Here is a 57,671-nt window from a genome sequence, read left to right on the forward strand (position 1 = left end):
GCTCTTCTCTCCCACCGAGGAGGCTGTTGCCGCCGCAGGGTGGGAGAAAGAGATCTCAAGTCGTTAGCCCGCAGAGCTAGACAAGAATAGCGGAGCGGGCTTGCTTAACGACGAAGGGCTCTTCTCTCCCACCGAGGAGGCTGTTGCCGCCGCAGGGTGGGAGAAAGAGATCTCAAGCCGTTAGTCCGCAGAACTAGACAAGGAAAGCGAGGGCGGCGTTTAGGGGCGTCAAGCAAAAGACGAGCGCTGCCAAAGCCGCTTTTTGACTTTGATAGGGCGCAGCTTTTGACCTCGAGCCCCTGTCGCCCGCAGTTGGACAACGAAATGCGGAAGATGTTTGGTCAGCGAACGCTGCACACTTCTTAACCGGTGAGGAGGAAGCGGCTGTAAGACTAAGTGGTTCGTCCGCGGAAAAGGGAGGGGATGAATCCAATAAACAAAACCAGGAGCGCCTGTTTCCCAACACGTCGTCTTGTGGGTACATATGCTACGCTAGTGAATAGAACACAATGGCACCCGTGAACTTCACCCAGTACGATGACAAAAAAAGCCGCCCTCTAGTATAATGGGCGGCTTTAAAAACATTTAGTTTTGCATCACAAAGTCATTAGAAGCTTGTTCTTCACCTTCAAACACGCGCAGTGTATTATACTTTGTATCTCGTTGCGCAGGGATTTTTCCTGCCTCACGGATCAAACGCAAAATTTCATTCGTATTTACTTTATGAGTCGCTCCCGCGGCTGAAACAACATTTTCTTCAATCATCGTACTACCAAAGTCATTGCAACCGAAATGAAGAGATTTTTTGCCGGTAGCCGGCCCCATTGTTACCCAAGAAGATTGGAAATTTGGTATGTTATCTAAAAACAGGCGGGAAATCGCCACATTTCGCAAATAACCTTCTGAGGTAATATGTTCACCTTTCATGTTGGTGTTATCTGATTGGAACGTCCAAGAAATAAAGGCAAGAAACGGATTAGCTTCATCTTGTGTCTCCCTGATTTTTTGCAGATGAATGGCCCGTTCTTCATTTGTTTCCCCTAAACCAATAACCATCGTAGCGGTACTGTGCAAGCCAATTTTCTTTGCGGTTTTCATACAATCCAACCATTGGTCAGCATTGCATTTTAACCGACTCACTTTCTTACGGATCGATTCGGTTAAAATCTCTGCTCCCCCTCCTGGGATAGAATCAAGGCCGGCATCTTTTAATTCCTGCAGTACTTCTTCAAGCGACAAACCGGAAACTTCCATCATTTTATAAATTTCAGAAGGAGAAAAAGAGTGCATGGTGATATCTGGGAACCGTTCTTTAATGCCGCGGAGCAAGTCGGTATAATAACTAAACGGCAAATCCGGATTCGTACCACCCTGCATCAAAATTTCTGTACCATCTACGTTCTGAGTTTCCTGGATTTTTTGATAAATTTCATCATAAGAAAGGGTGTAACCTTCTTCAGAACCGGGGCGGCGATAAAAAGCACAAAACCGGCAGTAGGTGTCACATAAATTCGTATGATTGACATTTCGCCCAATAACAAATGTTGTGACCGGATCAGGATGCCACTGTTTCATGACTTTATCTGCTGCTGCACCCATCTTTTCAATTTCATCGCTTTCGTAAAGGCGTACTGCATCTTCAATTTGAAGGCGTTCCCCGTTTACAGCTTTATCAAGAATATGGTCGATACTCATGACCTGAAAACCCCCAATATATACTAGTAACCTAGCATGTTCATTCCAACAAGCTTTAGATAAAGAGTACGTAAATTTAGATTGATCTCGTCATATCTTTCTCTAATATCCTATCATAGAACACTATATACTCCTAGTTTCTCGCCTTCATTTCTCTAAACGGGCTGGTTAATTGTGACGTCGATTCTTGCCAGTCAGGTAAAGGGGGCTCGTAAAGGGACGAATACGTTCCATAATCCGCTGTGCTTTAACTCGTTCTTCTCCACCTTTATGTGAATAGGCCATATGATTTTCAAGTTCATCATAGTCAAAATTAGACGTATAAATAGTTGGGAGCTTTTCCATCATCCTTTGTTGTAAAATGACGCCCAACACATCATCTCGAATCCACCCCGACATTGTCTCGGCACCAATGTCATCCATGATTAACACCTCTGCCTGCTGAACTTCCTCTAGTTTTTCCTGTACGGTTCCTTCAGCGATAGCCTGCTTCATTTCCCGGAAGAAATCTGGGGCATACATCATAATCGTTTTAACCCCACGCTCTGCCAGCACGTTAGCCACAGCTCCAGCAATAAATGTTTTTCCTACTCCAAATGATCCATGAATATACAGCCCGCTTCCATCTTCTCCGGGGAGAGCCTCGTGGGCAAACTCGAGCGCCTGCTGTGCAATTTTACTGCGTTCCTCATCCTCAGTATCAATGTGCAAGTCTGAAAATGTAGCATTCAAGATTTCATTCGGAATGTAATAGCTCTTAATTAAATGCTTCCGTCTTTTGAACTCATTATCTTCAACCTTTAAAAAACAAGGGTTGTAACGGGTATAAATACGGCCCCTTTCTACGTAAAGCTCTGGCTGGTAGCCTTGCATTAAATTAGGGCATTGACTGAGACCAGGGCACTGATCACAATTCTCCCATTCTTTTTTATACTCATATAATTTCATCACATCTTGAGTGATAACATCTTCTGAAAGTTCAGGATGACTTGATAAAAATGCTTTGACCCGTTCATTGTTAAAAATTCTTGTTTGAGCTTGCGCAAACCGTTCCTCAAACTGCTCTGAATTCATAAAGTCACGCATAGCTGATTGGATGGAGTCCATCATTTAGCCCTCCTTTCTTTCGTTGGTGTTTTGATATTTTTGCAGAAGTGCTTCAAATTTTTTCTTTTCTTGAGCCGTCCGTTCAGCTTTTTCGCTTTTTTCTTCAGGCGAGAGCTCTTCTTGCTTTTCAGTCATCCACTTAGGTAATTGCTCTTTGCGTTGATTCTTCTTGGGCTGCTGCGCTTCTTTTCCTCGCCCAGCCATTTGTTTTCGCTTTTCGTGTTCTTCTTTTGCAAGTTTCATAGCTTCAGCTGCTGTTTTTAATTTCTTTCGCGACCAGTGCCCGGCTATTTTTTGAACAAATGAAGGGTCTAATTTCATATTGTTTGTTTTCATTACATAGTCCACCAATACATTTGCTACACCTGGGGCCAATTGAAAGTCAACGAGTAAACTTTCGACCAAACGTGCATCAGAAAGCGGAACATGAGCCCCACCTGATATTGACTGTAAAAGCGTAATAGGAGGGGTCTCTTCAAAATACTGCAGCATTTTCTCTTCTTCTGTATCAGCAGACGTCACCTGATGATTTTGTTTATTGGGGTCTCGTTTTTTGTAACCAAGTGCTGGCGGTTCATGGCTTTGTTCAAATCGATACCAATTTTGAACATGTTTGCGCAAAGATGAAACATCGATAGTGCCATCGCTATCAAGGGATTTCTGCAGTTGGGCACTCATAGCAAGTTCATCAACTCGGTAAACAAACGCCAGGCGTTTAATGATTTCTTGGACAGAAGTAGTAAGAGCTTTTTCACTTTCAAAGAAAGAAGGAAGGTCTGTTTTTAATAAATCAAAATCAAAGCTTTCCTCGGTAAATGAAATCTTTTGTTGGCTGCTGCGACGTTTGACTAATGTTCCTTCTTCATATATCTCGGGGTCATTGACAAGCTCAGAATGATGTAAGGACTGAAAGGCTTCATCAAAGGACGCGGTCTTTTCTTCAGAGGGCCCATGAACCAACTCAGGGATAGCAAAGCGCGCTCGATATTCGCGGTATTTTTCTTTTCCTACACAATTAAATAAAAAAACGCTCAGTACATCGTCCTCGAAAAACTGAGCAGGGCCCATCGGTTCTTGTAATTCATATACCAATTGCCGTCCTTCGTTAGATTCTTTACTAAACGTCCGAAGCAGTCCGACGCCTTCTAGCCGCTTTCTAGCTTCAACCAAGTGATCAAGATCCATTTTTAAAAGGAGCATCAGTTCATGATGTGTTGATGCGTCACTTTGAAAACGGTCAAGCTCCAGCTTGCTCCAAAGTGTCATGTATAAGCTAACGGAGGAAGAACTGATCAGAGGCTGATATAAAAGAAGAAGCACTTTCATATCAAGGTCACTAATAGGAACTTTCACTTGAACCGTATAGCTATCAATCGGCACCAATTCTTTCCAATGCCAACTCATATCTGACTTCCTCCTCTTCTTCCCTTCTCCTTATTCTCGCGTTATGAGTAATTTGAAGAGTCATTCTTTTTCTTTTCCTGGTCTTGGTCGATAAGATCTTTAAGCTCCTGAATAAATACATTAATATCTTTAAACTGTCTGTATACAGAAGCAAACCGGACGTACGCTACATCATCTACACCCGCTAACCGCTTCATGACAAGCTCTCCTATATCTTCACTCCGAAATTCAGACACCCCTTCATTTCGAAGTTCTTGTTCCACTTTATTTACAATCCCTTCCAAAGTGTCCAGGGAAACAGGTCTCTTTTCACAGGCACGAATTAAGCCACGAAGCATTTTTTCACGTGAAAATTCTTCTCTCGTGCCTCCCTTTTTGACAACGATGAGAGGCAGCTCTTCTACGATCTCGAAAGTAGTAAAACGGTGTTCACACGTTTCACACTCCCGGCGCCTGCGAGTCGAACGGCCTTCATTACTCGGCCTAGAATCTAACACACGCGTTCCATTCGAATGACAAGCTGGACAGCGCATTTTATCAACTCCATCCCATCTCGCCGGTAATCCGACGCATCATACATACCTTAACTTATCTTATCATTCTCCTCCCCTCTTTGGAAAGCCATGAAATCTGGACAGTAAAGGAAACTAAAACTAAAAAAACCCCTGTATATACAGAGGTCTAGACAGACAATTCCTTTATGAAACTTGGGCGTTCCGGCTTAGTTTCTTTGCCATATGACGAGCAAGATCAATGACTCGGCAGGAATAGCCCCATTCATTGTCATACCATGCCAGTACTTTGACCTGCTTATCGTTTAACACAATAGTAGAAAGGCCATCTACAATACTGGAATGATCGTTTCCATTATAATCAATGGAAACAAATGGGCCGTCATTATAGGATAAAATTCCCTTCAGCTCGTTTTGAGCTGCCTGTTGAAATGCTGCATTGACTGCAGCAGCATCTGTAGCTTGCTCTATATCAACGACAAGGTCAACTAGCGAAACATTGGGAGTAGGAACACGCAAAGCCATGCCATGCATTTTCCCATCCAATTGCGGAAGGACCTTAGATATCGCTTTTGCTGCCCCAGTCGAGGTCGGAATGATAGATTGGCCGCAAGCTCTAGCGCGGCGCAGATCTTTATGTGGATTGTCGAGATTCTTTTGATCGTTTGTATAAGCGTGAACGGTCGTCATCATACCACTTTCAATACCAAATTTCTCATCTAGTACTTTTACAACAGGTGCTAAACAGTTTGTCGTGCAAGAAGCATTTGAGATTACATGATGAGTTTCATCATCGTATTCGCTTTCATTAACGCCCATAACAACAGTCAAATCTTCGCCTTTCCCGGGTGCAGTAATAATAACCTTTTTAGCTCCGGCTTCAAGATGGTATCCGGCAGTCTCTCTTTCTTTAAATTTACCGGTGGCTTCAATAACAATATCTATTTCCAACTCTCCCCAAGGAAGTGCTAACGGATCTCTGGATTGAAGGAGTTGTATAGGATGGCCGTCCACATAAATGGTGGATTCATCATGGGTAACTTCCCCTGTAAACGTCCCTTGCACACTATCATATTTCAGTAAATGAGCCAGTGTTTCAGCAGGGTAGCTTGCATTTATAGCTACTACTTCAAGCTCAGAATCCATCAATGCTTTGCGGCACGCCATCCGTCCAATTCGTCCAAAACCATTCACGGCAATTTTTGCTGTCATGTGAACAGCCCCCTATTTTGTGATATACTAAATTGCTTTATTTAATAATTAGTATATCACATTTTAAGAAAGCGGCAACACTTCACCGACAAATCGGGCACTTTTTTAAGAATAATTCCATTAAAAACAGCCTGAAATAGCGATATACACTTACTCAGGCTGTCTATATACCTATGGGTCGTCCGTTTCAGGTGGTAGTAGATGTGTTACTTCTTTGTTAAATAAATCGATATTAAACACTCAATTGAGCAATTAAACGTTAAGTCCCCATTGTTCTAACTGACGGAGCAGCTGCCTCTCAGTCTCTTCTTTAGAGCCATTATTATCAATGAAGGCGTCAGCATGTTCTATTTTGTCCACTAATGGCATTTGCGCGTTTAATCGTTGTTTTGCTTCCTCTTCGCCAGCTTGATCTCTTTCAGTTAATCGCTCTAATTGTACCTTTTCATCGACATAGACGAGCAGAACTTTATCTACCATGAAAAACAACTCATTCTCAATCAAAAGGGGAAGATCATACACGACATGTTCATACCCTTCATCCAGCCACTTTTCCTTTTCTTCGATCATTCGGCTTCGTATGGCAGGATGCATAATTTGATTTAATATCTCTCTTTTATCAGAAGATTTGAAAACTACCGTCCCTAATGCTTTTCTGTTTAAGGAACCATCTATATGTAAGACAGACGTCCCAAAGGCTTCGACAATCTGTTCGTATGCCGGCTCTCCTGGTTCTACAATTACTCTGGCAATTTGGTCGGCATCCACTAGCGGAAAACCTTGTTCTTGAAGCATGGAGGCAACGGTACTTTTCCCGCTGCCTATACCACCTGTTAAACCTATAATCATAACTGCTCTCCTTTTAATAGTTTCCTATCATTTGTTTAACCAATAACTTCTATAATTCCTAAAGCTATAAGCAATAAACCTGGCACATATGTTAATGCTTGCATAAATGGGAATTTTGCCAGCCAGTTTCCTCCTCGGATGCCAAGGGCAAGAAAGACAATACACATAATAGATACAGTAAATGCTAAGGCGGTTGCCGAGATTCCCATAAACGAAGCTCCAAGGCCTGCTCCAAACGCATCTAGTGATAGTGCAACTCCTAGTAGTAGTGCTTCTTTGAAACTGATAACGCCTGATCCATCGACATCGGCGCTGGTCGGTTTCCGAATAATACGAATAACTAGCCCCAGCCAGCGAATCTCAATATGGAAAAGGAGACGTTCCATCGATTCAATGCGCTGTTTCACTGGCTTATTTGATGGACGATCTTCTTTGCGATCTCCAGCATGAAGAAGTCCTTGATAAAATGCCCAGGCTCCGATACCAATCAAAATCCACCCACCTAAGGATTCAGCAACACGCGCCGGCAGATAAATTTGAAGTACATCTCCAGCGATAGAAGCTAAATACACAAAGAGAAACGAACATATAACAATACAAAGGTAAGCAAGCACCGATAGCCTGAGTGCTCGCATGCCATACGTTAAGCCAACGCCAAAACTATCCAGACTGACAGCGAAAGCTAGTAAGAATATTGAAAGCCATTCTGCCATATGTCGTAAGCTCCTTTATAGCAACTTTTACGATAGCATATGGCAATAGCCTATCCGAAGGAACACAAATTTCCATTTTATTTTTTACTTAATTAGTTATGGTTGACATACTGGGCAAAAATGCGTTCCGCGACCGGCCACCACTGTCTTTTCAATGGGCCCGGAACATCTTTGACACGGTTCCCCGGCCCTCCCATACACGAATAACTGCTGTTGAAAATAGCCCATCTCTCCATTCCCATTTAAATAAGACCGGACAGAAGTACCGCCTGCTTCTACTGCTTCTTCCAAAGTGGCCTTAATTTCAGCATGCAGGCGCTGCCATTCTTCCTCTTGTAAGTAAGCAGCCTGTCGTTCTGGCAAGATCCCGCTGCGAAACAGGGCCTCATCCACATATATATTGCCAAGTCCCGCTATAATGGATTGGTCCAACAAAACAGTTTTAATATTTCTGCTTGTTTTTTCACAAGCAGCTGGTAAATAAGAAGGAGTAAAATCTAGAGACAAAGGTTCAACTCCTAATTTTTTTAGCGGCTCCTGAGAGAATTCGGCTCCCTTCGGAAAGACATGCATGGTACCAAACTTCCGCACGTCCCGGTACCACAACTCTGTCCCATCTGTAAAATGGAAGCGGACATGTGTATGCTTATCAGGCTCTCCCTCTTTCATCTTATACTTTCCTTCCATTCTCAAATGGGAGACAAGGGTCACTTCATCACATTCAATCAACAAGAATTTGCCTCGTCGCTTAACCTCCTGAATGGTCTGTCCGGCTAAAAGAGAGATGAAAGCTTCCACATCATCCGGCTCTTTTATGATTTTTGCCCATGTTATCGACATCGTATCAATGGTTTTCCCTTTTATAAGTTCCCCTAACGTACGACGGACAGTTTCTACTTCTGGTAATTCCGGCATTCTTCCTCACCCATTTCTACTTCGCTTCAAACCAAGATGGACCATAAGAGACATCAGCTTTAAGAGGCACATCAAGGTCTGTCGTTTGTTCCATCACTTGAGGAACGAGATGCTTCATTCTCTCTAATTCATCTTCTGGAACTTCAAATATTAATTCGTCATGAACTTGTAAAAGCAAGCGGCTGCGTAAATTTTCTTCCAACAATACATATTCTAAATCAACCATCGCTTTTTTGATAATATCTGCTGCTGTCCCTTGAATTGGAGTATTCATAGCCGTACGCTCCGCAAAGCTTCTACGGTTAAAGTTACTGCTCGTTATCTCTGGAAGATATCTGCGTCGATGCATTTGGGTAGTCACGTACCCTTTTTCTCTAGCTTCATCTATTGCTTCTGTCATGTAATTCTGTACTTGCGGGTAGCTTTCAAAATATGCATCAATATACGCCTTTGCTTGTTTGCGTGTAATACCTAACGTCTGAGATAAACCGTAGTCACTGATGCCATAAACGATTCCGAAGTTAACGGCCTTGGCATTTCGTCTCATTTCACTGGTTACTTCATCTTCTTTTACTTGGTATACATCCATGGCTGTTTTTGTGTGAATGTCTCTCTCTTCGTTAAAGGCCGAAACAAGTCGTTCATCTTTTGAAATGTGAGCTAAAACCCGCAGTTCAATTTGCGAATAATCAGCAGCAAGCATGGACCAACCTTGTTCAGAGGGCACAAAGGCCTTGCGAATCTTTCGGCCTTCTTCCAGGCGGATAGGGATATTTTGCAAGTTTGGTTCAGCAGAGCTTAATCGCCCGGTTTGTGTCAGCGCCTGGTTAAACATAGTGTGAATTTTTGAAGTCTCAGGATGTACTACCTTTAACAACCCTTCGATATACGTCGATTTCAATTTTGACACTTGGCGATAATGAAGAAGCTTTGGAATAATCTCATGTTCATTTGCCAGCTTCTCGAGGATATCAGCTGAGGTTGAATAACCTGTTTTCGTTTTCTTTAATACCGGCAGCTCCAATTTTTCAAACAGGATAGGACCCAACTGTTTTGGTGAATTGATGTTGAATGATTCACCCGCAAGCTCATGAATTTCACCTTCAAGCTCAGCAAGCTTTTGCTCTAATTCCTTCCCCATTTTCTCCAGCTGACCTACATCCAGCTGTACGCCGTAAGTTTCCATCTTGGCTAAAATAATAGAGAGAGGCATTTCCAACTTTTTAAACAACACAGATTGTTCATTTGTTTCTAGTTCTTCATTTAATAAAGGAGCAAGCTGTTTCAGCGTATCAGCCTTTCTTGCCAAATGTTCAGCTAATATTTCCCGTTCTGGGGTGGTTTGTTTCGCCCCTTTTCCGTACACTTCATCATCATGGTAAGGAGCAGGAATTTCTTTTCTCTCAGCAATTGCTGTCAATGCATGAGAGGAAGAAGAAGGGTCAATCAAATACGAAGCAATTAAAGCATCAAAATTAACGCCGCGCAACTGAATTCCCCGCCATCCGAGCGAAACAAAAGCACGTTTTGCATCAAATACTTGTTTAAACTGGGTTTCATCTTCGGCCCATTCTCTAAACACTTCGGATGTAAGGGCAGTTTCTACATCTATGTAGTACTTGCCCATTTCATTTACAATAGCAATTCCCCAGATGTCTCCGTTATGATAATTCTCATGCGGCACTTCCACAAGTAACGCAGAAGGAGATTGAAATATGCTTTCCTCCACTGTCTCAACAATTGTAAAGTCGAGAGGGCTTAACTCTTTTTTCTCTGTTTCACCAGAGTCATCGATTGATTGTAACAACGAATTAAATTCAAGCTCTTTAAACAAGCGATATACTTCTCCAGCATCATATCCTTCGTAACCTGTGTCTGTAACCTTAGTTGGCACAGGGGCCTCCGTAAGAATCGTTGCCAGCTCCCTACTCATCTTCGCTTGTTCCTGGTTTTCTGTAAGCCGCTCTTTTAATTTTTTGCCGGAAATATTCTCAATGTTAGCTAACACATTTTCTAAGCTATCGTACTCTTTTAACAGTTTGATCGCAGTCTTTTCACCAACACCCGGTACCCCAGGGATATTGTCAGAACTGTCTCCCATTAAACCTTTCATATCAATTAATTGCAGCGGTGTCAGCTCGTACCTTTCTTTGAACGCCTTCACATCATATGTATCCAGGTTTGTCATACCTTTTCTTGTTAGAGAGACCGTTGTTTTTTCTGTAACAAGCTGAAGCAAATCTTTGTCTCCACTAAAAATACGAACTGTAAAGTCTTCAGCTTCGGCTTGTTTTGCTAATGTGCCGATAATGTCATCGGCTTCATATTGGTCAACTTCAACATGGGAGAGGCGGAAGGTGTCTAATAGTTTCCGCAAAAGTGGCAGCTGTTCTGATAATTCATGCGGCGTCTTTTCTCTTCCGCTTTTGTACTCCTCGAACGTCCCATGCCGAAATGTCGTCTTCCCCGCATCGAAAGCCACCAGCATATGGCTTGGCTTTTCTTCCTCCAGCACTTTTAACAGCATGGTTGTAAAACCATAGACCGCGTTTGTGTATACACCTTTATCGTTGGTAAGCAGCGGCAACGCATGAAAGGCTCGAAAAGCAACGCTATTGCCGTCCACTAAAACTAGTTTCTTCATTAGATAGCTCCCTTCTCGTACATGTCTGCTCTTAATTTGCACATGGTCTTTTTATTTTATCATACGACCACGCTCCAGTAGAAAAACCGGCTCCTTTCACAATGGAAAAGAACCGGTTTTTTGTTAGTCGGTATAGCCCATTAATATTCGAGCATACGGTGAATCAGCTGGTAATACAATTACCGTCTCATCATCAATGGTTACTTCATAGCTTTGTAGTGTGCGATAAAATTCGTAAAAATCATTATCTACACTATATGCATCATTGTAAATAGCGGCAGCTTCTGCTTCTCCTCCACCGCGAATTTCTTCGGCATCTGCCTCTGCTTCGGCCACCATTTCCTGTACTTCCCGGTCGGTTTCTGCTCGAATCCGAGTAGCTTCGGCATCTCCTTCAGATAAATATTCTTGAGCAATTGATTCACGTTCTGAGATCATTCGGTCGTGAATGGCCCGTTCATTATCTTCCGGTAAATCCGTTCGCTTAATACGAACGTCGGTAATTTCAAGGCCGTATGAATCACGCTCGAGCATTTCATTCACGCGATCGCGAATATTTTCATTAATATCTCCTCGGGCCGACTCCTCTTCGTTAATGATTTCATCATATTCCATTGTCCCGAGTTCTGAACGCAGGACAGAATTAATAAAGTTGGCCATGATCGACTCTGCGTTTTGAATCGTACGTGCATTGGAAATCATCTCTCCTGGGTCACTCACTTGCCAGACAGCGTAATTATCTACGAGCATTCGCTTCGTGTCACTAGTTGTGATTTCGGTAGGTTCCACATCATAACTCATTTGATGGCGCGGCAGCGACTCTACCGTTTGAATGAATGGCACTTTCATTTTAAGGCCTGGATCATCTTCAATTCGGATCACTTCACCAAACTGACGGACCACCTTATATTCGTTCTGCTCAACGATAAACATATTGGCGATGAAGATAATGACTGCAGCCACTAAACCTATCACAACAAGAGCAAGCTTAATCCACTTTCCATAGCCGCCAGGAGGCTGCTTTTCTTTTAAATCCACTATATTATCTGTCATTAGCTGCCGCCTCCTTGTGCTCCACTAGGCTGGTTATCTAGCGGACGTATCGGCAAATAATTCACGGTATCGTTATTGCTGTCCATAATGTAAATTTCTGTGCCAGGCATTACTTTTTCTAGGGTCTCTAAGACGAGACGCTGACGTGTAACCTCAGGGTCGTTTACGTATTCATCATATAATTCAGTAAAGAGCATCGCTTCGCCGCGTGCGGTTTCCACCCGCTCTGCTTCTTCACCTTGTGCCCGGGAAATGATAGCATCGACTTCACCTTCAGCTTCATTCATTTCCTGATTGCGATAACGATTTGCTTCATTGATCTTCGTCAGCCGTTCTTCTCTCGCATCTGTTACACGCGTAAATGCTTGCCGAACTTCCTCTGTTGGCAATTCAATATCTTGCAGTTTGGCATCTAAGACCGTGATTCCAATTTCACGCTTTTCAATCAGCTTACTTACATTTTCAAACACTTCGGCCTCTATTTCGGCTCGACGGTCTGTTAACACGTCATCAATTTCTGACGTTCCTACTACTTCCCGGAGCGAAGCTGAAGTAGCGTTATAAAGAATGGTTTCTGGCTCTTGTGCGTTAAATAAGTATTGACTTGGGTCTGTGATCCGCCATTGAACGACGAGGTCTGCAAATACTATGTTTTCATCCCCGGTAATCATTTTAGCTTCATCTATATAGTCGGTTACTTCCCCATCTTCTTCTTCATAACCAACACGGGTGCTTTGTGTTGAGACTTCTAATGTTTCTACACGTTGAATCGGCCATGGCAATTTAAAATTAAGACCAGGCTCTGAAACGGTCTGATCAACTTGGCCAAAGGTGATAACAGCGGCCTCTTCAGACTCATCGACGGTATACCAGCCTGTGATCAGAAACAAGGCTAAAATAACAATACCAATCAAAGCACAAAGGCCTAAGACCAGTTGTTTCACGGTAACCATTTTCTCTTCTCCCCCTTACAATTTTTCACTTTTTATATAGGAACCCTTACCTACATTCTTCGCTATTTTATAGCAATCTTTTTTATTATAGTACAAAAAAAACAAATAACCTATGATTCTTCCAATTTTTTTTTAAAATAGGGAGTTTGGCACGCCCCTATTCATTGTTGTACAGCTTTATTTCAATCGTTTCCTTCCTCCTTCTTCCATCTGACTCTTTTTCTACATTTTTAAATACGTCGGAGTGTAGGAGAACGTTTCACTCATAGTGAAACCAATTTTAAGAGAACGTTTGTATGAAACATTGTTGAGAGGCTTTATTTAAGACCATTGAGGCTCTTAATAGGGTTGATTGAAGCGAAGGAGGCGTGGCCTCAGCAAGAACAGAACCATAAAAAAACGAGAGCATGGGGGGTGCTCTCGCCTACAATAGGGGATAGGCATCCTACTATGAGTAACATCATAAGAGGCGCCGTTCGATCTTATCATAGCAATTTATTTTGAAGGCCGTATTAACTATACGTTAAGAATGTGTAAATCTACCTTATAAAAAACGTTGCCGATTAAACGTAAGAGTAAAGCGAGTCCCATAAGATATAGTGCTTTCCACTTCAATTTTTCCTCCATGAGCATCTGTTAAATGTTTTACGATAGCAAGACCTAACCCAGTGCCTCCCGAATTTCGACTGCGGGCTTTATCCACACGGTAAAACCTTTCGAAAATCCTTGGAATCTCTTCTTCTGAAATTCCTTCACCGGTATCTACTACAATAATCTCAATTTCTTCGGCTTTTCCGTTGACAGCCACATTAACTTTACCTTCTTCAGGTGTATAAGCAATGCTGTTATTGATAAGGTTAATCAAGATCTGCTTTAACCTGGCTGAATCACTTTCAAACCAGGTATCACCAGAGATCGTCATATCCAATTCAATCTGCTTGGTCTGTGCTTTCGGTTTTAATAACTCAGCCACTTCTACTGCTACTGTTTCGGCTTCAACCCAGCCCCAATTTAATTGAAAATACTCTTGTTCTATTTTGGAAAGTTCCAACAGGTCTGTAATTAAATCCTGCAGCCTATCACTTTCTTTCCATATAATATCTAAAAACTGCTCCCGCAACTCAGGTGTTTCCATAGCTCCATCAAGTAATGTCTCAGCAAATCCTTTTAAGGAAGTGACGGGAGTCTTTAATTCATGCGAAACATTTGCTACAAAATCTTTTCTAATTTGTTCCAGTCGTTTAAGCTCAGAAATATCATGAAGCACAATGACTACTCCTCGAAGCTTCGAATCCGCACTCATGATCGGCGCACCGTGCAAATCATAATGGCGCATTTCAATTGAGCCTCTTACTGAAATTTGGCCATGGTAACTTTCTTCCGTAATAAAAATTTGCTGAATAGCTTGAACAACATCCTGGTCCTTAATGACTTCGTAATAGGTTTCATCTAACCAAGCGCTCACATCTGCTTCAAAAATTTCATGACACGCTCGGTTGATCAGCGTTATATCCCCCCGATGATCAATAAAAAACAGACCACTGCCCATATTCTCAATTAACGTTTTCAAACGTTCCTGCTGACTTTGATAACTTGCTGTAATCTGGTCCAGATTGTAAGCTAGCGCATTAACCGACTGTGTCAGTTCCCCAATTTCATCAGCAGATTGTTCATACGTACGTGCCTTAAAATTTCCTTTGGCTAATTCGTGAGCCACTTTTGTTACTTGACCAATTGGCTTTGTCAATTGGTTGGTGATCCGATAAGTTAATACTACAATTAAAATAAAAGCAACCGTAAATGTAATACCGATAAACATCCATATATTTTGATTCACATAATTAAATTCTGCTGTCGGCATGCCAAGACGCAGGTACCCTTGTGGTTCCTCTGTAGACCCAATCGGCTGAACAGAAAACATGAGCTCTTCTCCACTAGCTTGACTTTCGCGAACATAGCCTCCCTCGCCATTTTCTAAAGCTTCCAGATTTTCTGGTGGCGATCCGTTTTCTTCTAATCCAACCCGTGCCTCTTCTGTATCTTCAATAATGTAACCGTCTTCCGTTAACAATGTCACCCTTAGGTCTAAGCGTTCGCCAACTTGCTCAGTTAATACTTCAAGCCCCTCATCTTCCATACCGTGGTCTTCAAAGGTTAAAGCTGCTAACTCTGCTTCTTTTGATAACCGTTCAGAGAGTTGGTCTACATAAACATCTTCAACGAGTTGAGCAATCAAAAACCCTAATGCTGATAGCACAAAAAATATGACAATAACCATGCCGCTGACTAAACGAGTACGAAATTTCATCATCGTTTAAACGGTTCCTCTAATTTATAGCCCAACCCGCGAATCGTTTTAATGTAAATCGGCTTTTTGCTGTTCGGTTCAAATTTATCCCGGAGATGACTGATATGAACATCAACGATCCTAGTATCTCCTACAAATTCATAATTCCAAACTGCATTTAATAACTGATCTCTTGTTAGTACCCTGCCTTTGTGATGAATAAGGTAGAGCAATAGTTCAAACTCCTTAGGTGTCAGATCCACCGGGTTGCCTTCAAAATACACTTCATAATTATGTGGGTACAGTGTGAGGCTGCCTAGATGTATGACTTCCTCATCCTCTTTTTCTTTCCCACCTGCGGGCAAGTGCTCCACTCTTCGCAAAATCGCCCGCACTCTAGCTGTTAATTCCCGAGGACTAAATGGCTTTGTCATATAATCGTCAGCACCTAGTTCTAAACCAAGCACTTTATCGAATTCATCGTCTTTAGCAGTTAACATTAGAATAGGAACAGATTGGTTATACTGACGGACTTGTCTACACACTTCCAGCCCATCCAACTCAGGAATCATCAGGTCGAGAACGATTAAATCATAGGAGATTTTCTTAGCTTTTTCTAATGCCGTTTTTCCGTCCATAGCCGTATTCACTTCATAACCGGATTGCTCTAAATTATAAGTAAGCAGGGTGATAATTGACTCTTCATCATCTACAACAAGCAGCTTTTGTGTCATTTGTTTGACGCCTCCGTTTTCCTTCACGACACGTGAATCTGTATTAGAACGGCGGGCCTCTTATGTTAACCCGTTGTGAGCTGTTTAATATGAACCCCTATTGTATCTATATTAATATGAAATAACTATATAATTCCCCACAGTTAGTATACTATATTTCCCTTTCTTATGAAATTCGACCTCAGCCCATGTTCGTCATTTTAGTCATCTTTATTTTTTTGCTATTCTGCCGTTTTAAGAAGTTTCTATAACGGGAAGCAGCGTAAGAGAACTCATTTTCCTTACTTATAAAAGCTCTGTTAAAGGTTGTGGTTAACCTTCTGGAAAGGTAGGGCTTCTACGCAATAATCAAGCCTGGTGAGCCTCCGCATTGCATTAGCTAAGAAGGCTGTGTTTAGCCCGTGGAAAAAAAGCCTTCGAAGTAATATCACCTCCTTTTTTACGGAGCCTAAAAAAGTCCTGCACTAAGTGAAGTTCTAAAAGCTAATACGAGGAGGTAAGAAAATGAAGGATTTTTTATCAAAGCTGCTCATCCCAATGAGCATGATTCTCATAGCAGCTGGATGTGGTGATCCGGATGACCCGGATGAAAATGAAAATGAACCAATTGCCGAAAACGATAATGAAGAGGTAGCAGAAGAAGAGGAAGAAGCAGGCGAAGAAGCAAATGAAAATAATAATAAGCAAGAAGAGGCTCCGCACGTTGAAGCCGAACTTATCAATGAAGAGGAAGATGAAATCGGGAATGTCTCTTTCTTTGAAGCAGAGGAAGGAACATTGGTGGTGGCAGATATCGACCAAATTGAGGAAGGACCGCACGGCTTTCATATTCATGAGGAAGCTGCTTGCGACCCAGAAGATGAAGAAGGAGCATTTATGTCTGCTGGAGGGCATTATAATCCGGATGACGAAGAACACCCTCATCATGCCGGGGACATGCCACCGCTTTTTGGAATGAGTGATAATAGTGCGTATATGGAAGTAAAAATGGATGCGTTCGCTCCTGAACAGCTTGAAGAAGATGACGTAGCTGTAATTGTTCATGAAGACCCTGATAATTTCGCGCATATACCTGAACGCTATCAATCCGAAGAAAGTGAAGAGCCCGGAGCAGATGATGAGAGCTTAGATACCGGGGATGCTGGGGATCGTTATGCTTGTGGCGAAGTCAACAGTATAGATGAAGATGAGGATTAAATATGGGCAGTAGAAAACCCGAACCTTTGTATAGAAAGGTTCGGGTTTTCTCATTAAGATGATTTATAGGTGCTATCTTCTAGTGTAGAGCCCTTTTAACCCTTCTCCTTAAGCTAGTTACTTAGGACGGCAGGGAAGACATTACACTTTTTACTGAATCGACAGACTTAGCAAACTCCTGCTTTTCTTCGTCTGTCAAATCCAACTCGATGACTTTCTCAATACCGTCTCCCCCTAAAATGGTAGGGACGCCTACGTACAAGTCACTATACCCATATTCTCCTTCGAGATAAGCAATGGTTGGCAATACACGCTTTTTGTCCTTAACAATAGCTTCAACCATCTCAGTTAAAGCAGCAGCAGGCGCATAATACGCACTTCCATTACCTAGAAGCTGCACAATTTCGCCTCCACCTTTCCGCGTACGTTCAATAATAGCATCAATTCGATCTTGTGGAATTAGCTTTGTAAGTGGCACACCGCCTGCGTTGGAATAACGAATCAGCGGCACCATATCATCACCATGTCCTCCAAGAACAAAACCTTGAATATCTTGGACAGATAAATTCAATTCTTGAGCTACAAACGTACGGAAACGAGCAGTATCAAGTACGCCTGACTGGCCAATCACCCGGTTTTTAGGGAAGCCAGATGCCTGATAAACAGCATACGTCATTGCATCTGCTGGGTTTGTCAATACGATAATATAACAGTCTGGGGAATGCTTTACCACTTCTTTTGTAACAGATTCCATAATCTTTGCATTGGTGTTCACAAGGTCATCACGGCTCATGCCAGGTTTTCTGGCAATACCTGCAGTAATGACAACAACATCTGAACCAGCTGTATCCTCATAACTTGAAGTCCCAGTTACATTCACGTCAGATCCTTCAACAGGAGTTGCTTCTAACATATCAAGCGCTTTTCCTTTTGTCGGATCTTCATTATCTGGAATATCCACAAGCACTACATCGCCAAGTTCTTTTTGTGCTACCATCAGTGCAGTTGTTGCTCCGGTGAAACCAGCACCAATAACAGATACTTTTCTGCGTTTAATGGTCATCTATACTTCCCCCCTGGATTTATAAATTTTCAATTAGCGCATCCGCGAATTCAGAACATTTCACTTCAGTTGCCCCATCCATAAGCCGGGCAAAATCATAAGTAACAACTTTATCGCCAATTGTTTTATCCATCGCTGCAAGCACACGATCTGCAGCTTCAACCCAGCCAAGATGGCGAAGCATAAGCTCACCGGAGAGGATAACAGAAGACGGGTTTACTTTATCCAATCCTGCATATTTTGGAGCCGTTCCATGCGTTGCTTCAAAAATAGCATGGCCTGTCTCATAGTTGATGTTGGCGCCAGGAGCAATTCCTATCCCGCCAACTTGTGCAGCAAGCGCATCAGACACATAATCGCCGTTCAAGTTCATAGTTGCTACCACATCAAATTCTTTTGGACGTGTTAAAATTTGCTGAAGGAAGATATCGGCAATTGAATCTTTAATAATGATTTTGCCGTTTGCTTCCGCTTCATCCTGCTTTTTGTTAGCAGCTTCTTTGCCTTCTTTTTCTACGATTTCATCGTACTCGCGCCATGTAAAGACTTTATCGCCGAACTCACGCTCAGCTAAATCGTAGCCCCAAGCTTTGAAAGAACCTTCAGTGAACTTCATAATATTTCCTTTGTGAACAAGGGTAACACTTGATTTCCCTTCATTAATAGCAAATTCAATAGCAGAACGAACGAGACGTTCTGTACCTTCTTTGGAAACAGGTTTAATGCCAATCCCAGAAGTTTCAGGGAAACGAATGTTTTCAGTTCCCATTTCTTCTTGCAAGAAGTCAATCACTTTCTTTACTTCTGGAGTGCCAGCTTGATATTCGATGCCTGCATAAATATCTTCAGTATTTTCACGAAAAATTGCCATATCTACTTCTTCTGGATGCTTTACTGGAGATGGCACTCCAGTAAAGTGACGTACTGGGCGCAAGCATGTAAACAAGTCCAACTTTTGGCGCAGCGCTACGTTAAGGGAACGAATGCCTCCACCGATTGGCGTTGTAAGTGGCCCCTTAATCGCAATTAAATATTCACGGATCGTTTCAAGGGATTCGTCCGGAAGCCATTCTCCTGTTTGATCATGTGCTTTCCCACCAACGAGAATCTCTTTCCATTCGATTTGTTTCTCGCCATTGTATGCTTTTTCTACAGCTGCATCTAGTACTCGTGAAGCAGCTGCCCAAATATCAGGGCCAATGCCGTCCCCTTCAATATATGGAATAACTGGTTGATTTGGTACATTTAGTTTTCCGTTGCTTTCAGTAATTTTTTCTCCTGCCAATTCAATTCCCTCCTAAATGAAGTATAAAATGTAACTTCTTAATGTATGTAGCGGAAGAGCAGAAGCTCTTCTCGTTACCGCTTTTCCAATGGTATATACGCTTGTTTACCTGGACCAACATATTCTGCGCGTGGTCGAATTAGCCTGTTGTCGGCAAACTGTTCCAGAATGTGAGCCAACCACCCCGAAACTCGGCTAGTAGCAAAGATTGGAGTGAACAAATCATGATCAATTCCAAGACTGTGGTAAACCGAAGCGGAATAGAAGTCAACGTTAGGCGGCAAATTCTTTTCGCGCGTAACAATCTCTTCCATTTTAACCGACATGTTATACCACTTGTCTTCTCCAGTAATCCCTGTTAGTTTCTTGGACATTTCACGTAAATGTTTAGCACGTGGGTCTCCTTGCTTATATACCCGATGTCCAAAGCCCATAATCTTTTCTTTATTGTCAAATGCTTGCTTCAAATACGGTTCGACTTGGTCAACACTGCCGATCTCGGTAAGCATAGCCATTACCCGTTCATTGGCTCCACCGTGAAGCGGACCTTTTAATGCTCCAATTGCAGCTGTAACCCCTGAATAAACATCGGAGAGAGTAGCAACACAAACGCGTGCAGTAAAGGTAGAAGCGTTCAATTCATGGTCAGCATGAAGCACAAGAGCCTTATTAAATGCGTCTACAGATATTTCATCAGGGTCTTCTTCATTTAGCATATACAAGAAGTTTGCCGCAAAGCTTAGACCTTCTTTTGGCTCCACAGGTTCTTTCCCATTACGAAGACGAGCAAACGCAGTCACAATGGTTGGGATTTTGGCCTGAAGACGAATAGCTTTACGCTTATTTGCTTCTTCATTCATTTCATCAGCTTCACTGTCATAAAGACCTAGTTGAGAAACTGCTGTACGTAAAGCTGCCATCGGATGAACCTCATCAATCGGGTACGCTTTCATATAGTCTAATACTTCTTTTGGAACACTCATATTAGCAGCTAAATCTTTCGTCAAATCATCTAGTTCCTCTTTGTTTGGAAGACGTCCATTCCATAACAAGAAAATCACTTCTTCAAATGAAGCATTTTCTGCTAAATCATCGATGTTATACCCTTGATATGTAAGGACATCATCAATGATGGAGCTAACGCTTGACGATGTTGCAACTACCCCTTCAAGACCGCGAGTTGTACTCATGTTCATCTCTCCTTTAATGAGTTGTAACTTTTCTTTTTTTCTTAAAAATCACCATCCGCATGTCAATCAAGCTAGGCTTTTAGCCAGAGGTTACAAGCCTCTTCATGTACATTCATCCATTGCAGAAACATTTCGCTCACTTTTCCTTTTAAACTTATGTAGGCAAAGGATTCAGGAACCCAAAACAATTATAAACAAGTTTTACGGTTTTGTGAATATTTGAACTTCACTCTTTGCATACGCTATCAAAAGTTTCATTTGTCTAACAATTCTGTGCCTTTTTAAACCCCAATGGAAGACACTGCCTCAACAATTTTCATAATCACCCAGGCAATACCAGCGCCTATAAGCGGTCCAACTGCCACTCCATTAAAAAAAGCTACAGCTAAAATCGTCCCAATAATTAAAGCGGCGGTGATGTGAGGATCATTTTGTAACAGTTCCACTCCTCCACGGGCAATCAGGGCTACGGCTATCCCTGCTCCTAGCGCAATCCAAGCATAAGAGGAACGTACCGCTTCCTGAAGTTCTTTAAACCCTATTTCACCTGTAACAATGGGAATAAGCACAGCTATTGTTAATACAGTTACTCCAATTTGAATACCTCGTTCTTCCATAAAAGGAAAAACACGGTCCCCTAAACCAACCCACTTAAGAATAAGCAATATGGCAATAGCAGCAATGAGGGTTTGATTCTTACCAATTAAACCAATCGCAAGTAAAATGAGCAAAAAATAAGTCGGTTGTGTAAACACACGTCTTGCCGTCCTTCCACTAGCTGTCCCATCTTTTATCCTAGCATAATTTTCAGTAATTCTCCATCAGTATGATAAAGAAAAAAAGAGAGTACTCAGTTGCTGCTTAAATTTTATAAGTTTTATTACATTGAATTATACTTACACCTTTAGCATTATAGACTTTTCCTCATTACATGCAGAGAATTGTAAATGGTCGCTGTTGATTTCATCAGTCATTTCCCTGCCATCTATCTTATGCTTATCTCTAAGAGTCTCGAAGGCAGGGGATTTTCCAACACCGTTACTTTCTGCGTACGACAATATAACTTCCATTCTTAGCCATCCGTTCAAAAGCTTGCTTCAACATTCCTTTCACAAAGCTTCTAGTAAATGGAATAAGAAGAAAAAATCCAATAAGGTCAGTTACGAACCCTGGCGTCAGTAAAACAACGCCACCAATTAAGATACAGATGCCGTCAATCAGTAAATCGCCAGGTACTTCGTTATTTTGCATTTTTAATTGCGAAGTTCGCAGCGCATTTAAACCTTCCCGTTTAGCTAGCCAAGCTCCTACTACACCAGTAAGTACAACAAGAAATATAGTTGGCCATACCCCAATCCACTGCCCAAACGAAATTAATATAATCATTTCTACCGTCGGCACCACTAGAAGTAAGAGTAACAGTATACGCCCCACATTTCTCAAACCTTTCCCTTTTTACATCCGCAAAATTTCTGATCGGCTTTCCTTTAGCATCAAACTGGTTCCTTCCACCTTAAAGATGCCTTAATTAGGAACGCATTGTTAAACGTCGTTGATAAAGTTTGCTTCAATTCGCCCAGTTTCACGACAAGCACAATACCTTCCACTTCAACCTACATTAAATTTAAAATTCAACCTCGTTTTTTACAGAACTAATATGAAAAAGAAGAGGCCTCTGCCTCCTCTTTCTCCTTACATCATTATAAAACACTTGCATGCCCTTTGTACAAATCTCCACGCGCTCCATCAACAGTAACTTCTATACCTTCTTCTATGATAGAGACGGCACCTTCCACTCCAACGATAACAGGAATGCCTAAATTCAAGCCTACAACGGCTGCGTGGGAGGTCAAACCGCCTTCTTCCGTAATAACTGCAGCTGCTTTTTCAAAAGCGGGCATCATGTCTTTATCTGTCCCTAGGGTGACTAGAATGTCTCCCTCTGTCACTTTATCATTTGCTTCCTTGGCATTACGCGCAAGCACAGTTCGACCAGCGGCTGTTTGGCGGCCGATTCCTTGGCCCTTTGCCATGACCTCTCCAATTACATGAACTTTTAAGATATTAGTAGTACCCGTTTCACCTACCGGCACTCCCGCGGTGATTACCACAAGGTCACCGTGGCTTACTATACCAGATTTGATGGATTCGCTAATGCTAATATCCAACATTTCGTCAGTCGTTTCTGCTTTTTCACTATGGAGCGGAGTCACTCCCCAAACTAGTGACAATCTTCGTACGACACGTTCATCGCTTGTCACAGCAATAATTGGTGATTTCGGACGGTATTTAGAAACCACTTTTGCTGTATAACCGCTTTCGGTAGCTGTAAGAATGGCACCTGCTTCAAGTTCCAAAGCAGTATTTGCAACCGCTTGGCTAATGGAGTTTGTAATGGTTTTACGACTTCTCTCACTGCGTTTAGAAAGCATTTCTTCATAGTTTAATGCGGATTCGGCATGAATCGCGATCTCACTCATTGTATGCACAGCTTCTACTGGATAATCTCCCGCAGCGGTTTCACCAGATAACATTGTAGCATCAGTTCCATCAAAAATAGCATTTGCAACGTCACTTGCCTCAGCTCTTGTAGGCCGTGGATTTCTTTCCATAGAGTCAAGCATTTGAGTAGCAGTAATAACAGGTTTCGCCAAATTATTGCAGTGCTTGATTAACTGTTTCTGAACAAGCGGCACTTCTTCAGGTGGAATTTCTACCCCCATATCCCCACGGGCAACCATAAGGCCATCTGATACTTCAAGGATCTCCTCAATGTTATCAATACCTTCTTGGTTTTCAATTTTAGGGATGATTTGAATATCCTCTACTCCATGGTCTTCGAGCAATCCTCGAATTTCAAGAACATCAGCTGCACGCCGTACAAAAGAAGCTGCAATAAAATCAACTTCTTGTTCGATCCCAAAGCGGATATCAGCTGCATCTTTTTCTGTAATCCCCGGCAGGCTGAGACTTACGTTAGGGAGATTTACTCCTTTTTTATTTTTTAACAGTCCGCTGTTCAGTACAGTAGTATGTACGTCACGTCCTTCAATTGAAGTAACTTCTAATTCAATCAATCCATCATCAAGCAGAATTTTTGATCCAATATTTAGATCATCAGCAAGTCCTTCATACGTAACGGCAATACGCTCAGAGGTACCTTCAATATCTTCCGGTGTAACGATCAAGGATTGCCCTTTTTCTAATTCAACGCCCCCGTCTTTCATCGTACGCGTCCGAACCTCCGGACCTTTTGTGTCCAACAAGATACCTACAGTCTTACCTGCTTCTTTTGCTGCCGCACGTATATGCTTGATTCTTGTTGCATGTTCGTCATAATCCCCATGTGAGAAATTAAGTCTAGCTACATTCATTCCTGCCTCAATCAGCTTTTTGAGAGTTTGCGGGTCTTCACTAGCAGGCCCAATCGTACTTACAATTTTTGTTTTTCGCATACTGTCCCTCCTCAAAGATTTCATCTGATTTTTAGATAGATAATTGATTCGAAAGCTCGTACATCGTTTTATCAATGGAATGAGCTTGCGCCAACGCTTCACTAATTCCGGCATAAGTGACTTGGTTGTTTTGTATCCCTACCATGTGTCCAGATTCGCCATCTAGTAACAATTCTACAGCTTTTGCCCCTAATCGGCTAGCTAATACCCGGTCATAGGCTGACGGAGATCCTCCTCTTTGAATGTGTCCAAGCACAGTTACACGCGTCTCAAACCCAGTTTCATCTTGAATGCGCTGCCCTACTTCAGGTCCGCTGCCTACTCCTTCAGCCAGTACAATGATACTATGTTTTTTACCTCTTTCATTTCCACGTTTTAAACGATCGACTACCTGCTCCATTTCATACGATGCTTCCGGGATCAAAATAGTTTCTGCTCCATCTGCGAGGCCGGACCAAAGCGCAATATCACCCGCGTCACGCCCCATTACTTCCACAACGTAAGTTCGTTCATGAGAAGTTGCCGTGTCGCGAATTTTGTCAATGGCATCAATAACAGTATTTAAGGCAGTATCAAAGCCGATTGTGTAATCTGTAAATGGTATGTCGTTATCGATGGTACCAGGGACACCAATAGTAGGAACACCTAGCTCGGCTAGTTTTTCAGCCCCGCGAAAAGATCCGTCTCCACCAATAACCACTACACCTTCTATGCCATGTTCTTTTAACATTTCAACGCCTTTTTCACGGCCTTCTGGGGTTAAGAATTCTTCGCAGCGGGCGGTATTAAGCATCGTACCTCCACGATGAATAATATCTCCTACTGAGCCAATCCCCATCGGCTCAATGTCGCCTGTTACTAAACCGTAATATCCGTATTTAATGCCATATACCTCTACGTCATGATAAATTGCTTTACGTACTACGGCACGAATAGCTGCATTCATTCCTGGTGAATCCCCGCCGCTCGTTAAAACGCCGATTTTTTTCATATTTTTTAGCCTCCTTAAGAACAATACTCGTGGATAACAAGATACCATTCTTCACTATTTTAGACAAACAAATACAAAAAGTGTTAATACATCACTCTATTGCCTGTACTTATTCTTTTCTTTCTCTATATGATACAGTAAAAACCGTTGGCTGTAACGGGGGAAGAAATAAGTAAACGTTTACTTCTAATGAAAACTTGTACATACAACGAGCCATCTTCATGCTTATAATGATTTGGGGATATTAGCCTATTTTTTGCAACACTATATGTAGTTTTAACCGTCTTCCATAAAATATTTTACACTTTTTAAAGAAAGATGGAAAAGAAAGCAATTTAACAATATAGGCATGCCAAAAACAGCTCTACGTTAGCAACAAATAAAGTCAGAATGGAGAAGAGCAAGAGGCAAAAGTCACCAAAGCCTCCAGTGAAAGAAAAACTCTATAGACCAAGAAGGAGCTGCCCCTTTTTGGGACAACTCCTTCTAGAAGTTAAGCGAGGCAGAAGTCTCTTCTGAGATCGCTCCGATTTTACGAAATTTTTCATATCTATGTTCAATTAATTGCTCTGGCCCCATCGAGCTCAAATGAGCAAGGGAAGATTGTAAAACCTCATCAATGCGGGCTGCCTGTTCATCTACGTTATCATGAGCGCCGCCTCGCACCTCCGCTATCATCTCATCAATAATGTTTAACTCCTTCAAGTCAGGAGCTGTTATTTTCATTGTCTCCGCAGCTCGTTCAGCATACGCAGAATCTTTCCACAGGAGAGCTGCCGCCCCTTCTGGAGAAATAACGGAGTACGTAGAATTCTCTAACATATGAATATAATTGCCAATGCCAAGGCCAAGCGCACCTCCGCTTCCGCCTTCACCAATTACAATACAAACCACCGGAACTTTTAACCCAGCCATTTCTAACAGGTTACGGGCAATCGCTTCACTCTGCCCTCTTTCCTCAGCCGCTCGCCCCGGAAATGCTCCTTTTGTATCAATAAAGCAAATAATTGGCCGTTTAAACTTCTCTGCTTGTTTCATTAATCGCAAGGCTTTCCGATAGCCTTCCGGATGGGGCATGCCAAAGTTCCTGTGTAAATTCTCTTTTGTATCTTTCCCGCGCTGATGGCCAATCACTGTAACGGGCTGGCCATTATACCTTGCAATTCCACCGACAATGGCCGCATCATCACCATAGACACGGTCGCCATGTACTTCAAGAAAGTCATCGAATAAGCGTTCAATATAATCCAAGGTTGTCGGGCGTGCTCCATGTCTTGCGATTTGCACACGCTCCCAGGGAGCCAGTTCGTCGTAAACTTTTTCTTCGAGCTGGGCCAGCCTTTCTTCAAGCTCCTTGATTTCATCACTTAGGTCAAGGTCTTGGTCTGTGGTAAAAGATTTCAATTCTGCAATTTTTTCACGAAGCTGGACCACGGGTTCTTCAAAAGGTAAATGTCCGCTCATTTTTTCACCCCCTAGCTGTTGTTATGGTTTTTTGAGTGAACTTCTAATATGGTTGTAAGTACTTGCTTTAACTCTTTGCGAGATACGACTTTATCAAGTTGACCATGTTCTAGCAGAAACTCTGCCGTTTGAAAATCATCAGGCAATTCTTGCCGAATCGTTTGTTCAATTATTCGACGCCCGGCAAAACCAATCGTTGCCTGAGGTTCGGCGATATTATAATCTCCTAGTGAAGCGAAGCTTGCAGACACACCGCCTGTAGTAGGGTGCGTTAAAACAGAAACAAATAGTACTCCTGCTTGGTCTAGTTTCTCCAAAGCTGCGCTCGTTTTAGCCATTTGCATTAAACTTAAAACGCCTTCCTGCATTCGCGCTCCACCTGATGCACTAAACAGAATAAACGGCAAGCGTTCTTTTTCTGCCACTTCGATAGCACGAGTAATCTTTTCGCCAACTACAGATCCCATACTGCCCATTCTAAACCGAGCATCCATCACTCCAATGATGAGAGCATGCCCATTAACTGTAGCTTTCCCCGTTACAACGGCTTCATTAATTCCCGTTTTTTCACGGTCTTTATCCAACTTTTCCTTGTAGTCAGGAAACGCTAACGGATCTGTAGAAGTAAGCTCCTGATCAAACTCTTGAAAGGAACCTTCATCACAAAAGTCATCAATCCGTTCTTTACTAGAAAGCGGGAAGTGGTGTCCGCAAGTTTGACAAATCATTTGATGCTTACTTAGTTCTTTAGAATAGACAATAGTTTTGCATGAAGGGCATTTTGTCATCACGCCATCGTTCATCTTCCGCGGCTGTTGGCGTTCCGAAGGGATCGTCGCATATTTACGTTTTTTAGTAAAAAAATCTTTAAACACGGTCTACACCTCTTTTTCACTTCAGGTCAACTGAATTCGAAACAAATGAGAGCAAACGTAGAACGAAAGTGCTCTTATTTGCTTCTATTGTCTTAACCTTATTGCACGGCTTGTCCAAATTCACTTAGCCTCATTCAACATAGAACACAACGTAATGATAACAGAAAACCCCAGCTACTTTATATTGTAAAAACAGCGTATCATGCTTGTACAAAAAAGCAAGGAGCGAGTTTCGACGTTTCTAAACAAAAACGGGGCAAAAATTGAAATCAGAGGCATGGACCTATTTTTGCGTTCAATAACAAGTTGACCTCTTTCTCTAAAATAAACTATGTAATAGCAGGGAACGGAGCGTTTACTTCTCTACTACATACAAGCAGAGATCTTCCCTATCTTTTGTTTCCTGCTTTCATTTTATTAGTATATATCACTGCTACAATCTTATAAAAGTGCTACTTGATACCAATCCTCATGCTAAAATGCGCTATTTTGTAGATGCGCACTCAATTCTTCCACCGCTTTAGCTGCGTCACGCTGCAAGACCGCTTCATAGATCCGTTCATGTTCATATAATGATAATATTGGCCGGCCGCTGCGTGCCAACGATTCTTCAAGTGCTGCTTTGCTGTATTCCACAAGTGGAATCCAAATATGGTGTAACAAATGGTTATGACTGCATTTAACTAACATGCTGTGAAAAAGATAATCTTCTTCAACAGGTGTTTCACCTTTTTCTACTTTCTTACGGTAGTCGTTTAAAACAGCTTTCCATGCTTCTAAATCTTCTATACTCGCCCGCTGGCATGCAAGCCGAATTGCTTCTTTTTCCACAATTAAGCGGGTCTCGCCCAGGTCTTCTCTGGCTTTATCTTCTTTTAAAATAAATGAAGCAATAATTTCTACAAGCCGTCGGCCACCCGCAGCTTTAATGTACGTTCCGCCGCCAGGCCTGGTTTCAATCAATTCAAGTAATTCCAGTGCTCGCAGGGCTTCACGCACGGAAGAGCGACCGACATCAAGCCGGTCGCTTAGTTCACGCTCTGATGGAAGACGATCTCCACTTTTAAGATCATCAGCATGTATCAAGTAGTTAATTTCTTTTAACACTTCTAAGTACATCTTATCTGAACTTTGCGTCACTTCCGTTCACCTGCTTCCCTATCTACGGAGCTGTACGATCTTTTACTTATTCTTCCTTGCCGATTGCAGACATTTCGATTGTCCGCTTTTCTACCTCTTGCGGATCAACATTTTTTCTGGCTACGCCTGTTTCCATTGCTGTTTTTGCCACAGCTGCTGCCACTGCAGGAGCGACTCGCTCGTCAAATGGGGCAGGAATGACATAGTCTTCATTAAGTTCATCTTCTGCAATAAGATCAGCGATAGCATAAACTGCAGCTGTCTTCATTTCTTCGTTAATATGGGTAGCATTTACATCCAGGGCTCCTCTAAAGATACCTGGAAAAGCAAGTACATTGTTAACCTGATTTGGGAAATCAGAACGGCCTGTCCCAATTACGCTCGCTCCAGCCTCCTTGGCATCTTCTGGCATAATTTCAGGTACAGGATTGGCCATTGCAAAAATAATAGGGTTATCATTCATCGATTCAACCATTTCTTTGGTTAAAGCACCCTCAACGGAAACCCCGATGAATACGTCCATCCCTTCAATGACTTCGCTGAGGGATCCTGTTTTTCCATCTTTATTCGTGACTTTGGCGATTTCTTCTTTGACATCGTTCATGCCATTTGTACGGCCTTCATAAATGGCACCTTTTGAGTCACAAAGAATAATATCCTTTACGCCCATACGACGGAGAAGTTTAATAATAGCAATTCCAGCCGAGCCGGCCCCATTCGCTACGACCTTAATTTCAGATAAAGATTTCCCAGATAGTTTCAGGGCATTAATTAAACCTGCAAGCGTAACAATGGCTGTGCCATGCTGATCATCGTGAAAGACTGGAATGTTAGCTTCCTTTTTTAAACGTTCTTCAATAATAAAGCAATTTGGTGCTGCAATATCTTCTAAGTTCACACCGCCAAAGTTAGGCTCCATCAATTTCACTGTATTAACAATCGTATCAACATCTGAAGTACTTAAGCAGATCGGAAACGCATCAACACCTGCGAAAGACTTAAACAGGACAGCTTTTCCTTCCATAACAGGTAACGCTGCTTCTGCTCCAATGTTACCTAAGCCTAAAACTGCACTGCCATCGGATACGACAGCTACCATGTTGCCTTTCATCGTATACTCAAATACTTTCTGTTTATCATCGTAAATCTCTTTACAAGGTTCAGCAACTCCAGGAGAATACGCCAAGCTTAATTCCTTAGCATTTCTTACTGGAATCTTCGCTTTGGACTCTAGTTTCCCTTGTTTAATCCGGTGAAGATGCAGTGCTTCTTCCCTCGTTGTTGGCACACGCCCCACTCTCCTTCTTTCTTTCGCAGCTATTTATAGTTTGATGTACGAAATTGGTCTGACCAATTTCAAACTGTACTAATTATAACAAATTGAGTGATGTTATTCACCCTTTAGGCTTTTTGAATTTTAATTTGTTCCTCGTCAAATAACTGAGTAAGCCTCTGAAAAAAACCAGAGCTGCCGTCAACATGCTTATGAGCTGGTAGTCGGTAAGCCTGCTTTTTTTCTTCATAGTATAAAGTAATCGGTACTGGGCCCCGATGCAAATCAATTAACCTATCCAATTTGGCAAGGGTTCCTCTGACTTGATCAGCAGCTTCTACTTTTACATAAATCATTTCCTTGCTCCGGGCTTTTAGCCACTCTAAAGAGAGAATTTCTTTTGCAATGATTTTCTCTTCATTTGCACGTGTATCCACTTCCCCTTTTATAAGGATTGGCTGTTTTTCTTCAATGAATGCACGGACCTCTCGGTAAACATCAGGAAACACAACGATCTCCACGTCTTTCTCTCCGTCTGTTAAAACGAGAAAAGCCATAGGTTGGCCGGTTTTGGTACGAATCTGGCGAATGCTTTCAACCAGTCCCACCGCTTTAACAGCTGATTTTTTGGGCAAGGTTGGAAGATCTCGTAATGGCGTAAGATCTATTTTCTCTAAAAGCGTTCGATACATACTTAACGGGTGATCACTTAGATAGTACCCCGTTGCTTCGCGTTCTGCTTCTAGTTTTTCTAAAAAGGAGTAAGGGTCAGTTTCGGCGTACCGAAACGCCGTGTCTGCACTACCAAATAAACTCCCAACGTCTTTATGAAAATCAGCAAATTCTCTCGCACGGTCAAGGGAAGCCAAAAGGGTCGTCCGTTCCATATTAAAATCATCAAATGCTCCAGCCTTGATTAAAGAAATCAAGCCCTCGCGGGTAAGCGGCGCTGCTTCCAAACGAAGAAACACATCCAAAAAATGTGTAAATGGCTGCTTGTCGCGTTCCGTAATAATCGCCTGGGCTGTTTTTTCGTTCACATGGCGGATAGCTGTTAAAGGCCAGCGCAATCCATTATCCTCAGGGAGAAATGATAAGTGGCTGCGGTTGATAGAAGGGGGGAGAATAGTATATCCTTGCCGTTTCATTTCTCGGATCACTGCATTTATTTTTTCATCATTTTGCCTGACATTTGTGAGTAAGGCTGCATAAAAAATAAGCGGATAATGAGCTTTAACGTAAGCCAATTGATATGCAATTTTGCTGTATGCGACAGCATGACTGCGATTAAATCCGTAATTTCCAAACCTCACAATCCATTCGTAAACTTGAAGAGCGGCCTGGTCGTCATATCCTTTTTCTTCGGCCCCTGCTAAAAACCGTTCACGCATTTCCTCCATTGCCGCTTGGTCTTTTTTACTTACTGCCCTTCTTAATAAGTCAGCCTCACCAAAACTAAAACCACCCATTACATTTGCAATTTGCATGACTTGTTCTTGATAGACCATGACTCCGTATGTATGGGCTAAATACGGCTTAAGGTCTGGATGAGGCCAGGAAGGTTTAACTTTTCCGTGCTTCCCATCAATATACACAGGAATCTGCTCCATTGGCCCTGGCCGGTACAAGGCATTAACAGCTACAAGATCTTCAAACTCCGTTGGTTGCAAACGCTTTAACACGTTTTGCATTCCACTTGACTCAAATTGGAATATCCCAAGCGTTTCTCCTTTAGCCAACAATTTAAATGTTTCAGGATCCTCTAATGAGAGATCCGCGGGCGAAAAAGGTTTTCCTGTCAGCTGTTGGACAAAAACAGCCATTTGTTCGAGCAAGGTTAAGTTGCGCAAACCGAGGACATCCATTTTTAATAACCCTTTTTCTTCTAGAATTTCCATTGGATACTGGGTAACAGCAGCTGGTGCTTGCGAATCGGGAAGTTCAAGAGGTACGTGTTTAGACAAAGGATCGTGGCTTAAAATAACCCCCGCCGCATGAATAGAGGCATGACGAGGAAGCCCTTCGATTCCGACAGCCAAGCTGAACACTTGTTGGGTCGCTTCATCCTCTGTCATCCACTTTTTAAACCCTTCATCGCTATAGGCTTCTTTTAGAGTGGGTACGCCCTTTGGCAAGGCCTTGATAATCCGGTCCGCTACATACCGCGGGGCGTCAGTCATCCTAGCGGTATCCCGCAAGGCTGCGCGGTATCCAAACGTACCAAACGTAATGATTTGCGCTGCATAATCATCCCCATATGTTTCAATCAAATAGCGAATCACTTCTTCCCGTCGATGGTCAGGGAAATCAACGTCAATATCTGGCATGGACACCCGCTCTGGATTTAGAAATCGTTCAAACAATAAATTAAACTGCAAAGGATCCACATCGGTAATGTATAAGACGTAAGCAACAAGCGATCCAGCTGCTGAACCACGGCCTGGCCCAACTAACATCCCCTTTCTTTTTGCAAAACGTACCATATCCCAAACGATGAGAAAATAATCAGCATAGCCCATTCGCTCAATAACCTCTAGCTCATACTTGAGCCGGTCCTGTACCTGTTCTGAAGGCTGGCCATATCTTGCCTTCATGCCAGTATAAGTTAGTTTCTTTAATTGATCTGAAGCAGTTGTGGCTGCATCTAATGGATAAACAGGAAGCGGCATTTGTTCATCAACCGTCTTCACTTGACAGCTTAACGCCACCTCTAAGGTTCGTTCCTTTAATTCTTTGCTAAAGCCTCCAACTACCTCTTCCGCTTTTTCAAAACTAGTTTCAAGCTCAAGTTCCGATTGCTCCATTTGCTGAAAAGCCTTGTTCTTACGAATGGCTTCAAGTAATTTTCTTACTTGTTTATCTGCTTCTTTAAGCTGATGTATATTACTGCTTAATACAAATGAACAATTTTTTTCTCTTCCCCAATTCAACCACTTTTTTTCTTCTTCAGACTTTTGCACAAGCACAGGGTCAACTTCAAAAAATAACTGCCCTGGGGGAATAACAGTCTGCAGAGCTTCTACTAGCTGCCCGGCTTTATTTATATCACCTGCCCGCCAATGCACAGCAACCTCACTATCTGCATGGGGAACAATTACGAACAAACCTTCTAATTGGGCAGCAAGCTCTTGCAAATAAATGGGAGCTTCTGTAGAGGTTCGTACTTTTGTTGACAAGCGGATGAGCGTTCGATACCCTTCATCATTTTGTGCCAATAAAAGGAGGGGGGCTTTCTCATCCTCGATTACAAGATCAAGCTTTAACCCTATGACCGGATGAATACCTTTTTCCCGGCATGCTTTCATAAAAGGGACAGCCCCATATAGTACGTTACGGTCTGTAATCGCGAGCGCCTTTACATTTTTTTTATAGGCATAGTCCACAAGGTCCTGAACCCTGCAAGTACTTTGAAGCAGGCTATACTCAGTCTGCATATGCAATTGAACACCAGTCATTGTCAGATCCCCCCTTTTTCAAACAATCATATTCAAAAAGTACAAGCGTAAACTTATTATACAACCCTCGTGTGAACTCGGTGAACGAATAGACACACAGATCAGAAAGGAGCTTAAAGATGTTAAATCGAGAATTCTTGGCTACCCTGATCATGGATTATTTTGTTGCTTTTGGGGTGGTAACCGGTGGAGCCATTATCGGCAGCATGGGCGGTTACTTATTAGGGCGCCCCCCTTTAGCCACAATGCATGAGTTGGCAGGAAGTTTAAAAATTTGGGCCTTAGTAGCGGCCATTGGAGGTACATTTGATGCTATAACCAGTCTTGAACGTGGCTTATTTTATGGAACACACGCCGATATTTACAAGACCCTATGTATGCTATTAGCTGCTCTCTCTGGAGCTAATACAGGTACCCTTATTATACAATGGATGACGCAGGAGCATTTAAGTCCGTGAGAATTCCTCCACTTTACCGTACACCAGGCGCTCAACGGTTTTTTGCGGGGCTTTTTGTCGGTGTGCTAACCGGTTGGTTTTTCTTTTTATTACAGTACGGAACGATGCACGAAACCCTTCTTATCGAAAAAAATAAACAAGAAATCACCATCACCCAACTCGAGGAACAGATTGAAGCACTGCGTCAAGACGAGCGGACAAATGAAGGAGAAAACCCTGCTCTTATCGTAGAAGAGATTGAATTTATTTTTAAAAACCGTGAAGCTAGCCGGTTAAATGAACTAACTATATATGAATTGGAACAGCAAGCCCTAAGAGAAATTCATTTTGTCCAGGATCAAAATGTAGAAAGCGTGGCAGACTTAAAAGAATCCCTGATCCGCACGTTAGAAAACAAAACCTTTGAAATCAATGAACAAACGTACAATCTGGATGTGAAAGAAATGTATTTATACACATCACTTGAAATTCATGTAGAAATTCATCCCGTTAACCCAGGAGATAATTAGCGTCATTTCCTCCCAACAGGAGGCAATAATATTGCTTTTGCAAAAGGATCTTTCAGCTCACGCGTATTTTTGTCAAAAAATTTTAATTTCTAATATGCAAAAAAAGGAGTCAAACTTTAAAAAAATCGTTATAATGAAGATAAGCAGACAATTTTAAATCGTCAACTGCAGACCGTAACTTATGCAGAGGAGGGATGATTTATGGACGTAACAGGAAAAGAGATGGTCATGAATCGAAAAGAACTTGCTCTCCATAAAGTGGAGAAAATCAAGACAGGGTATTCTGCGTTTGCTGAGTCGCAGGAAGTGACCGATATGATACGAAAAGAACTGCAAAAAATGGACATTGATGTATATGAAGATAAAACGGCCTTAGGTTCTTGGTTTATACCTTCCAATAAAAAAGACTAACTCTTAGCGGCTTTCTCAACACTCATTCTTTAAGTGTCCAAGTACATTCTTCCTCTATTTGCACCAATCATTTTTCGAAGCCAATCATTAAATTCGAGTAAAAAAAGCCTGAATACCAGGCTTTTTATAATGGTTAACTTTAGGAACACTTTGCTTGTAATTGAGCAATAATTTGCTCTGTTTCCTCGAAATCCGCTGCCTTGGCACCGGCAGCAAGGGCATGGCCACCACCATTATGCTCCATCGCAATGTCATTAATAACAGGGGCTTTCGAACGAAGACGCACCCGATACGTGCCGTCTTCATTTTCCACAAAGAAAACCCATGCTTTAATCCCTTCTATATCCGCGACCGCATTAACAACAGCAGAAGATTCAGTGATCGTAACGTCTCGTTCCTTCAATTGTTTTTGCGTAATGTAACCATAACCTGCTCCAACCTCTGTTAATTCAAATTGCTGCAATACATCCCCTTGAAAACGCACCAGCCGCAGAGGTTTTGTATACATCTTAGTATACAGCTCAGTTGTATCAATTTCTTTTGTTAATAATGTAGCAGCCGCGGCAAAAGTCCGGGGGGTTGTATTGGTAAAACGAAAGCGCCCTGTATCGCCGACAATACCAGCATACAACAAATAGGCAGCCACTTCACTTAATTCCCATTTCTGCTCTTCCTTAGCCTGTTCATACAATCTCACGATCATTTCACTGGTTGAACTTGCATTTGTGTCGACCCAAACCAGGTCTCCGTAAGGTTCTTCATTAGGATGATGGTCAATCTTAATTAAATAGTTACCGTTTGTATAGCGCTGATCACTAATTCTTTCCGTATTCGCTGTGTCACAGACAATAACTAGAGCCTGTTCATAAAGCCTATCATGTACCCCATCCATTTCTCCTAAAAATGCCAGCGAGGGTTCATCTTCTCCCGTTACAAGCACTGACTTATGTGGATAATTCGTTTTGACCAGTTCAGCAAGCCCTCCTTGAGAACCTAATGCATCTGGGTCTGGGCTTTCATGCCGATGAATAATAATGGTTTCGTATTCTTCAATCTTTTTAATAATTTCCGCTATCATTGTCGATCTCCTTTTATGAGGTGACGTTCATTTTGTTTGCTCTCTTCCTTCTGAAGCAAAATAGATTGGCATAAATCTGCGAACGATGTAAAATAGATGAAGCACAAGTTTGGAGGAATTTACATGAATCAACTATTGGTTATGCTTTTTAGTATTGCCTTTGTCTTCTACATTTTTAATAAAGTGAAGCAATTTCGCAGCAAGGGGCCCGCTGAAAAACGCTGGCAGCAAACAAAAGCAAATATTTCACTGGGGATGTTTGTTGGACTTTTTGGACTAAACCTATTAGTCGGCACCCGTGGGTGGGTCGAAACGATCGTAGGATTGGTTTTTGTTGGCCTCGGTAGTATAAATGTGCTTTATGGCTATAAAGCTTATAAACATTATCGCCCATATGTTCTCGAAGAAACAAGAGAACAGCAAAAAGTTCAAACGTAAAGCAGTTGAAAAGAGGTCGTCCTTTAAAAGGCGACCTCTTTATATATCTATCCAGGCTTGTTTGTTAATCAAGCTTCGCCTTCTTCACTTCCCTATGTTAGCGGTCAAGGAGCTGTGCCATTAGTAAGGCTTTACCAACAATTTCTCCTTCATGATAAAGCTCTATATCAATTTTCCCGTGTTTCCTCCCGACTTCAAGCACCTTTGCTTTAATATCAATCATACTTTCAATTTGAACAGGTTTAATAAAATACAGACTTATATTTTCAACGACTAGGTCGCCGCGTTTATATTTCCGTAGCATCCTGCTCGCTGTTTCTGTAACTAACGTCGAAAGCACACCATAAGAAATCATACCTAATTGGTTTGTCATTTGCGGAGACACATCTACTTGAAAATCGTAGTCGGAATTAGACGACACTTCCATAAATCGACTCGTAATCGCATCATCAATGGTCTCACCTACATGCGGTTGTTTTTGTACCATCTGCAGCGCTTTTAAAACATCCTGCCGGCTTATGACTCCAAGCAGTTTTCTGGCTTGGTCAACTACGGGAAACAATTCAATCCCTTCCCATACCATAAGATGAGCAACAGAAGCCACAGACGTGCGTTCACTAACGGTGATGGGCTGGCTTGTCATAACCTTTTCAATTGCTGTATGAGGCGCCGCCCCCAATACGTCCTTCGCCGCTACCATTCCTTGCACTTTCATGTCTTCATTAATGACAGGATAACGACTGTGGCCGGTGCGCTGATTAAGCTCATGCCATTTCTCCACTGAATTATCAGTCGTCAAAAAATAAGTATCCTGAAGCGGGATTAATATGTCATCGACCAGCACAATTTCTTTTTTTATGAGCTGGTCATAAATCGCCCGATTGATCATGCTTGCTACTGTAAAAGTATCATAGCTGGTCGTAATCACAGGCAGTTCCAACTCGTCGGCCAGCTGGATCACATCATCATTGGTATCAAAGCCGCCCGTGATTAACACCGCTGCCCCCGCTTCGAGCCCAAGTTTATGAACCTGGTACCGGTTTCCTACGATGAGCAAACTGCTCTGTTCGACATAGCGCATCATCGCTTCAAGTTTCATTGCTCCAATAACAAATCGATTTAACGTTTTATGCAAGCCATTCCGGCCACCAAGTACATGCCCGTCTACGATATTTACTACTTCTGCATACGTAAGTTTTTCAATATTATCTTTTTGCTTTTTTTCAATGCGGATCGTTCCAACTCGTTCAATTGTACTGACAAGTCCCTGCGTTTCTGCATCTTTAATAGCGCGATACGCTGTGCCTTCACTCACGTTCATTGCTTTTGCAATACTTCGCACTGAGATTTTTTCGCCAACACCGAGCGTGGAAATGTGCTGTAAAATCTGTTCATGCTTTGTAGCCATGCCACTCACCCTTTCATTAACCGGGAAAGAACTGTATCAATACATCTTCTTTTACTGTTACATTGTATTATACAGCCAATGAGTCCTTTACAGCAAATCAATTATTACATACGCACACGGTTCCGCGCTTTTACGGTTTGAGAATGGGCTGATTTCTGAAGCTCTTTTTTATTTCGAGTCACCTTAATAATAGCTGTTATATTCCCCACGATTACAGCGACACAGAAGACCACCCAAATACTAACAAACAGAAGTGAAGTGCCTGTTAACCGTTCTGTTAATAAAGGAGCACTATACCCAAGCAATATCAAGGCTAATAACGCACTTAATCCGTACCTTAACCGCATGCTCATCATCCTCTCTACTTTATTGCAGGTAATTCATTCTATGCATGTCCATACAGCATTCATTCACCTATCTTTACGCAATCATAGAGAAGTTGATCATTTCATTGCGAAGCCACAGGAACTGAAATAGCAAGAGTTGAAGCTATTACTTTTCCCGCTGAAATCACAGCTATTTATTCTTTTGCAAAAACAACAACTGTGACCAGAACACCCAAACGAAACAAAGAGGAGCTGTCCTGCGGTAGGACAGCTCCTCGCTTAACATGTTATAAATCGATTGTCTCTCCTGGTTCCATAGCTTTTCCTTTAGTAGGAGACAAGGAAGAAATGAACCCTTCGCCGTCCTGTTCAATAAGTGGGAACGTATTATAATGAATTGGCACGACGTAACCCGGATTTAACCATTTCACCGCCTGCTTAGCGTCTTCTGGTCCCATTGTGAAATTATCACCAATCGGCACAAAAGCCAAATCGATGGAATTCAGCTCTCCAATTAATTTAATATCACTGAATAAGCCAGTATCTCCCATGTGATAAATGGTTTTATTTTCTGCCGTAAAGAGAATCCCTGCAGGCATCCCTGTATATACAATGCGCTGGTCCTCTTCTTCTGTATAGGCAGAGCCATGGAATGCCTGCGTGAATTTCACATGACCGAATTCAAAGGTATGACCGCCACCAATATGCATAGGATGGGCGTTTACCCCTTTCCAGCCAAGATATGTCGCTAATTCAAATGGTGCGACCACAAGTGCTTCATTGCGCTTCGCAATGTCAACCGTATCGCCAACATGATCATTATGACCATGAGTAAGTAAAATAACATCTGCTTTCACTTCATCAGCGTTTAAATCACAATTCCCATTGCCTGTAATAAATGGGTCGATTAAAATAGTTGTCCCATTCGTTTCAACTTTAACTACTGAATGACCGTGAAATGAAACTTTCATTGCGTTCACTCCCACCTTATAGATTTAACTTAAATTGCCCATACTCCAATATGTATTTATCCGTTTTTAAGTAAAGTTAAACTTCTTTATAGCTGTGGCTGTGGAGACTTAGAAACCGAGAATAGCCTAGTGAAAGCGCCGAAGAATGCCCCGCCAGTTCTAAGGCGTTACATATATAAACCGTAGTACTACAGCTAGCACGTCCTCCGGTTTAACAAGGCAATTCTTGAAATAGGTCAAAAAACTGTCTTGCAACACGAACTATTGCGAGACAGCCCTTAGAACAAAATTTCATCCGTACTAGTTAAGCAGGTCATTAACATCAGCAAAAGGGAGGTCTTGAGACTCGGCTACTGCTTGATAAGTCAATTGCCCTTTTAAAGCATTGATGCCTTTTTTCAACGCTTCGTTTTGCAGGCAAGCTGCTTTATACCCTTTATTCGCAATAGCTACTGCATAGGGCACGGTTACGTTCGTTAAGGCGAGCGTTGAGGTTCGCGGAACAGCTCCAGGCATATTTGCCACCGCATAGTGTACCACCTCATGCTTTGTATAAACCGGATCATCATGGGTCGTAATGCGGTCAGTCGTTTCAAAAATCCCGCCTTGATCAATAGCAACATCAACCAGCACAGAACCAGGAGTCATCGCTTGTATCATTTCTTCGGTTACCAATTTTGGGGCCTTTGCTCCTGGTATTAGAACGGCGCCAATAACTAAATCAGCGTTAACCACACTCTCTTCAACCGTAAGCGGATTTGAGACCATTGTCTGAATATCATTTCCAAACAAATCATCTAACTCTCGGAGGCGTTTCGGGCTTAAATCGAGAATCGTGACATTTGCGCCAAGCCCGACAGCCAATTTGGCAGCATTTGTACCGACAACTCCTCCGCCAATAATTGTAACATTGCCTCGTTGAACTCCTGGTACACCAGAAAGGAGCACACCTTTACCACCTTTAGGTTTTTCTAAAAATTGGGTGCCCATCAAGGTAGACATTCGCCCTGCAACTTCACTCATCGGGGTAAGCAATGGCAGTGAGCCATCGCGGTCCTGCACTGTTTCATAGGCAATCGCAGTTACTTTAGAATCAATCAGAGCTTTTGTCAGTTCAGGTTCTGCAGCCAAATGCAAATACGTAAATAAAATTTGGCCTGCTCTAAAGAAGCGGTACTCTTCTTCAAGCGGCTCTTTTACTTTCATCACCATTTCATTATTCCAGGCCTCTTCAGCGCTAGAAACAATTGTCGCTCCAGCCTCTTGATACTGTTCATCTGTAAAGCCTGAACCAAGGCCAGCTTCTGTTTCAATGTTGACATCATGGCCATGCTCAACCATTTGCATGACGCCAGCTGGAGTCATTGCCACTCGATTTTCATTATTTTTTATTTCTCTTGGTACACCGATCTGCATTGTGCCACGCTCCCTTATTAGAATAACTAACTATTATGGACGTGTGCCCTGCCGGTGTAATACGCTTCTCTATTTTTGTGCAGGGCTCAAACCATGAATTCGTTTGCAACCTCCGCAACAAAGATAACGAATTTATCCAATTTAATCAACCTTCTTTTCCCAGAGCCATGTAAATAATTGACTTTCTCCGTTTCGATATCTTACATCAATTTTCTCTGCTGTTGGGAAGGGACCATCAATAATTCGTCGCGAGAGAGATTCTGAAGTATGGTTCTCACTAATATCTAGCTGTTCATACATTTGAGTTACTTTTTTTTCAGCACTTTCTCCCCGGATCACACGATCATTATGTTGATATTCATATGTGTTTGGATTATCAAAGCTCCATTGATACGTATCACCTTCGGCTGTTTCTACATAAACTCGGATAGCAAAAGCCTCCATTAATTCATCTGCATAAACATGCGCAGAGGGTGTAAATGCTAACAACAGAAGAAAGAATATTAGCAAATGCTTCATTTTAATCACCTCTTTATGTTTAAAGTGATCATGTTAGAAGCAATTTATTCACTAATACTCTTTGAACGACGGCGGTGAATCACATCAATGCCTCCTGTCACTTCTACGACAGACCCCGTAATCATATCCGCCTCATCCTCCGTTAAAAAAAGGACGGTTCTAGCAATATCTTCTCCACTTCCCGGGCGCCCGACCGGAGTGATATCATCATTAATTTCTTTTGCTGTTTCGATTGAAGCTTCTTTCATTTCATCCGTAATAATCCCCGGAGCCACCATATTAACTGTAATTCCATTTTCAGCTTCTTCGATTGATACTGTTTTCATAAGAGATAAGAGCCCTGTTTTAGCAGCTCCAAACGCAGAACGATACAGCCAGCCCGGCGCTGTATTCACACCTTGAAATCCATATGTAATAATTCGGCCAAATTGCTGCTCACGCATAATAGGTATCACTCGCTGGAATAAGTGAAACATAGCGGTTAAGTTCCCTTTAAGCATTTCATCCCATTCACTCACAGTATAATCTGCCAGTTTTTTACGCTCAAAAATATATGGGCCTGCGTTGTTTACTAGTACGTCTATACGACCGAACGCTTCATAAGCATGCTCAATCAGCCGATGCAAATCTTCCGGGTTGGTAACATCCCCCTGTACAAATTGGATCCGATCTGAGTAGGAGGCCCATTGATCCTGCATTTGGTTTACAGCTTCTTCATCAGAACGATAATTAATTGTGACTGAATACCCTTTCTGTAAAAAAGCTTCACTCACTTTTCTTCCCAATCCTTTTGATCCTGCTGTTACAACTACATGCCTCATAATGCTCCTCCCTCAACAGTTCTGTAATCATATACACTAAATTGTACAGAAGTTAGCTAAGGATTGTCGAATGTTTTGTCGGTTGGGCCAACATGATAAGCATTTGCTTTTTCACGTTCAACTGCTTACTCCTTCATTTACGAGTAGTTATTAGGAGGGAGCAAACTACAAAGAGGATTGAAAAGAAGAAGCTCTTTTCAATCCTTCGGCAAGTTATTGGTATCTGGGTGTTTTGTTTTTTGTTCATTTAATTTTTGTTCTTCCTTGTTATAACTGTCGTCACCCTTGTTTAATGTCGGTCCTACTTGATTATAAGCTGTTACCACTTGATCATGCACTTCCTGGTCGCCTGTTTGATACTCATCATTTGCCACTTTAAATCCCCCTTGTTAATTGGCTAGCTTGCCTGTTTCTTAAGCTTGTCTTAAGTAGAGGATATTATTCATAAAATGTCCGATTTTTCGTTCCAAATTTAGGGTATAATAGTAGTAGAAGAGAAGGCTTTCATTTTATAAGGGGGAAGGTAGTATGACAATGTATAATACGGTATTAGTTGCTGTAGACGGGTCAGAAGAGGCCAAAACCGCCTTCAAAAAAGCCTGTCAAGTTGCTATTAATAACGAATCTTCTTTGATTATTGCACACATTATTGACACTAGGACTTTTGCTACAATTGAGCAGTATGACCGTACTATTGTTTCACGCGCGGAGACGCATGGAAAAGATATGCTTGATGGGTACAAGCAACAAGCAGAAGAAAAAGGAATTAAAGATGTGAAAACGGTCGTAGATTTTGGTTCACCAAAAGTGAAAATTCCAAAAGACCTTACGAAGCGGTATGAGGTGGATTTACTCATTACCGGGGCTACAGGTTTAAATTATGTAGAACGAATGTTAATCGGAAGTGTATCAGAAGCTATTACCCGGCATGCCAACTGTGATGTATTAATTGTACGGCAAGCGGATTAATCCTCACCGTGACGACAGAATAATAATTTGTTTCAATTCCAAAGACTCTGTTTTCTTTTACCATCTATTAAAACGCCAATTAGGAGCACCCTTGATAAAAAAAGCTGCCATAGGCAGCTTTTTAAATCTTACTCCTTTGTTTCTTTCAGGTGTTCTTTAGCGTACTCGACCGCTTGTTCCACTTGTTTAAAACCAGTTCCGCCCTCACTGTTTCGGCGTGCAACCAGTGTTTCAGGCTGTAACACTTCATAAATGTCTTCTGCAAATAATGAACTAGCTTCTTTGTAGTTATCAAACGGAAGATCAAGCAAATAAATTCCTTTATCAATACATTGAAGAACCAGCTTCCCTACCACTTCATGGGCTTCTCTAAATGGCATTCCTTTGGTAGCAAGATAATCGGCAAGCTCGGTGGCATTTGAGAAGTCAGACTGAACAGCTGTCTTCATCGTTTCTGTTTGCACTTTCATTGTCTCCACCATGCCCGCAAATATATCAAGAGATCCTTTTACTGTCTCGACAGTATCAAATATACCTTCTTTATCTTCCTGCATATCTTTATTATAAGCTAGCGGCAGTCCCTTCAGCATCGTCAACAACGAGAATAAACTGCCATATACACGACCTGTTTTTCCACGCACTAATTCAGCCATGTCAGGGTTTTTCTTTTGCGGCATAATGCTGCTGCCGGTAGCAAACGTGTCATCCAGCTCCACAAACGAAAATTCTTCACTGGACCATAAAATCAACTCTTCTGCAAATCTGGACAGGTGCATCATCAGCGTAGAAGAGTTACTTAAGAACTCCAACACAAAATCCCGATCACTAACAGCATCTAAACTGTTTGAATACACGCTTTCAAACCCCAGGCTTTCGGCACTTTTTTGCCTGTCGATTGGAAATGTCGTGCCAGCAAGGGCGCCCGCACCAAGAGGTGAAATGTTCGTTCGCTTTAAGCTGTCCTGGAAGCGGTCAAAGTCGCGTGCGAGCATTTCAAAATACGCTAATAAATGATGGGCAAACGATACTGGTTGCGCACGCTGCAAATGAGTATAGCCTGGAATAAGCGTTTCTACGTTCTCAGCTGCTTGTTCTACAAGTGCTGTTTGTAAATTGTGGATTTTTGTTAAAACTTCCTGTGTCTGTTTTTTTACATATAAATGCATATCGGTTGCTACTTGGTCATTTCTGCTTCGTCCTGTATGTAGCTTGCCACCAACCGGTCCGATCAAATCAATCAAGTGCTTTTCAATATTTAAATGAATGTCTTCATTTTCAACTTTATATTCAAGCTCGCCATTTTCAGCTTTTTTTTGCAGCTGTTTTAACCCATCTGTGATCTTAGCTGCTTCCTCGCCAGTTATAATCTCTTGTTCAGCAAGCATGCTAACATGAGCTAAGCTTCCTTCGAGATCTTCTTGCACAAGCAATTGATCAAAAGGGATGGATGCGCCGAACGCATCCACCCATTCTTCTGCCTGTTTTGTAAATCTGCCGCCCCAAAGCTTGGTCATACGTTTTGCCCCTTTTTATTAACCATGCTGTGGACTTTTGTTGGTAGACCCCATAAGGAGATAAATCCGACAGCTGCATTGTGGTCAAATTCGTCTTCTGTATTGTACGTAGCAAGCTTTTCATTATACAAGGAATACTCTGATTTACGTCCTTCTACAATCGCATGGCCTTTGAAGAGCTTCACGCGCACAAGACCGGTTACGTTTTCCTGTGTTTCAGCCAAGAACGCTTCGAGCGCAGAACGGATTTGCGAGAACCAGAGGCCTTCGTAGATAACTTCAGATAGTTTCTTTTCAATTTGCGGTTTGAAGTGAGCTACTTCTTTAGGAAGCGTTAGATCTTCAAGTTCTTTGTGAGCTTTGATTAAAGTCATCGCCCCTGGGCATTCATAAACTTCACGTGATTTAATTCCGACCATGCGGTTCTCTACGTGGTCAATACGGCCAACCCCGTGTTTTCCAGCAATGTCATTCAGCTCAAGAATCAATTCGTGCAATTCATAGCTTTTTCCATTAAGTGTAACTGGCTTGCCTTTTTCAAAACCAATTTCGATCGTTTCCGCTTCATCAGGTGTTTCTTCAATTGGATTTGTTAAGTCATAAGCACCTTCTGGCGGTGTCGCCCAAGGGTCTTCAAGAATGCCGCATTCGTTGCTTCTCCCCCACAAATTCTGGTCAATAGAATATGGATTATCAAGGTCAACCGGTACTGGGATATTATGCTTTTTAGCATACTCCAATTCCTCATCACGAGACCATTGCCATTCACGTACTGGTGCTACTACTTCAAGTTCTGGGTTTAGCGCTTGAATAGAAACTTCAAAACGTACTTGGTCATTCCCTTTACCAGTACAGCCATGACCAATCGCATCTGCATTTGTTTGTTCAGCGATCTCCACTAGTTTCTTAGAAATAAGGGGACGGGACAAAGCTGAAACGAGTGGATATTTCTGTTCATACATCGTATGGGCCTGCATCGCCGGAAGTACGAATTCTTCAGCAAATTCTTTTTTAGCATCAATCGTATAAGAATGAATAGCTCCAACTTCCAACGCTTTATTTTTAACAAATTCTAAGTCTTTGCCTTCTCCTACATCAAGACCAACTGCGATCACATCATATCCGTTATCTTTTAACCATTGTATCGCCACCGATGTATCCAATCCGCCAGAATAAGCTAATACAATTTTTTTATTTGCCACTACAAAACCCTCCATAAACATGAATATAAATACTAATAATATTATTTTTATGCATTACAGGTAAAAGAAGAAAGAGAATAAAGATCCTCTTAATTAACTGCGTATGCGTATCTATCATTTGATAATCTTTACTTTATCATCGCTCTTAGCAAAAATCAATACTTATTCATTTAAAAGTATAAAAATAAATTCTTTTTAAAGTGATTTTCTATACATCCCCGTAATTATAATACATTCAGCACTGTTCTACACATGTATTTCAAAAATGTATATGCAGTTTTTTTGCTCCTAATAAGAAAGTGCGCACTTTCACTTCATAAAAAAAGGAGACATGGTATATTCCCATTAGGTCTCCTTTATCTCTCATATATTTATACAGTATTTTATTCAGTGAAGGTACTCCCGTTCAAGCGCTCTTTATCAATGATCCACCGCTTCTCATAATAATGGCGAGCTATCGTCGAGACTTGCTGGGAGAAGCGATAATTTATTGTAGCCCCTACTGCCATCCCGATGACAGGCAGTCCTTGAATTGCTTTCTTGCGCAGAGAGCTTAAAACTACTGCCTTTACAGCTTGACGCAAAGGTTGCTGCAACCAATTTGCATCAATGATATCCTCTTCTTCATCATAAAAATAAGGATCAATTTCATCGCCCATTCTCTCCTGCAGGCCTTTCCAGGCTTCTTCTCTTGCTCCTTTAGGGAGAGAAGCGGCATGAAATACACTCAAAGCAGTCATTAATTCATACGGGCTCCTGAGGTCATAGCCATAAGTCATCGCTGTGAGCTGAACCGTTCGTAAATTAATCAACAACATACAAATTAAATCAGTCCCTAGTAAGAGCGGACCGCCAAAACCAGCAGCACCACCCTGTCCGAGGGAAAGTAAACGCTGCTTTGCTGTTTGTTGAAGAAGGAGATAATTCAACTGCTCTAAACGCAGCTGGCCTAGGTCTTCTATTTGCTGGATGTCTGATTGAAAAACACGTGCCGCATTAATAAGGCGTTCTTCCGCTTCTTGATGTAGCTTTGTATTTAACGTGATAGACTGGGCATAAAATAAAAATTGGTCGATTCGATCCAACACACTTTGCTGCTTTTGTTTTGACAAGCGTTCAAATGTATCTTTCGTCCAGTTCAGCGAAAGACGCTCTGCCTCGATCGTATGATCCGTGACAAATTCAGTTTCCCACTCTTCAATGGCTCTTAATCGGTCTCGCTCCTGGTCTGTTAGTGGCATTTACTCGTTTTCCCTGCCTTTCTCTAGATCTTGTTCACGCCGGACTGTTTTTAACGTTTCAAACATTTGATCTATTCGGGTCTGCACGTAACCAAAACCTGTTTGTTCTGGATAACGTCCTTTCTCATCAGCGTTTCCTGCTTTCACACCTGTTAAGATTTCAAACCCTTCCTTAATCGATTCAACTGCCCAGATGGTAAAGCTGTCATTCTCAATAGCTTCCACCACTTCGTGGGCAAGCATCAGATTCTGGATATTTTGCTTAGGGATCATGACTCCCTGGTCTCCTGTAAGTCCTCGTTCTTTACAAATTGCAAAAAACCCTTCTATTTTTTCATTCACACCGCCAATCGGTTGAATTTCTCCAAACTGATTAACCGACCCTGTAACCGCAATATCTTGGCGGATAGGAAGACGACTAATGGAGGAAAGAAGTGCATAAAGCTCTGTACTCGAAGCACTATCCCCATCAATCATATTATAAGATTGTTCAAAGGTGATACTAGCTCCTAGGGGAATCGGGTGTGAAAAAGCAAATTCCCCCTGCAAATAACCTGATAAAATATACAGCCCTTTCGTATGAATCGGCCCTGTAAGTAGTGACTCCCGGTCAATATTCACAATTCCTTTCTGACCAACATACGTCCGGGCCGTGACCCGGTGAGGCAGCCCAAAGGAATAATTACCGGTGCGAAGAACAACAAGTCCGTTAATTTGCCCAATTTGTTCACCGCTCGTAGAAATCATTACATTGCCTTCTTCTACTGCCTCTTGCATCGTTGATTCTGTAAGACCAGAACGATAACGTCGTTCTTCCAATGCTCTTTTTATATGAGGATTTTCGATAGTGTTTGCATGCTCGCGCTCGGCCCAATAATTCGCCTCGACAAGTACTTCTGTTATCTCATGAAACCTAGTCGACATTTTCTCTTGATGACCGACAAGCCTGGATGAATAATCAATGAGGTGAGCCAGTGCTTCTTTGGTAAGGTGACGTAGTTGTTCTTTATTACAGAAAGAAGCTACAAATGAAGCGTATTCTAATTGATGATGCTTATTTCGTTCCATTTTTGTTTGAAAATCAACTTTTACTTTAAATAATTTTCGAAAGTCAGGGTCGTGACGGTACAACAGTTGATGCTGTTCTGCTGTTCCAATCAATAATAATTTTACATTTACCGGTACAGGCTCTGGTTTCATTGTTATCTTAGTCATAAGGCCCGCCTCTTCATACGGGCTTTCCATTCGTAATTCACCTGTTTTAAGGACCCGTTTCAGCGTCTGCCAAACATGGGGCTGACGTAATACATCATCCACTTGCATAATTAAATACCCGCCATTCGCTTTATGAAAGGATCCTGACTTGATCATCGTCATATCTGTTACTACAGTTCCAAAAGAGCTTTTATGGTCAATACGCCCAAAGACGTTGGAAAAAGAAGGATTAAGTTCATTGATCACTGGAGCTCCTTCTGTCTGCGAATGATCGACAAGGACATGGACGCGATATTTTGCTTCATTCGTTTGTTCCTTTTTTTGCAACATTTCTGATAAGGATGCTTCTTCTTTGTCTTTTTCTTCTTCTTTAGGGGCCATCTCCCGCCAGTGCGTAATAATATCCAGTTCAACCTCATCCAGGTATTCTTGGACATTCGCTGCCTCTGAAAACGAATCTTTTACAGCAATGATAAAGCCGCCAATCGCTTCTCGTACCGTTCGAGCTTCCATTTCCCGCCACTGGTTCTGCAAATGCTGCTTCTCCCGTTGATCTTCACGCACTCGTTCATTAACAATTTTTGTTAACTGTCTGCTTCGTTCGATCAAGGCGTCCCGCTGCCCTTTGGAAAGTTCTTTGAACGATTCTTCCTGAAAAGCTTCACCTGTTTCGGTCATAGGTACAGCCACAATTCCATTTTGCGTTCGCTGCATTGTAAACTCTTCATGATTCAGCTGTTCCTCAAGCTTCTCCCACCGTTCTTTCGACTTTTCTTCAAACTGCTGAGCCATTTTTATGCGTCTGCGTTCGAACGCTTTACTTTTTAGAACTTTTCCAATTTCCTCTTTAATATCCTGCATCATACGCTCAATTTCCGCTTGTAGCCTAGTGCCTTCACCGGCAGTCACTTGTAAGACCCGAGGATGATCAGGGTTTTTAAAATTATGCACATAAAGAAGGTCCAATGGCGTCTTTTGCTCATTCGCAATTTGCTTTGCTTTGCGTTTGGCAAATGTCGTGCGCCCCGAACCACTTTGGCCTGTTATGAATAAATTGTAACCTTCATTTTGTACTTGCAGCCCAAACTCTAACGCCTTTACCGCTCGCTCTTGTCCAATCATTCCCGCTTGTCCTTCATCAATTTCTGCGGTGGTCTGAAATGGAAACATTGAAGGATTACAATGATTGACTAATTGCTGCTTATCCACCTTTAAACTGGCACGCATTCTAAGCAGTCCCCTTCCTCTTTTTTCTACTAAAATAAAAGTATGTAAATAATTATTCTCTCTATATCATATCATAATCAGAAAAGCGAAGGGTGTTTGATAGCCGGGCGGGACGCTGCTCGGTGGCGTGGAGGTTGTGACCTCAAGCGCGGTTCACATGCGGTATCAAACCGCTTCCCCGTCTAGAAAAAAGCCAACTCATTTGAAATGCAAAAAAACCGGTCTTTGTATCGTAAAGACCGGTTTCATTAATTAATCCGTACTTATTGATTTTGCAACCGCATAGTATCGCGAGCGATCATGACTTCTTCATCCGTCGGTACTACTAACGCTTGAACAGGAGAATCTTCTTTGGTTAAGAAAGCTTCTTCCCCTCTAACTTGATTCTGTTCTTTGTCGAAGTACACACCGAGAAACTCTAAACCAGTTAACACTTTCTCACGAACGACTGTACTATTTTCGCCTACACCTGCTGTAAATATAACAGCGTCTACTCCGTTCATGGTAGCAGCATAGGTCCCAATATATTTATGAATACGTCCTGTGAAAATGTCCAGTGCTACTTGAGCTTGTTCATTTCCTTGACCAGCTTGTTCTTCCACGTCGCGCAAATCACTTGAAACACCTGTTAAGCCAAGCATTCCACTTTCTTTATTCAACGTGTGGATAACTTCATTTGCACTTTGTCCTGTTTTCTCCATAATAAATGGAATGAGGGCTGGGTCAATATTTCCAGAGCGAGTACCCATAGTAACCCCTGCTAGCGGAGTGAAGCCCATGGACGTATCTACGGAATAACCTCCGTCCACCGCTGTAATGCTTGCGCCATTACCAATATGACATGTAATAAGCTTTACTTCTTCTAACGGTTTATCAAGAAGTTCCGCAGCCCGTTGTGATACATACTTATGTGAAGTTCCGTGGAACCCGTACTTTCGAATGCCATGCTCTTGATAATATTCATAAGGAATACTGTATAAATACTTGTCCTTTGGCATTGATTGGTGGAAAGCTGTGTCAAACACTGCTACCGCTGGGACATTTGGTAAAACTTCGCGAAAGGCTCGAATTCCCGTAATATTGGCAGGGTTATGCAATGGAGCAAGCTCGGAAACTTCCTCAATACCAGCTAATACATCTTCATTAATTAAGACAGAATCTGAAAACTTCTCCCCGCCATGAACAACACGGTGCCCAATTCCATCAATGTCCTCTAATGATTCAATAATTTTATGAGCGGTTAAAGCTTCTAAAAGCGAAGAAACAGCTTCTTCGTGATTTGTAATCACTGGTGTTTGTTTTACTTTTTCTCCGTTGACTTCGATCGTAAGCTCTGGCTTTTCAAGGCCAATTCGCTCTACTACTCCTTTGGTTACAATCGTTTCTTCAGGCATCTGCAGCAATTGAAATTTAAGGGAAGAACTCCCTGCGTTGATGGCCAAGATATTTGCCATGATAAAAAATCTCCTTTATCAATACTTCATATATTCTTGAGGACGGAAAGGCTAGAAAAGCAGCAAGTATTAACTAACAGCGATTCAGTCTCCCATATACTGCAAACGAACAGGGGTCCCTCTCCGTATGCTTCGCCTTATTTCCTCTCTCATTTAAACACTTCAAACCTTTAAATTTCAAGTGAAACCCGCATTCTAACAATGATTTCTATTTATTCTGACTTGATAACGGATACAACCATACAAACTTGATACACTGAATGGCTCTTTTGACAAAACAAACTATCCCCGCGCACCACGAAGATAGTTTGTTTGGTTATTCAATATTTAATTCATCTTTTAGCCAGTTGTTAATTTGCTTCATCATATCAGCTAATGCGTCTTCACGTGTAAAGGAAGGAAGTTCAGCTAATAAAGCTTGACGAGGCTGAATGACGTTCGGGCCTTTCTTTTGCAAGATCCAAATGCTTTTTGCATGCTTTTCATCTTTAAACATCGTTCGTGGAAGCTGCAGAAGACCTAATATAACTGCCTTTTCTTTGACATATTCATGTAACTTCTTGGCTTCTTCCGTCTGAAACATTGAATTGGGCACAAGCACCATCAAGTGACCGCCTGGTTTTAACACTTCAATTCCCCGCTCAATCAACAAATGATGAGCCAAAGAGTGAGACGATTCAGCGCTCAGTTGGAATCGCTTAGCCACCTCGTCTTTCGTGTAGTATCCGACCGGAAGATCTGACACGACCATATCAACATTCTGGGCATTCAATTGTTCAATGGAATCCTGATGGTACAATTGTAGCTGGTGAGCTTGCAAATTAGCTTGAGTGTAAGCAACTTTAAGCAACGTGTCATCCACTTCAGCCCCATAAGGCTCTATTTGCAACGCTTGTTGATTTAACAGAGCCATCATTAAATTACCCGTTCCCACAGCAGGATCGAGCAAAGTGATTCTCTTTTGACCTGCCGAGAAGCGGTTCACAAGATAACTCAAAAATAAGGCTACCGCATCCGGCGTCATAGCGTGATGAGGCTGGACCGCTTCTTTCATTCCTTTCACTACAGCTAACTGAAATGCGCGGCGGATGTCTTCTTTGGCCGCACCTTCAAATGGATACGTTGAAAGAAGTTCATTCGCCTCCTGCTTTTTTTCTGCGGACAAAGCCTCCTGCACCACTGCCTGTTGAAAGAAATTTTCGCCTGCTTCTGCAATAGATTCAAGATAGGTCAACTCAGTTGCTTCTTGAATGAGGGAAGCCATTTGATCTAAACCGTTATATAACTCTTCTACATTTAACATGGCTCATGTCACCTCTATTTCGATTCACTAGTCCGAGCTTCATTGTAACAGAGAACGTTCACTGGCAAAAGTTGAATGAAGAAGCAGTATAATCCTATCTCATGTTTAATTAATATATAAGGCTGATTACGCATTTGTTATTGTTTTTGTTTCAAACCCCAGAAAGCAAAAGGAGGGAACTCCAGCGGCATTCAAAGAAGAGATCACCTTAGCTCCTAGGAAACAGCCAATTATAATAAGAAAAACCTTCTAAAGGTTAACGCCGCCTCCTCTTTCAAATTTATATTAATAAGTCTTTCTTCAATTATTTCTTGACTCACACTGTCCATTCGAGGTACAATGTACGCTGTGTAAAAGACAGCCGGGGTGAACCTGGCATGGAACTATTTCATTGTGTTCCTTCTCATCCCGCGGCAATAAGATGATGAAGGAGTATCACGTAACCCCTCGCTGTCGGGGCGAAGATGCATGAAAACACAATGGCCTGCCTGGAAGAGCCACTGTTCGTCTTTTTCCAACTATTTAATTGGAAAAAAGGAGGATTCATCCATGTCTCGTTTTACTGGATCCACATGGAAGAAATCACGCCGCCTTGGAATTTCTCTAAGCGGTACTGGAAAAGAACTTGAAAAGCGCCCTTACCCACCGGGAGAACACGGGCCAACACAACGTAAAAAAATGTCTGAATACGGACTTCAGCTTCAAGAAAAGCAAAAGCTCCGTTTTATGTATGGTTTAAATGAGCGCCAGTTCCGCAGCATCTTTGATGAAGCAGGACGCATGAAAGGCGTTCACGGTGAAAACTTCATGACTCTACTTGAGTCCCGCCTTGACAACCTTGTGTATCGTCTCGGCTTTGCCCGCACACGTCGCGGTGCTCGCCAGCTCGTTAACCATGGTCACGTTACAGTGGATGGCGGACGTGTAGATATCCCATCTTACCGTGTGAAGCCAGGGCAAGCCATTGGCCTTCGTGAAAAATCACGTAATCTTGATTCTGTAAAAGATGCACGTGAAGCGCTCACGTTTGTTCCTGAATATTTAGACCTTGACGAAGATAAGCTTGAAGCAACGTACACTCGTCTTCCTGAGCGTTCCGAGCTTCCTTCTGAAATTACAGAAGCTCTTATCGTTGAGTTCTACTCTCGTTAAGCTCTACCATAAACACCTTGCGGATAAAACGCAGGGTGTTTTTTTATATCCTGCTTACACGTGTAAAAGTGTTCTACTTCAGCTTCATCCATCATACTCCCCCTGTGTATTCACTTTCTTATTCATAAAATAAGCCCTATAAGATTTACATAAAAAAATATTGAGTTATTAATGTAAGTTATCGTATGTAACTACATCCATTTAGTTTATGGGAAGAACATACGAGAAAACCTCATAGTAAGTAGCTTTTCGGCGTGTAAACTAAGGGTTTACAATAAAAAACGAATCGTTTATAGTACCTGTTTTCCCTTCGCTGTATAATTAAGGTATTGATTAGGGAAGGGGCATTGGTATTTATGGAGTTGGGCAGCCAATTAAAAAGACTTAGAGAAGAGTACAATATGTCACAAGAAGAATTATCTAAAAAGTTGGGTGTTTCTCGGCAAGCGGTTTATAAGTGGGAAAGCAACAAAGGTTATCCTGATATTGAAAACCTAATTGAACTGAGTGAAATTTTCAATGTAACTATTGATGAGATAATCAAAAAAGATGATAAGTTGATTAAAAAGATAAATGTCGATGAAGAAAAAAGCACTTTTAGTGATGCCGGATTTTATGTAGGATTGGTCATTATGTTTTTTGGTATTTTCACCAATTTCGGCTCTGTGTCCACCATTTTTATGTTTATTGGGATTGCAATTATTGCATTATATAAGGATATTTTGAATGTGCTAAAAGATTTTATTAAAGATTTAAAGAGAACAGTGAAGGATTGACCAATTTTCATGATGATGGAAGGTCCTAATTAAAATTGGTGTTTCCGGAATCAAAAAGTAGAAGTATATAAATGTAACCTTCACTGACTGCAATAAACAAGCCAGCCATGATGCTTTGCCTCGTCATGGCTGGCTTTATCTTATAAGAAAATACAGAGCTGGTCTTTAGTTTTTAAAGTCTACAAGGAAATACTTTTTCTTGCCGCGTCGTAAAATGGTAAAACGCTCATCTATTTGATCTTCGCTGCCAATTTCCTTCGCAAGATCCTGGCACCTTTCCCCATTTATATACACCGCTCCATTTTGAATATCTTCTCTAGCCTGTCGTTTGGAAGAAACAATCTCTGCGTGAATCAACAATTCAACCAATGGAATTGTATCTTCTTCTGCTTTATATGTCGGAACGTCCTTAAAGCCTTGTTCGATTTCTTCTGCACTAAGCTTCGTTAGTGCCCCTCCGCCAAACAAAGCTTGAGAAATGTTTTGCGCTTGTTCTAGTGCAGTTATCCCGTGCACAAATTTAGTCACCTCTTCAGCTAACCGGCGCTGTGCTTTTCGTTCTTCGGGACGTTCCTCCAACTCTTCTTCCAAGCCTTTGATCTCGCTTTCCTCAAGGAAGGTAAAGTAACGTATAAACTTAATGACGTCCCGGTCGTCGACATTAATTAAGAATTGATAAAACTCGTAAGGAGAAGTTTTGGCAGGGTCTAACCAAATTGCCCCGCCTTCTGATTTACCAAATTTGCTACCATCCGCTTTTGTAACCAACGGAATCGTAAATCCATAGGCATCAATAGCTTCTTCCTCTTCTTCTGCATTCATGCGGCGAATAAGCTCTAAGCCAGCCGTAATGTTACCCCATTGGTCACTGCCGCCCATTTGCAGTTTGACTTTCTTTTCCGCATTCAAACGGTAAAAGTCATATGATTGAAGCATCATATACGTAAATTCTGTAAAGGAAATGCCGCTTTCTAAACGCGAATCTACCGTTTCTTTTGCTAGCATGTAATTGACACTGAAATGTTTTCCTACGTCTCGTAAAAACTCAACAAGCCGCATCTCCCCCAGCCAATCGTAGTTATTAACTAGCTCAGCGCCTACTTCTCCTTCAAAATCGAGATATTTTGCAAGTTGGGCTTGAATACGCTCTACCCAGGATCTTACGACTGTTTCTTCATTTAAGGTTCGTTCAGCCGTTTTACCGCTTGGATCGCCAATCAGCCCAGTAGCACCTCCTACAAGGGCGTATGGTTTGTGGCCAGCTAACTGAAAGCGTCGCAAGGTAACAATCGTTAATAAATGACCAATATGAAGACTGTCTCCGGTCGGGTCAAAGCCACAATATAAACCAACCGACTCTTGGCTTAATGTCTTATTCAAATTTTCTCGGTCTGTCACTTGGTTCACAAGGCCTCTTTGTTCTAAATCTTGTAACACTGACATTTTTATTCCTCCTATACATGTAACGGCAGTTATCCTGCAAATACTTTCCTGAACATGAGAAAGATAGCGGTGTTAAAACACAAAAAAACTCCTCCCTGCAAAAGGGACGAGTTATGGTCGCGGTACCACCCTTATTAGAAGCCAGTCTGGACACCGGCTTCTCACTTTCTTTGTGATAACGGTACAACCGTTTTCCACTACTCAGTGCATTTTCGCAGAAAAAGTTCAGGAAGGTAATTCACTTCACCTTATGTGCCGCATCTCAGCAAAAACGGCTCTCTGTGTACAGGGAAGGAGCAAGCTAGGATTTATTTCCATCGTTACTTTTATTTATGTTTACTATTCTATCAACAGTTTTTACCATACTTTTTTATAAAATGCAACATTGTTCATCATTATTTCACCTTACCGATAGGAAGCATAGCTGCTTTATGCTATAATTACAATGATATTTTAGGGGGAATAACATGCGCCAATTTTTAGACCGAATGAACGAAAAACTTGATACATGGGCGAATACGAGAGTAGTTCGGGGTGTTAATATTACCTCGCACGTTGTCTGGAATCTTATTCTTATCTTTTTTGTTCTTATTTTTATGCTCGTATTTTTTGTTGGAGCCGCCGGTGCAGGTTATTTTGTGTCACTCGTAGAGGATGAATCGGTGCAAGAAAGCGAAGAAATGCTCGATGAAGTGTATAACTATGACGAGATTAGCGAGGTCTATTTTGCTAATGATGAATACTTAGGAGAATTGCCTGCGGACCTTGAGCGCCGAGTGGTTACCTTGGATGAAGTCTCAGAGCACCTTAAACAGGCTATTATTGCAACCGAAGATGAATATTTTTATGAGCATGAGGGTATTGTACCAAAGGCCATATTCCGTGCTACTTATCAGGAAGTAGCAAACGCGGGCAACCAAACAGGAGGAAGTACGCTTACACAACAACTCGTAAAAAACCAGCTCCTCTCCCCTGAAGTGTCCTTTGAGCGAAAGGCTCAGGAAATTATGCTCGCCATGCGGCTTGAGAATTTCATGGAAAAAGATGAAATCCTCGAAGCTTATTTGAATGTCGTTCCTTTTGGCCGAAATGCCTCTGGCCGAAATATTGCCGGCGTACAATCAGCGGCTGAAGGAATCTTTGGAGTGGATGCTTCAGATTTAAACATAGCTCAATCCGCTTTCATTGCTGGCCTGCCGCAAAGCCCGTTTGGCTATTCGCCTTTTGAGGCTAATGGGGCCGTAAAAGAAAATTTTGATGCTGGGTTAAATCGAATGCAAACAGTGCTAAACCGTATGGAACGAAGCGGCTATATCGATGAAGATGAACACGAAGAAGCTCTTGATTATGATATTCGCGGAGATTTGACAGAAGCTGCTCCTAATCCTTTTGATGAGTATCCTTATGTTGCTTATGAGACAGCTTCTCAGGCTAGCAGCATTTTAATGCAGAAACGACTTGAAGAAGATGATGTAGATTTAGATAGTTTAGAAGGTGAAGAACGCCAGGAGACAATTGACACCTATCGCCAAGAAGCTCAGGCTGAACTTAGACAGCAAGGCTATGTTGTTCATACAACGATTGACAAAGACATTTATGATGCGATGCAAGAAGCAGTAGCCGGTGATCAATGGTTTGGTCCTACAGACGAACATGGTGACCCAGAACAAGTTGGGGCAGCTTTAATTGATAACCAAACTGGTGCCTTGTTAAGTTTTGTTGGAGGACGAGATCATGAGATCGAAGCTCAAAACATGGCTACTCAAGGTGGAAGACCTGTCGGCTCTACAGTTAAACCTTATCTATCTTATGCGCCAGCTTTAGAGCGCGGAGAAATTCATCCAGGGCAAATTGTTCCTGACGTACCTAGCACATACAGTGAAGGTGAAGAAGTTTCAAACTTTGACAATCAACATAGTGGCTTTCTACCAGTTCGAGAATCGATTGAACAGTCCCGCAATATTCCGGCTGTTCGAAGCCTGCAATTACTAGATGAAGGAGCTGACTATGAAGCATCTAACCTTGTTCAAAATGAAGAGGTTTACGAAGGGTTAGATAACCTCGGCATTCCAAGAGAAGAAGTTTGGGAACCGTATGCCCTTGGTTCATTAGAACTCTCGGTTGTAGATAACACAAATGCTTTTCAAGCTCTAGCAAATCAAGGCCAATATCAAGAAGCCTATATGATTGAAAGTATCGAGACCAGAGATGGTGAAGTTATTTACGAACATGAACCAGAGTCCAGAGAAGCTTTCTCAGAAGAAACAGCGTATATGATGACTGATATGCTGCGCGGTGTGTTAACGAATGGAACAGCAAGTGGCCTGCCAAATATGATGAACACGGGCGGAGAT

49 protein-coding genes and 1 other annotated feature (1 of these 50 only partly in view) are annotated in these 57,671 nt (G+C 42.0%); of the genes, 9 read left to right on the plus strand and 40 right to left on the minus strand.

The window, feature by feature from the left end; translation table 11 throughout:
• Positions 1-585: 585 nt before the first annotated feature.
• The 13 genes from mqnC to D469_RS0102095 all read right to left on the minus strand — a co-directional run bounded on the left by mqnC (position 586) and on the right by D469_RS0102095 (position 16,078).
• Positions 586-1,695 (minus strand): cyclic dehypoxanthinyl futalosine synthase, encoded by a 1,110-nt coding sequence (gene mqnC, locus D469_RS0102030; protein WP_018921692.1) that lies wholly within the window; start codon positions 1,693-1,695, stop codon positions 586-588.
• A gap of 168 nt (positions 1,696-1,863) precedes the next feature.
• The gene (gene dnaI, locus D469_RS0102035) at positions 1,864-2,805 is read right to left on the minus strand and encodes a primosomal protein DnaI (protein WP_018921693.1); all 942 of its coding nucleotides are present in this window, start codon (positions 2,803-2,805) and stop codon (positions 1,864-1,866) included.
• Positions 2,806-4,206: a replication initiation and membrane attachment family protein gene (locus tag D469_RS0102040; RefSeq protein ID WP_018921694.1), complete on the minus strand. Its 1,401-nt coding sequence runs from the start codon at positions 4,204-4,206 to the stop codon at positions 2,806-2,808.
• Positions 4,207-4,247: 41 nt separating this feature from the next.
• Positions 4,248-4,739 carry a transcriptional regulator NrdR gene (nrdR, locus tag D469_RS0102045; RefSeq protein WP_018921695.1) on the minus strand — a complete coding sequence of 164 codons (492 nt, stop codon included), beginning with the start codon at positions 4,737-4,739 and terminating at the stop codon, positions 4,248-4,250.
• Between the two features lie 165 nt (positions 4,740-4,904).
• Positions 4,905-5,930, minus strand: a complete 1,026-nt coding sequence (locus D469_RS0102050) for a glyceraldehyde-3-phosphate dehydrogenase (protein WP_018921696.1) — start codon at positions 5,928-5,930, stop codon at positions 4,905-4,907.
• 252 nt (positions 5,931-6,182) lie between these two features.
• Positions 6,183-6,779, minus strand: a complete 597-nt coding sequence (coaE, locus tag D469_RS0102055; RefSeq protein WP_018921697.1) for a dephospho-CoA kinase — start codon at positions 6,777-6,779, stop codon at positions 6,183-6,185.
• Between the two features lie 35 nt (positions 6,780-6,814).
• Positions 6,815-7,492, minus strand: coding sequence for a sporulation membrane protein YtaF (gene ytaF / locus D469_RS0102060; protein ID WP_018921698.1), 678 nt, complete (start codon positions 7,490-7,492; stop codon positions 6,815-6,817).
• A 96-nt stretch (positions 7,493-7,588) separates the two neighbouring features.
• Positions 7,589-8,407, minus strand: a complete 819-nt coding sequence (gene mutM / locus D469_RS0102065; protein WP_018921699.1) for a DNA-formamidopyrimidine glycosylase — start codon at positions 8,405-8,407, stop codon at positions 7,589-7,591.
• Between the two features lie 16 nt (positions 8,408-8,423).
• Positions 8,424-11,051 carry a DNA polymerase I gene (gene polA, locus D469_RS19420; RefSeq protein ID WP_018921700.1) on the minus strand — a complete coding sequence of 876 codons (2,628 nt, stop codon included), beginning with the start codon at positions 11,049-11,051 and terminating at the stop codon, positions 8,424-8,426.
• Between the two features lie 123 nt (positions 11,052-11,174).
• The gene (gene hflC, locus D469_RS0102080) at positions 11,175-12,104 is read right to left on the minus strand and encodes a protease modulator HflC (RefSeq protein WP_018921701.1); all 930 of its coding nucleotides are present in this window, start codon (positions 12,102-12,104) and stop codon (positions 11,175-11,177) included.
• The gene (hflK, locus tag D469_RS0102085; protein WP_018921702.1) at positions 12,104-13,057 is read right to left on the minus strand and encodes an FtsH protease activity modulator HflK; all 954 of its coding nucleotides are present in this window, start codon (positions 13,055-13,057) and stop codon (positions 12,104-12,106) included. The genes hflC and hflK overlap by 1 nt, the downstream gene beginning before the upstream one ends.
• Positions 13,058-13,601: 544 nt before the next feature.
• The gene (gene pnpS / locus D469_RS0102090) at positions 13,602-15,368 is read right to left on the minus strand and encodes a two-component system histidine kinase PnpS (protein WP_018921703.1); all 1,767 of its coding nucleotides are present in this window, start codon (positions 15,366-15,368) and stop codon (positions 13,602-13,604) included.
• Complete coding sequence (locus tag D469_RS0102095) at positions 15,365-16,078, minus strand: response regulator transcription factor (protein ID WP_018921704.1); 714 nt, start codon at positions 16,076-16,078, stop codon at positions 15,365-15,367. The genes pnpS and D469_RS0102095 overlap by 4 nt, the downstream gene beginning before the upstream one ends.
• Before the next feature lie 504 nt (positions 16,079-16,582).
• On the opposite strand from D469_RS0102095, the gene D469_RS20890 reads away from it, so the two are divergent.
• Positions 16,583-17,275, plus strand: coding sequence for a superoxide dismutase family protein (locus D469_RS20890; RefSeq protein WP_018921705.1), 693 nt, complete (start codon positions 16,583-16,585; stop codon positions 17,273-17,275).
• Positions 17,276-17,396: 121 nt separating this feature from the next.
• Here the strand turns inward: D469_RS20890 and mdh are convergent, their stop codons facing one another.
• From mdh to dnaE, 12 genes are all read right to left on the minus strand, one after another.
• Positions 17,397-18,338 (minus strand): malate dehydrogenase, encoded by a 942-nt coding sequence (mdh, locus tag D469_RS0102105; protein ID WP_018921706.1) that lies wholly within the window; start codon positions 18,336-18,338, stop codon positions 17,397-17,399.
• Between the two features lie 19 nt (positions 18,339-18,357).
• Entirely contained in the window at positions 18,358-19,623 is a 1,266-nt protein-coding gene (gene icd / locus D469_RS0102110) for an NADP-dependent isocitrate dehydrogenase (RefSeq protein ID WP_018921707.1), read from the minus strand.
• A gap of 74 nt (positions 19,624-19,697) precedes the next feature.
• Complete coding sequence (citZ, locus tag D469_RS0102115) at positions 19,698-20,813, minus strand: citrate synthase (RefSeq protein ID WP_018921708.1); 1,116 nt, start codon at positions 20,811-20,813, stop codon at positions 19,698-19,700.
• Between the two features lie 281 nt (positions 20,814-21,094).
• Positions 21,095-21,568, minus strand: a complete 474-nt coding sequence (locus D469_RS0102120; RefSeq protein ID WP_018921709.1) for a DUF441 domain-containing protein — start codon at positions 21,566-21,568, stop codon at positions 21,095-21,097.
• Between the two features lie 283 nt (positions 21,569-21,851).
• Positions 21,852-22,247 carry an FxsA family protein gene (locus D469_RS0102125; RefSeq protein ID WP_018921710.1) on the minus strand — a complete coding sequence of 132 codons (396 nt, stop codon included), beginning with the start codon at positions 22,245-22,247 and terminating at the stop codon, positions 21,852-21,854.
• A 266-nt stretch (positions 22,248-22,513) separates the two neighbouring features.
• A complete protein-coding gene (pyk, locus tag D469_RS0102130) occupies positions 22,514-24,268 on the minus strand; it encodes a pyruvate kinase (RefSeq protein ID WP_018921711.1) in 1,755 nt (584 codons plus the stop codon).
• A gap of 31 nt (positions 24,269-24,299) precedes the next feature.
• The gene (gene pfkA, locus D469_RS0102135) at positions 24,300-25,259 is read right to left on the minus strand and encodes a 6-phosphofructokinase (RefSeq protein WP_018921712.1); all 960 of its coding nucleotides are present in this window, start codon (positions 25,257-25,259) and stop codon (positions 24,300-24,302) included.
• A 486-nt stretch (positions 25,260-25,745) separates the two neighbouring features.
• A complete protein-coding gene (accA, locus tag D469_RS0102140; protein WP_018921713.1) occupies positions 25,746-26,723 on the minus strand; it encodes an acetyl-CoA carboxylase carboxyl transferase subunit alpha in 978 nt (325 codons plus the stop codon).
• 11 nt (positions 26,724-26,734) lie between these two features.
• Positions 26,735-27,598 (minus strand): acetyl-CoA carboxylase, carboxyltransferase subunit beta, encoded by an 864-nt coding sequence (accD, locus tag D469_RS0102145; RefSeq protein WP_018921714.1) that lies wholly within the window; start codon positions 27,596-27,598, stop codon positions 26,735-26,737.
• A 474-nt stretch (positions 27,599-28,072) separates the two neighbouring features.
• Entirely contained in the window at positions 28,073-28,738 is a 666-nt protein-coding gene (locus D469_RS0102150; protein ID WP_018921715.1) for a FadR/GntR family transcriptional regulator, read from the minus strand.
• A gap of 46 nt (positions 28,739-28,784) precedes the next feature.
• Positions 28,785-30,026: an NADP-dependent malic enzyme gene (ystJ, locus tag D469_RS0102155; RefSeq protein WP_018921716.1), complete on the minus strand. Its 1,242-nt coding sequence runs from the start codon at positions 30,024-30,026 to the stop codon at positions 28,785-28,787.
• Positions 30,027-30,139: 113 nt separating this feature from the next.
• A complete protein-coding gene (dnaE, locus tag D469_RS0102160) occupies positions 30,140-33,466 on the minus strand; it encodes a DNA polymerase III subunit alpha (RefSeq protein ID WP_018921717.1) in 3,327 nt (1,108 codons plus the stop codon).
• Positions 33,467-33,585: 119 nt separating this feature from the next.
• Between dnaE and ytrH the strand changes: the two genes are divergently transcribed.
• From ytrH to D469_RS0102180, 3 genes are all read left to right on the plus strand, one after another.
• On the plus strand, positions 33,586-33,924 hold the full coding sequence (gene ytrH / locus D469_RS0102165) for a sporulation membrane protein YtrH (RefSeq protein ID WP_018921718.1): 339 nt from the start codon (positions 33,586-33,588) through the stop codon (positions 33,922-33,924).
• On the plus strand, positions 33,921-34,433 hold the full coding sequence (gene ytrI / locus D469_RS0102170; RefSeq protein ID WP_018921719.1) for a sporulation membrane protein YtrI: 513 nt from the start codon (positions 33,921-33,923) through the stop codon (positions 34,431-34,433). Before ytrH ends, ytrI begins: the two co-directional genes overlap by 4 nt.
• 201 nt (positions 34,434-34,634) lie before the next feature.
• Positions 34,635-34,844, plus strand: a complete 210-nt coding sequence (locus D469_RS0102180; protein ID WP_018921721.1) for a YtzJ family protein — start codon at positions 34,635-34,637, stop codon at positions 34,842-34,844.
• A 139-nt stretch (positions 34,845-34,983) separates the two neighbouring features.
• Here D469_RS0102180 and D469_RS0102185 read toward each other — a convergent pair whose 3' ends face one another.
• The gene (locus tag D469_RS0102185; RefSeq protein WP_018921722.1) at positions 34,984-35,922 is read right to left on the minus strand and encodes a DHH family phosphoesterase; all 939 of its coding nucleotides are present in this window, start codon (positions 35,920-35,922) and stop codon (positions 34,984-34,986) included.
• Between the two features lie 123 nt (positions 35,923-36,045).
• On the opposite strand from D469_RS0102185, the gene D469_RS0102190 reads away from it, so the two are divergent.
• Complete coding sequence (locus tag D469_RS0102190) at positions 36,046-36,360, plus strand: YtpI family protein (RefSeq protein WP_018921723.1); 315 nt, start codon at positions 36,046-36,048, stop codon at positions 36,358-36,360.
• A 97-nt stretch (positions 36,361-36,457) separates the two neighbouring features.
• Here D469_RS0102190 and D469_RS0102195 read toward each other — a convergent pair whose 3' ends face one another.
• The 7 genes from D469_RS0102195 to D469_RS21915 all read right to left on the minus strand — a co-directional run bounded on the left by D469_RS0102195 (position 36,458) and on the right by D469_RS21915 (position 42,195).
• Entirely contained in the window at positions 36,458-37,768 is a 1,311-nt protein-coding gene (locus tag D469_RS0102195; protein WP_018921724.1) for a CBS domain-containing protein, read from the minus strand.
• A gap of 104 nt (positions 37,769-37,872) precedes the next feature.
• Entirely contained in the window at positions 37,873-38,115 is a 243-nt protein-coding gene (locus D469_RS0102200; RefSeq protein ID WP_018921725.1) for a hypothetical protein, read from the minus strand.
• A gap of 266 nt (positions 38,116-38,381) precedes the next feature.
• Positions 38,382-39,065, minus strand: coding sequence for a metal-dependent hydrolase (locus D469_RS0102205; RefSeq protein WP_018921726.1), 684 nt, complete (start codon positions 39,063-39,065; stop codon positions 38,382-38,384).
• 300 nt (positions 39,066-39,365) lie between these two features.
• Positions 39,366-40,481 carry an alanine dehydrogenase gene (ald, locus tag D469_RS0102210; protein WP_018921727.1) on the minus strand — a complete coding sequence of 372 codons (1,116 nt, stop codon included), beginning with the start codon at positions 40,479-40,481 and terminating at the stop codon, positions 39,366-39,368.
• Between the two features lie 141 nt (positions 40,482-40,622).
• Positions 40,623-41,000, minus strand: coding sequence for a hypothetical protein (locus D469_RS0102215; protein WP_018921728.1), 378 nt, complete (start codon positions 40,998-41,000; stop codon positions 40,623-40,625).
• Positions 41,001-41,044: 44 nt separating this feature from the next.
• Positions 41,045-41,821, minus strand: a complete 777-nt coding sequence (locus D469_RS0102220; RefSeq protein ID WP_018921729.1) for an SDR family oxidoreductase — start codon at positions 41,819-41,821, stop codon at positions 41,045-41,047.
• Between the two features lie 197 nt (positions 41,822-42,018).
• Positions 42,019-42,195, minus strand: coding sequence for a hypothetical protein (locus D469_RS21915; protein WP_018921730.1), 177 nt, complete (start codon positions 42,193-42,195; stop codon positions 42,019-42,021).
• 154 nt (positions 42,196-42,349) lie between these two features.
• Between D469_RS21915 and D469_RS0102230 the strand changes: the two genes are divergently transcribed.
• A complete protein-coding gene (locus D469_RS0102230) occupies positions 42,350-42,790 on the plus strand; it encodes a universal stress protein (protein WP_018921731.1) in 441 nt (146 codons plus the stop codon).
• A 128-nt stretch (positions 42,791-42,918) separates the two neighbouring features.
• On the opposite strand, the gene argH is transcribed toward D469_RS0102230, so the two are convergent.
• The 6 genes from argH to D469_RS0102265 all read right to left on the minus strand — a co-directional run bounded on the left by argH (position 42,919) and on the right by D469_RS0102265 (position 51,946).
• Positions 42,919-44,304: an argininosuccinate lyase gene (argH, locus tag D469_RS0102235; RefSeq protein WP_018921732.1), complete on the minus strand. Its 1,386-nt coding sequence runs from the start codon at positions 44,302-44,304 to the stop codon at positions 42,919-42,921.
• Positions 44,301-45,521, minus strand: a complete 1,221-nt coding sequence (locus D469_RS0102240; RefSeq protein WP_040606453.1) for an argininosuccinate synthase — start codon at positions 45,519-45,521, stop codon at positions 44,301-44,303. Before D469_RS0102240 ends, argH begins: the two co-directional genes overlap by 4 nt.
• A gap of 368 nt (positions 45,522-45,889) precedes the next feature.
• The gene (locus D469_RS0102250) at positions 45,890-46,747 is read right to left on the minus strand and encodes an EcsC family protein (RefSeq protein ID WP_018921734.1); all 858 of its coding nucleotides are present in this window, start codon (positions 46,745-46,747) and stop codon (positions 45,890-45,892) included.
• Entirely contained in the window at positions 46,748-49,189 is a 2,442-nt protein-coding gene (locus D469_RS0102255) for a Lon protease family protein (protein WP_018921735.1), read from the minus strand.
• 263 nt (positions 49,190-49,452) lie between these two features.
• Positions 49,453-50,643, minus strand: coding sequence for an acetate kinase (locus tag D469_RS0102260; protein WP_018921736.1), 1,191 nt, complete (start codon positions 50,641-50,643; stop codon positions 49,453-49,455).
• Between the two features lie 316 nt (positions 50,644-50,959).
• Complete coding sequence (locus tag D469_RS0102265; protein ID WP_018921737.1) at positions 50,960-51,946, minus strand: class I SAM-dependent methyltransferase; 987 nt, start codon at positions 51,944-51,946, stop codon at positions 50,960-50,962.
• A 549-nt stretch (positions 51,947-52,495) separates the two neighbouring features.
• Between D469_RS0102265 and rpsD the strand changes: the two genes are divergently transcribed.
• The gene (rpsD, locus tag D469_RS0102270; RefSeq protein WP_018921738.1) at positions 52,496-53,098 is read left to right on the plus strand and encodes a 30S ribosomal protein S4; all 603 of its coding nucleotides are present in this window, start codon (positions 52,496-52,498) and stop codon (positions 53,096-53,098) included.
• 356 nt (positions 53,099-53,454) lie between these two features.
• The gene (locus D469_RS0102280) at positions 53,455-53,874 is read left to right on the plus strand and encodes a helix-turn-helix transcriptional regulator (RefSeq protein ID WP_018921740.1); all 420 of its coding nucleotides are present in this window, start codon (positions 53,455-53,457) and stop codon (positions 53,872-53,874) included.
• Positions 53,875-54,039: 165 nt separating this feature from the next.
• Here D469_RS0102280 and tyrS read toward each other — a convergent pair whose 3' ends face one another.
• Positions 54,040-55,317 carry a tyrosine--tRNA ligase gene (tyrS, locus tag D469_RS0102285; protein WP_018921741.1) on the minus strand — a complete coding sequence of 426 codons (1,278 nt, stop codon included), beginning with the start codon at positions 55,315-55,317 and terminating at the stop codon, positions 54,040-54,042.
• 99 nt (positions 55,318-55,416) lie between these two features.
• Positions 55,417-55,647: a binding site (T-box leader), on the minus strand.
• 137 nt (positions 55,648-55,784) lie between these two features.
• On the opposite strand from tyrS, the gene D469_RS19430 reads away from it, so the two are divergent.
• Positions 55,785-57,671, plus strand: partial view of a transglycosylase domain-containing protein gene (locus D469_RS19430; RefSeq protein WP_018921742.1) — the 5' portion only. The gene runs 1,110 nt beyond the window's last position; only the first 1,887 of its 2,997 coding nucleotides appear in the window; it begins with the start codon at positions 55,785-55,787; the stop codon falls past the right edge of the window.

Source organism: Salsuginibacillus kocurii DSM 18087 (assembly GCF_000377705.1).
Classification (GTDB): Bacteria; Bacillota; Bacilli; order Bacillales; family Marinococcaceae; genus Salsuginibacillus; species Salsuginibacillus kocurii.

What these genes read in the sequence shown, in the direction of transcription:
- D469_RS0102050 (WP_018921696.1), bottom strand. Translation starts at nt 5,930, where the DNA reads ATGACAGCAAAAATTGCCGTGAATGGTTTTGGACGAATTGGACGGATG.
- coaE (WP_018921697.1), bottom strand. Translation starts at nt 6,779, where the DNA reads ATGATTATAGGTTTAACAGGTGGTATAGGCAGCGGGAAAAGTACCGTT.
- D469_RS20890 (WP_018921705.1), top strand. Translation starts at nt 16,583, where the DNA reads ATGAAGGATTTTTTATCAAAGCTGCTCATCCCAATGAGCATGATTCTC.
- tyrS (WP_018921741.1), bottom strand. Translation starts at nt 55,317, where the DNA reads ATGTCAGTGTTACAAGATTTAGAACAAAGAGGCCTTGTGAACCAAGTG.
- pyk (WP_018921711.1), bottom strand. Translation starts at nt 24,268, where the DNA reads ATGCGAAAAACAAAAATTGTAAGTACGATTGGGCCTGCTAGTGAAGAC.
- dnaE (WP_018921717.1), bottom strand. Translation starts at nt 33,466, where the DNA reads ATGACTGGTGTTCAATTGCATATGCAGACTGAGTATAGCCTGCTTCAA.
- citZ (WP_018921708.1), bottom strand. Translation starts at nt 20,813, where the DNA reads ATGAGTACAACTCGCGGTCTTGAAGGGGTAGTTGCAACATCGTCAAGC.
- dnaI (WP_018921693.1), bottom strand. Translation starts at nt 2,805, where the DNA reads ATGATGGACTCCATCCAATCAGCTATGCGTGACTTTATGAATTCAGAG.
- D469_RS0102195 (WP_018921724.1), bottom strand. Translation starts at nt 37,768, where the DNA reads ATGGCTACAAAGCATGAACAGATTTTACAGCACATTTCCACGCTCGGT.
- ald (WP_018921727.1), bottom strand. Translation starts at nt 40,481, where the DNA reads ATGCAGATCGGTGTACCAAGAGAAATAAAAAATAATGAAAATCGAGTG.
- D469_RS0102240 (WP_040606453.1), bottom strand. Translation starts at nt 45,521, where the DNA reads ATGGAGGGTTTTGTAGTGGCAAATAAAAAAATTGTATTAGCTTATTCT.
- D469_RS0102040 (WP_018921694.1), bottom strand. Translation starts at nt 4,206, where the DNA reads ATGAGTTGGCATTGGAAAGAATTGGTGCCGATTGATAGCTATACGGTT.
- D469_RS0102185 (WP_018921722.1), bottom strand. Translation starts at nt 35,922, where the DNA reads ATGATAGCGGAAATTATTAAAAAGATTGAAGAATACGAAACCATTATT.
- D469_RS0102190 (WP_018921723.1), top strand. Translation starts at nt 36,046, where the DNA reads ATGAATCAACTATTGGTTATGCTTTTTAGTATTGCCTTTGTCTTCTAC.
- D469_RS0102250 (WP_018921734.1), bottom strand. Translation starts at nt 46,747, where the DNA reads ATGCCACTAACAGACCAGGAGCGAGACCGATTAAGAGCCATTGAAGAG.
- D469_RS0102205 (WP_018921726.1), bottom strand. Translation starts at nt 39,065, where the DNA reads ATGAAAGTTTCATTTCACGGTCATTCAGTAGTTAAAGTTGAAACGAAT.
- argH (WP_018921732.1), bottom strand. Translation starts at nt 44,304, where the DNA reads ATGACCAAGCTTTGGGGCGGCAGATTTACAAAACAGGCAGAAGAATGG.
- ytrH (WP_018921718.1), top strand. Translation starts at nt 33,586, where the DNA reads ATGTTAAATCGAGAATTCTTGGCTACCCTGATCATGGATTATTTTGTT.
- polA (WP_018921700.1), bottom strand. Translation starts at nt 11,051, where the DNA reads ATGAAGAAACTAGTTTTAGTGGACGGCAATAGCGTTGCTTTTCGAGCC.
- ytaF (WP_018921698.1), bottom strand. Translation starts at nt 7,492, where the DNA reads ATGGCAGAATGGCTTTCAATATTCTTACTAGCTTTCGCTGTCAGTCTG.
- hflK (WP_018921702.1), bottom strand. Translation starts at nt 13,057, where the DNA reads ATGGTTACCGTGAAACAACTGGTCTTAGGCCTTTGTGCTTTGATTGGT.
- D469_RS0102215 (WP_018921728.1), bottom strand. Translation starts at nt 41,000, where the DNA reads ATGAAGCATTTGCTAATATTCTTTCTTCTGTTGTTAGCATTTACACCC.
- nrdR (WP_018921695.1), bottom strand. Translation starts at nt 4,739, where the DNA reads ATGCGCTGTCCAGCTTGTCATTCGAATGGAACGCGTGTGTTAGATTCT.
- D469_RS0102220 (WP_018921729.1), bottom strand. Translation starts at nt 41,821, where the DNA reads ATGAGGCATGTAGTTGTAACAGCAGGATCAAAAGGATTGGGAAGAAAA.
- mqnC (WP_018921692.1), bottom strand. Translation starts at nt 1,695, where the DNA reads ATGAGTATCGACCATATTCTTGATAAAGCTGTAAACGGGGAACGCCTT.
- D469_RS0102265 (WP_018921737.1), bottom strand. Translation starts at nt 51,946, where the DNA reads ATGTTAAATGTAGAAGAGTTATATAACGGTTTAGATCAAATGGCTTCC.
- D469_RS0102180 (WP_018921721.1), top strand. Translation starts at nt 34,635, where the DNA reads ATGGACGTAACAGGAAAAGAGATGGTCATGAATCGAAAAGAACTTGCT.
- D469_RS0102255 (WP_018921735.1), bottom strand. Translation starts at nt 49,189, where the DNA reads ATGCGTGCCAGTTTAAAGGTGGATAAGCAGCAATTAGTCAATCATTGT.
- pnpS (WP_018921703.1), bottom strand. Translation starts at nt 15,368, where the DNA reads ATGATGAAATTTCGTACTCGTTTAGTCAGCGGCATGGTTATTGTCATA.
- mutM (WP_018921699.1), bottom strand. Translation starts at nt 8,407, where the DNA reads ATGCCGGAATTACCAGAAGTAGAAACTGTCCGTCGTACGTTAGGGGAA.
- pfkA (WP_018921712.1), bottom strand. Translation starts at nt 25,259, where the DNA reads ATGAAAAAAATCGGCGTTTTAACGAGCGGCGGGGATTCACCAGGAATG.
- D469_RS0102095 (WP_018921704.1), bottom strand. Translation starts at nt 16,078, where the DNA reads ATGACACAAAAGCTGCTTGTTGTAGATGATGAAGAGTCAATTATCACC.
- accA (WP_018921713.1), bottom strand. Translation starts at nt 26,723, where the DNA reads ATGAGCGGACATTTACCTTTTGAAGAACCCGTGGTCCAGCTTCGTGAA.
- D469_RS0102200 (WP_018921725.1), bottom strand. Translation starts at nt 38,115, where the DNA reads ATGCGGTTAAGGTACGGATTAAGTGCGTTATTAGCCTTGATATTGCTT.
- hflC (WP_018921701.1), bottom strand. Translation starts at nt 12,104, where the DNA reads ATGACAGATAATATAGTGGATTTAAAAGAAAAGCAGCCTCCTGGCGGC.
- D469_RS0102260 (WP_018921736.1), bottom strand. Translation starts at nt 50,643, where the DNA reads ATGGCAAATATCTTGGCCATCAACGCAGGGAGTTCTTCCCTTAAATTT.
- rpsD (WP_018921738.1), top strand. Translation starts at nt 52,496, where the DNA reads ATGTCTCGTTTTACTGGATCCACATGGAAGAAATCACGCCGCCTTGGA.
- D469_RS0102230 (WP_018921731.1), top strand. Translation starts at nt 42,350, where the DNA reads ATGACAATGTATAATACGGTATTAGTTGCTGTAGACGGGTCAGAAGAG.
- mdh (WP_018921706.1), bottom strand. Translation starts at nt 18,338, where the DNA reads ATGACCATTAAACGCAGAAAAGTATCTGTTATTGGTGCTGGTTTCACC.
- D469_RS0102280 (WP_018921740.1), top strand. Translation starts at nt 53,455, where the DNA reads ATGGAGTTGGGCAGCCAATTAAAAAGACTTAGAGAAGAGTACAATATG.